Origin of the sequence: Allomuricauda sp. NFXS6, from assembly GCF_040148835.1 — a bacterium.
Taxonomy (GTDB): Bacteria; Bacteroidota; Bacteroidia; order Flavobacteriales; family Flavobacteriaceae; genus Flagellimonas.
Map to the genome: position 1 here is coordinate 689,895 of NZ_JAGEMG010000001.1, position 55,373 is coordinate 745,267.

The 55,373-nt window shown below is 40.1% G+C and carries 53 protein-coding genes, 2 tRNA genes and 1 rRNA gene (1 of these 56 only partly in view); 16 read left to right on the forward strand and 40 right to left on the reverse strand.

The window, feature by feature from the left end:
- A protein-coding gene (locus tag J4E06_RS03020; protein WP_349522553.1) for a T9SS type A sorting domain-containing protein crosses the window boundary here: on the forward strand, positions 1 to 79 show its final stretch. It extends 2,693 nt beyond the left edge of the window; only the last 79 of its 2,772 coding nucleotides appear in the window; its start codon lies off the left edge, out of view; it ends in the stop codon at positions 77 to 79.
- 3 nt (positions 80 to 82) lie between these two features.
- On the opposite strand, the gene pafA is transcribed toward J4E06_RS03020, so the two are convergent.
- The gene (pafA, locus tag J4E06_RS03025; RefSeq protein ID WP_349522554.1) at positions 83 to 1,759 is read right to left on the reverse strand and encodes an alkaline phosphatase PafA; all 1,677 of its coding nucleotides are present in this window, start codon (positions 1,757 to 1,759) and stop codon (positions 83 to 85) included.
- A 116-nt stretch (positions 1,760 to 1,875) separates the two neighbouring features.
- On the opposite strand from pafA, the gene J4E06_RS03030 reads away from it, so the two are divergent.
- Both J4E06_RS03030 and J4E06_RS03035 read left to right on the forward strand, forming a co-directional pair.
- Positions 1,876 to 2,613, forward strand: a complete 738-nt coding sequence (locus J4E06_RS03030; protein ID WP_349522555.1) for an MlaE family ABC transporter permease — start codon at positions 1,876 to 1,878, stop codon at positions 2,611 to 2,613.
- Positions 2,613 to 3,380: an ABC transporter ATP-binding protein gene (locus J4E06_RS03035; protein WP_349522556.1), complete on the forward strand. Its 768-nt coding sequence runs from the start codon at positions 2,613 to 2,615 to the stop codon at positions 3,378 to 3,380. The genes J4E06_RS03030 and J4E06_RS03035 overlap by 1 nt, the downstream gene beginning before the upstream one ends.
- A 31-nt stretch (positions 3,381 to 3,411) precedes the next feature.
- Here the strand turns inward: J4E06_RS03035 and J4E06_RS03040 are convergent, their stop codons facing one another.
- The 9 genes from J4E06_RS03040 to porV form a co-directional block, all read right to left on the reverse strand.
- Complete coding sequence (locus J4E06_RS03040; protein ID WP_349522557.1) at positions 3,412 to 4,872, reverse strand: DUF389 domain-containing protein; 1,461 nt, start codon at positions 4,870 to 4,872, stop codon at positions 3,412 to 3,414.
- A 3-nt stretch (positions 4,873 to 4,875) separates the two neighbouring features.
- Positions 4,876 to 5,955, reverse strand: a complete 1,080-nt coding sequence (locus tag J4E06_RS03045; RefSeq protein WP_349522558.1) for a mannose-1-phosphate guanylyltransferase — start codon at positions 5,953 to 5,955, stop codon at positions 4,876 to 4,878.
- Between the two features lie 17 nt (positions 5,956 to 5,972).
- Entirely contained in the window at positions 5,973 to 6,596 is a 624-nt protein-coding gene (locus tag J4E06_RS03050; protein ID WP_349522559.1) for a SprT-like domain-containing protein, read from the reverse strand.
- 45 nt (positions 6,597 to 6,641) lie between these two features.
- Positions 6,642 to 7,319 carry an SDR family NAD(P)-dependent oxidoreductase gene (locus J4E06_RS03055; RefSeq protein WP_349522560.1) on the reverse strand — a complete coding sequence of 226 codons (678 nt, stop codon included), beginning with the start codon at positions 7,317 to 7,319 and terminating at the stop codon, positions 6,642 to 6,644.
- Positions 7,320 to 7,431: 112 nt separating this feature from the next.
- A complete protein-coding gene (locus J4E06_RS03060) occupies positions 7,432 to 8,418 on the reverse strand; it encodes a M28 family metallopeptidase (protein ID WP_349522561.1) in 987 nt (328 codons plus the stop codon).
- 111 nt (positions 8,419 to 8,529) lie between these two features.
- Entirely contained in the window at positions 8,530 to 10,167 is a 1,638-nt protein-coding gene (locus tag J4E06_RS03065) for a pyruvate dehydrogenase complex dihydrolipoamide acetyltransferase (protein WP_349522562.1), read from the reverse strand.
- 4 nt (positions 10,168 to 10,171) lie between these two features.
- A complete protein-coding gene (pdhA, locus tag J4E06_RS03070; protein WP_349522563.1) occupies positions 10,172 to 11,170 on the reverse strand; it encodes a pyruvate dehydrogenase (acetyl-transferring) E1 component subunit alpha in 999 nt (332 codons plus the stop codon).
- An 81-nt stretch (positions 11,171 to 11,251) separates the two neighbouring features.
- The gene (cdd, locus tag J4E06_RS03075) at positions 11,252 to 11,743 is read right to left on the reverse strand and encodes a cytidine deaminase (RefSeq protein ID WP_349522564.1); all 492 of its coding nucleotides are present in this window, start codon (positions 11,741 to 11,743) and stop codon (positions 11,252 to 11,254) included.
- Positions 11,744 to 11,820: 77 nt separating this feature from the next.
- Entirely contained in the window at positions 11,821 to 12,966 is a 1,146-nt protein-coding gene (gene porV, locus J4E06_RS03080) for a type IX secretion system outer membrane channel protein PorV (RefSeq protein ID WP_349522565.1), read from the reverse strand.
- A gap of 390 nt (positions 12,967 to 13,356) precedes the next feature.
- Here porV and gldJ point away from each other — a divergent pair, with 390 nt between their 5' ends.
- A complete protein-coding gene (gldJ, locus tag J4E06_RS03085; protein WP_349522566.1) occupies positions 13,357 to 15,006 on the forward strand; it encodes a gliding motility lipoprotein GldJ in 1,650 nt (549 codons plus the stop codon).
- A 64-nt stretch (positions 15,007 to 15,070) separates the two neighbouring features.
- The gene (locus J4E06_RS03090) at positions 15,071 to 16,345 is read left to right on the forward strand and encodes a UDP-N-acetylmuramoyl-tripeptide--D-alanyl-D-alanine ligase (protein WP_349522567.1); all 1,275 of its coding nucleotides are present in this window, start codon (positions 15,071 to 15,073) and stop codon (positions 16,343 to 16,345) included.
- Positions 16,346 to 16,360: 15 nt separating this feature from the next.
- On the opposite strand, the gene J4E06_RS03095 is transcribed toward J4E06_RS03090, so the two are convergent.
- Positions 16,361 to 16,435, reverse strand: a tRNA-Val gene (locus tag J4E06_RS03095).
- 28 nt (positions 16,436 to 16,463) lie between these two features.
- Entirely contained in the window at positions 16,464 to 16,877 is a 414-nt protein-coding gene (locus J4E06_RS03100; RefSeq protein ID WP_349522568.1) for a 6-carboxytetrahydropterin synthase, read from the reverse strand.
- A 160-nt stretch (positions 16,878 to 17,037) separates the two neighbouring features.
- On the opposite strand from J4E06_RS03100, the gene J4E06_RS03105 reads away from it, so the two are divergent.
- A complete protein-coding gene (locus tag J4E06_RS03105; protein ID WP_349522569.1) occupies positions 17,038 to 17,721 on the forward strand; it encodes a metal-dependent hydrolase in 684 nt (227 codons plus the stop codon).
- A gap of 221 nt (positions 17,722 to 17,942) precedes the next feature.
- Positions 17,943 to 18,365 carry a DUF3052 domain-containing protein gene (locus tag J4E06_RS03110; RefSeq protein ID WP_349522570.1) on the forward strand — a complete coding sequence of 141 codons (423 nt, stop codon included), beginning with the start codon at positions 17,943 to 17,945 and terminating at the stop codon, positions 18,363 to 18,365.
- A gap of 143 nt (positions 18,366 to 18,508) precedes the next feature.
- Here the strand turns inward: J4E06_RS03110 and J4E06_RS03115 are convergent, their stop codons facing one another.
- The gene (locus tag J4E06_RS03115) at positions 18,509 to 19,129 is read right to left on the reverse strand and encodes an HmuY family protein (RefSeq protein ID WP_349522571.1); all 621 of its coding nucleotides are present in this window, start codon (positions 19,127 to 19,129) and stop codon (positions 18,509 to 18,511) included.
- 17 nt (positions 19,130 to 19,146) lie between these two features.
- Positions 19,147 to 21,264: a TonB-dependent receptor plug domain-containing protein gene (locus tag J4E06_RS03120; RefSeq protein WP_349522572.1), complete on the reverse strand. Its 2,118-nt coding sequence runs from the start codon at positions 21,262 to 21,264 to the stop codon at positions 19,147 to 19,149.
- Between the two features lie 114 nt (positions 21,265 to 21,378).
- Between J4E06_RS03120 and J4E06_RS03125 the strand changes: the two genes are divergently transcribed.
- Genes J4E06_RS03125 through J4E06_RS03140 form a run of 4 tightly spaced genes read left to right on the forward strand, consistent with a single transcriptional unit; the run spans position 21,379 to position 26,489 of the window.
- A complete protein-coding gene (locus tag J4E06_RS03125) occupies positions 21,379 to 22,284 on the forward strand; it encodes a DUF6607 family protein (protein ID WP_349522573.1) in 906 nt (301 codons plus the stop codon).
- A gap of 4 nt (positions 22,285 to 22,288) precedes the next feature.
- Positions 22,289 to 23,788, forward strand: a complete 1,500-nt coding sequence (locus tag J4E06_RS03130) for an ankyrin repeat domain-containing protein (protein ID WP_349522574.1) — start codon at positions 22,289 to 22,291, stop codon at positions 23,786 to 23,788.
- 1 nt (position 23,789) lies between these two features.
- Positions 23,790 to 24,275, forward strand: a complete 486-nt coding sequence (locus J4E06_RS03135; RefSeq protein WP_349522575.1) for a DUF2271 domain-containing protein — start codon at positions 23,790 to 23,792, stop codon at positions 24,273 to 24,275.
- Between the two features lie 9 nt (positions 24,276 to 24,284).
- On the forward strand, positions 24,285 to 26,489 hold the full coding sequence (locus J4E06_RS03140; RefSeq protein ID WP_349522576.1) for a PepSY domain-containing protein: 2,205 nt from the start codon (positions 24,285 to 24,287) through the stop codon (positions 26,487 to 26,489).
- A gap of 479 nt (positions 26,490 to 26,968) precedes the next feature.
- Here the strand turns inward: J4E06_RS03140 and J4E06_RS03145 are convergent, their stop codons facing one another.
- From J4E06_RS03145 to J4E06_RS03175, 7 genes are all read right to left on the reverse strand, one after another.
- Complete coding sequence (locus J4E06_RS03145; RefSeq protein ID WP_349522577.1) at positions 26,969 to 27,166, reverse strand: pyridoxine 5'-phosphate oxidase C-terminal domain-containing protein; 198 nt, start codon at positions 27,164 to 27,166, stop codon at positions 26,969 to 26,971.
- 144 nt (positions 27,167 to 27,310) lie between these two features.
- Positions 27,311 to 28,708 carry a gluzincin family metallopeptidase gene (locus tag J4E06_RS03150; protein ID WP_349522578.1) on the reverse strand — a complete coding sequence of 466 codons (1,398 nt, stop codon included), beginning with the start codon at positions 28,706 to 28,708 and terminating at the stop codon, positions 27,311 to 27,313.
- 191 nt (positions 28,709 to 28,899) lie between these two features.
- Entirely contained in the window at positions 28,900 to 29,814 is a 915-nt protein-coding gene (locus J4E06_RS03155) for an aspartyl protease family protein (protein WP_349522579.1), read from the reverse strand.
- A 115-nt stretch (positions 29,815 to 29,929) separates the two neighbouring features.
- Positions 29,930 to 30,403, reverse strand: coding sequence for a GNAT family N-acetyltransferase (locus J4E06_RS03160; protein ID WP_502877326.1), 474 nt, complete (start codon positions 30,401 to 30,403; stop codon positions 29,930 to 29,932).
- Positions 30,404 to 30,431: 28 nt separating this feature from the next.
- Positions 30,432 to 31,700 carry a serine hydrolase domain-containing protein gene (locus J4E06_RS03165; protein ID WP_349522580.1) on the reverse strand — a complete coding sequence of 423 codons (1,269 nt, stop codon included), beginning with the start codon at positions 31,698 to 31,700 and terminating at the stop codon, positions 30,432 to 30,434.
- A gap of 44 nt (positions 31,701 to 31,744) precedes the next feature.
- A complete protein-coding gene (locus tag J4E06_RS03170) occupies positions 31,745 to 32,482 on the reverse strand; it encodes a DUF3108 domain-containing protein (protein WP_349522581.1) in 738 nt (245 codons plus the stop codon).
- A gap of 284 nt (positions 32,483 to 32,766) precedes the next feature.
- Entirely contained in the window at positions 32,767 to 33,144 is a 378-nt protein-coding gene (locus tag J4E06_RS03175) for a hypothetical protein (RefSeq protein WP_349522582.1), read from the reverse strand.
- A 447-nt stretch (positions 33,145 to 33,591) separates the two neighbouring features.
- On the opposite strand from J4E06_RS03175, the gene J4E06_RS03180 reads away from it, so the two are divergent.
- Entirely contained in the window at positions 33,592 to 33,753 is a 162-nt protein-coding gene (locus tag J4E06_RS03180; RefSeq protein ID WP_349522583.1) for a hypothetical protein, read from the forward strand.
- 32 nt (positions 33,754 to 33,785) lie between these two features.
- Positions 33,786 to 34,061 (forward strand): YHS domain-containing (seleno)protein, encoded by a 276-nt coding sequence (locus J4E06_RS18395; RefSeq protein WP_502877327.1) that lies wholly within the window; start codon positions 33,786 to 33,788, stop codon positions 34,059 to 34,061.
- A gap of 227 nt (positions 34,062 to 34,288) precedes the next feature.
- On the opposite strand, the gene J4E06_RS03185 is transcribed toward J4E06_RS18395, so the two are convergent.
- From J4E06_RS03185 to nhaD, 18 genes are all read right to left on the reverse strand, one after another.
- Positions 34,289 to 34,528 carry a hypothetical protein gene (locus tag J4E06_RS03185; RefSeq protein ID WP_349522584.1) on the reverse strand — a complete coding sequence of 80 codons (240 nt, stop codon included), beginning with the start codon at positions 34,526 to 34,528 and terminating at the stop codon, positions 34,289 to 34,291.
- Between the two features lie 35 nt (positions 34,529 to 34,563).
- The gene (locus J4E06_RS03190; protein WP_349522585.1) at positions 34,564 to 34,896 is read right to left on the reverse strand and encodes a hypothetical protein; all 333 of its coding nucleotides are present in this window, start codon (positions 34,894 to 34,896) and stop codon (positions 34,564 to 34,566) included.
- A gap of 194 nt (positions 34,897 to 35,090) precedes the next feature.
- Complete coding sequence (locus J4E06_RS03195; RefSeq protein WP_349522586.1) at positions 35,091 to 35,543, reverse strand: RDD family protein; 453 nt, start codon at positions 35,541 to 35,543, stop codon at positions 35,091 to 35,093.
- A 510-nt stretch (positions 35,544 to 36,053) separates the two neighbouring features.
- Positions 36,054 to 36,356 (reverse strand): type II toxin-antitoxin system RelE/ParE family toxin, encoded by a 303-nt coding sequence (locus J4E06_RS03200; protein WP_349522587.1) that lies wholly within the window; start codon positions 36,354 to 36,356, stop codon positions 36,054 to 36,056.
- Complete coding sequence (locus J4E06_RS03205) at positions 36,343 to 36,594, reverse strand: type II toxin-antitoxin system ParD family antitoxin (protein WP_119607909.1); 252 nt, start codon at positions 36,592 to 36,594, stop codon at positions 36,343 to 36,345. Before J4E06_RS03205 ends, J4E06_RS03200 begins: the two co-directional genes overlap by 14 nt.
- Before the next feature lie 96 nt (positions 36,595 to 36,690).
- Complete coding sequence (locus J4E06_RS03210) at positions 36,691 to 36,981, reverse strand: type II toxin-antitoxin system RelE/ParE family toxin (protein ID WP_349522588.1); 291 nt, start codon at positions 36,979 to 36,981, stop codon at positions 36,691 to 36,693.
- The gene (locus J4E06_RS03215) at positions 36,974 to 37,234 is read right to left on the reverse strand and encodes a ribbon-helix-helix domain-containing protein (RefSeq protein ID WP_349522589.1); all 261 of its coding nucleotides are present in this window, start codon (positions 37,232 to 37,234) and stop codon (positions 36,974 to 36,976) included. The genes J4E06_RS03210 and J4E06_RS03215 overlap by 8 nt, the downstream gene beginning before the upstream one ends.
- A 264-nt stretch (positions 37,235 to 37,498) precedes the next feature.
- A complete protein-coding gene (locus J4E06_RS03220) occupies positions 37,499 to 38,482 on the reverse strand; it encodes a virulence RhuM family protein/type II toxin-antitoxin system death-on-curing family toxin (RefSeq protein WP_349522590.1) in 984 nt (327 codons plus the stop codon).
- A gap of 84 nt (positions 38,483 to 38,566) precedes the next feature.
- The gene (locus J4E06_RS03225; protein ID WP_349522591.1) at positions 38,567 to 39,145 is read right to left on the reverse strand and encodes a hypothetical protein; all 579 of its coding nucleotides are present in this window, start codon (positions 39,143 to 39,145) and stop codon (positions 38,567 to 38,569) included.
- Positions 39,146 to 39,314: 169 nt separating this feature from the next.
- Positions 39,315 to 39,491, reverse strand: coding sequence for a hypothetical protein (locus J4E06_RS03230; protein ID WP_349522592.1), 177 nt, complete (start codon positions 39,489 to 39,491; stop codon positions 39,315 to 39,317).
- 339 nt (positions 39,492 to 39,830) lie between these two features.
- Complete coding sequence (locus J4E06_RS03235) at positions 39,831 to 40,136, reverse strand: hypothetical protein (RefSeq protein ID WP_349522593.1); 306 nt, start codon at positions 40,134 to 40,136, stop codon at positions 39,831 to 39,833.
- A gap of 799 nt (positions 40,137 to 40,935) precedes the next feature.
- Positions 40,936 to 42,207 (reverse strand): site-specific integrase, encoded by a 1,272-nt coding sequence (locus tag J4E06_RS03240; RefSeq protein WP_349522594.1) that lies wholly within the window; start codon positions 42,205 to 42,207, stop codon positions 40,936 to 40,938.
- A gap of 231 nt (positions 42,208 to 42,438) precedes the next feature.
- Positions 42,439 to 42,513 (reverse strand) — tRNA-Val (locus J4E06_RS03245).
- 70 nt (positions 42,514 to 42,583) lie between these two features.
- A complete protein-coding gene (locus J4E06_RS03250) occupies positions 42,584 to 43,795 on the reverse strand; it encodes a bifunctional folylpolyglutamate synthase/dihydrofolate synthase (protein ID WP_349522595.1) in 1,212 nt (403 codons plus the stop codon).
- The gene (locus J4E06_RS03255; RefSeq protein ID WP_349522596.1) at positions 43,795 to 44,679 is read right to left on the reverse strand and encodes an energy transducer TonB; all 885 of its coding nucleotides are present in this window, start codon (positions 44,677 to 44,679) and stop codon (positions 43,795 to 43,797) included. Before J4E06_RS03255 ends, J4E06_RS03250 begins: the two co-directional genes overlap by 1 nt.
- A complete protein-coding gene (locus J4E06_RS03260) occupies positions 44,679 to 45,065 on the reverse strand; it encodes an ExbD/TolR family protein (protein ID WP_100816272.1) in 387 nt (128 codons plus the stop codon). The genes J4E06_RS03255 and J4E06_RS03260 overlap by 1 nt, the downstream gene beginning before the upstream one ends.
- Positions 45,066 to 45,074: 9 nt before the next feature.
- On the reverse strand, positions 45,075 to 45,767 hold the full coding sequence (locus tag J4E06_RS03265; RefSeq protein ID WP_349522597.1) for a MotA/TolQ/ExbB proton channel family protein: 693 nt from the start codon (positions 45,765 to 45,767) through the stop codon (positions 45,075 to 45,077).
- 57 nt (positions 45,768 to 45,824) lie between these two features.
- Positions 45,825 to 47,213 carry a sodium:proton antiporter NhaD gene (nhaD, locus tag J4E06_RS03270; protein WP_349522598.1) on the reverse strand — a complete coding sequence of 463 codons (1,389 nt, stop codon included), beginning with the start codon at positions 47,211 to 47,213 and terminating at the stop codon, positions 45,825 to 45,827.
- A 237-nt stretch (positions 47,214 to 47,450) separates the two neighbouring features.
- Between nhaD and J4E06_RS03275 the strand changes: the two genes are divergently transcribed.
- The 3 genes from J4E06_RS03275 to J4E06_RS03285 all read left to right on the forward strand — a co-directional run bounded on the left by J4E06_RS03275 (position 47,451) and on the right by J4E06_RS03285 (position 54,883).
- Positions 47,451 to 48,593, forward strand: coding sequence for an acyl-CoA dehydrogenase (locus J4E06_RS03275; protein WP_349522599.1), 1,143 nt, complete (start codon positions 47,451 to 47,453; stop codon positions 48,591 to 48,593).
- A 309-nt stretch (positions 48,594 to 48,902) separates the two neighbouring features.
- The gene (gene gltB / locus J4E06_RS03280) at positions 48,903 to 53,408 is read left to right on the forward strand and encodes a glutamate synthase large subunit (protein WP_349522613.1); all 4,506 of its coding nucleotides are present in this window, start codon (positions 48,903 to 48,905) and stop codon (positions 53,406 to 53,408) included.
- Between the two features lie 8 nt (positions 53,409 to 53,416).
- Entirely contained in the window at positions 53,417 to 54,883 is a 1,467-nt protein-coding gene (locus tag J4E06_RS03285; protein WP_349522600.1) for a glutamate synthase subunit beta, read from the forward strand.
- A 146-nt stretch (positions 54,884 to 55,029) separates the two neighbouring features.
- On the opposite strand, the gene rrf is transcribed toward J4E06_RS03285, so the two are convergent.
- Positions 55,030 to 55,141 (reverse strand): 5S ribosomal RNA (rrf, locus tag J4E06_RS03290).
- Between the last annotated feature and the right edge of the window lie 232 nt (positions 55,142 to 55,373).

The window sequence follows — 55,373 nt, forward strand, 5'->3', positions numbered from 1 at the left end:
TAGCGGAATGTATTTTTTAATTTACCATGATTTGGAAACTGGAAAAAAAGTTGTCAAAAAATGGATAGTCTCAAAATGATTCCTATTCAAACTCCAAGACCTCCCCGATAGGCTGCCCTGTTGCCCCATTTGGGAATGCAATGCCCAGCAAAGCTGCAATGGTGGGGGCAATATCAGGAATTTCGGTACGGTTTACCGTGCTACCTTGTTTAATGCCCTTTCCGTAGAGCAACAAGGGTACATGTGTATCGTAAATTTGCGCAGAACCATGCGTAGAACCAGTTCGGCTATAAGAAATATATCCCACGTTGGGAACAATCAAAACGTCCCCCGATCGCTTTTGGTTATAGCCGTTTTGTAATATATACGGGATTCCTTTGGAATACTCGTTCTCCCACATTTGATAACCGGTGTAAACCTGGCCTATACCTTCATAAGACAATAGTTCTTTGGCAATATCCTCTTGCGCATCATCAAGGTCAATATCCAAGTTGGCCAAGATTTTATGGTCCAAAAACAATTGGTAATTGGAAAGCTCACGAACAACATCGGTTGTACCGTATTTGTACTGAAGAAACTCTGCAAACTTTGTTTGCATATCCCCCATATCCAAGTAACCTGCAGGAATTTTGGAGTCCATCAAATACGAAGGTACATGGATAGCTGCGTGATCTGCAGTTAAGAAAACAGTGTATTCGCCCTCACCCACTTTATTATCCAAGGTGGAAAAAATTCGGGCCAAATCTTGATCAAGTCTTATGTAAGTATCTTCTACTTCCTTGGAATTTACCCCGTAAAAGTGGCCCACATAATCGGTGCTGGAAAAACTAATGGCCAAGAAATCCGTGATGATATCGGCTCCTAAATCCTCGCCTTCCAAAGCAGCCAAAGCAAAATCTGCTGTAATACTGTTCCCAAAAGGGCTTCTTCTGATCAAATCGAACTGACCATTCTGCTCCCATATAGCGGGTAAATCATGCGGGAAAGTATTGCTGCTTTCTCCTTTTTGTAAACCTTCATAATTATTCACATCCAAACCACTCTCCACATAGGTTTCTATTGGTTTAAGGGTGTTCCATGTTTTTTTATAGGCTTCAACTTTATCCGAAGCATTAAAATCCGCTACCCATTGTGGCAATTCATCCATATAATAGGAACTGGTAATCCAGTTCCCTGTTTCACCGCCCTCAAACCAATAGGCGGCATTGGCCGCGTGACCTGCAGGTAACACTGCCCCTCTATCTTTTAATGCCACGCCGATTACTTTTCCCCTTTTTTGGGTATGTAAACGCAACTGATCCGTAATGGTGGTAGTAAGCATACGGTGTGGAGACATTTGGCCAGCATCCGATGTAGTTCCTACAGAAGTATAAGTATCATCTCCAGCACAATATACATCTTCACCAGACTCTTTATCGAACCAATTATTACCAATTATACCGTGCATGGAAGGTGTTGTACCTGAATAAACCGAGGCATGTCCAGGCCCTGTACTGGTAGGCGCATAATTAAAATGATTATTTTTACAATTAAAGCCTTCATTCACCAATCTTTTAAAACCGTCTTCGCCGTATTGATTCCAAAAACGGGTCAGGTAATCGTACCGCATTTGATCCACCACTATACCCACAACCAATTTAGGTGTCTGGGCAATGGGTACTGGTTCTGACTCCGCATTGTTCTTTTTTCTACGCTGACCATAGGTAAAACTGATCATGCACAATGCTAATATTGAAACTATAAGATTGGTTGTTTTCATACTTAGGTTTTAATCAAATAATGACAAAACTATTGATTTCTCTTGTTTAAAAATTTAAATGAAGGTTAAATGCTGCACAATATTCTTATTTTTATGATCTCAAGTCCAAAAAACGCATGAAATACCTAGAAGCGATTGGGAAATACTTTATCATGATTTGGGAAGTATTTAAAAAACCTACCAAGTGGCGAATCATGAAAACCTTGATCTTCAAGGAAATTGACGAGCTGATTTATGGCGCCATGGGTATTATTATATTTATCTCCTTTTTTATTGGAGGCGTGGTCACCATACAAACAGCACTAAACCTAACCAATCCCCTTTTACCAAAAAGTCTTATTGGTTTTGCAGCACGGCAATCCGTGATATTGGAGTTTGCACCAACCTTTACCTCCATTATTATGGCAGGAAAGGTGGGGTCCTATATTACTTCGAGTATTGGTACCATGAGGGTTACCGAACAAATCGACGCCCTTGAGGTAATGGGGGTCAACTCCTTGAACTATTTGGTTTTTCCGAAGATAGTGGCGACCATGTTGTATCCTTTTGCAGTTGCAATTTCTATGTTTGTGGGTATTCTAGGCGGTTGGGTGGCCGCCGTTTTCGGCGGGTTTGCTCCAAGCGGTGATTTTATTCAGGGACTACAAATGGATTTTGATGCTTACCACGTAACATACGCCCTTATAAAATCGGTAGTTTTTGCCTTTGTAATCGCCACGGTTCCCTCCTACCATGGGTTTTATATGACTGGCGGGGCTTTGGATGTAGGTAAGGCCAGTACCACATCATTTGTTTGGACGAGTGTTGTCATTATTATTGTGAATTACATTTTAACGCAATTGTTATTGGGCTAATGATCGAGGTAGAGAACATACATAAATCGTTTGGGGAGAATCACGTTCTAAAAGGGATTTCCGCAATCTTTGACAAGGGCAAGACCAACCTGATCATTGGGCAAAGTGGTTCCGGGAAAACTGTTTTCCTAAAATGTCTATTGGGGCTTTTTGAACCAGATGAAGGAAATATTTGCTACAATGGACGTTTCTATTCCAAACTTTCGGGAAAAGAGAAGAGAAACTTACGTCAAGAAATGGGGATGGTATTTCAAGGAAGCGCCCTCTTTGATTCCATGACCGTCGAAGAAAATGTGATGTTCCCTTTGGATATGTTCACCACCCAATCACAATCGGAGAAGCAGGATCGTGTTGACTTTGTTTTAAAGCGAGTCAACCTAGTGGATGCTCACAAAAGGTATCCAGCAGAAATCTCTGGAGGGATGCAAAAACGGGTTGCCATTGCGAGAGCGATTGTTATGAATCCTAAATACTTGTTTTGCGATGAGCCCAACTCTGGGCTTGATCCCAAAACGGCCATTTTGATTGACAACCTTATTCACGAGATTACCCAGGAGTACGACATTACCACGGTAATAAACACCCACGATATGAACTCTGTAATGGAGATTGGGGAGAAAATCATTTTCCTTAAAAATGGGTTTAAGGAGTGGGAAGGAACCAACAAAGAAATCTTTAAAACGGATAACGAGGCCGTAACCGATTTTGTCTATTCTTCCGAGCTGTTCAAAAAGGTTCGCCAAATGTATATTGAAGAAAGGAACTGATTCCAACATCGGACATTGGAGAAACAAAAAATCACTCTACTTCTTTTATGACCAAGGTGGAGTCCTGAAGCCTCAATTTTAACCAAGCCAACATTTTTTTGGTATCTTCCTCTTTTCGACCAGAGCTTACGCCATTTTTCCAATTCACCTCAAAAACGGGAACCGTGTCCATTTTTTTAAAATCGGTTCGAACCTGGTAGGAAAACCCTAGTTCATCAATATTTTCATAGTTTACCTTGGCCTCTGCGCTAATGTCTTGGAAAGGAATCTGCCTACCAGCATTTCTGGTTAAACTGGCCAGTTCTTCTTCCAACAATCTAATTTGCTCATCCTTGTTCAACAATTCTGCTTTGTTTTTCTCGTACAACTCGTTCACATAGTTGAATTTTTCCTCGGAATCATCCTTGCCACCTTGAATAATATGCAACTCAGCATCCTTAAGTCGGTTATATTCATTTTTTTGCATTCTCCAAGTGTTGATCACATTTTCCGGCACCAATTCATCACCCATAAAAACTACTTCCACAATCGATGTTCCGTCATCCACATAATCCAGCTTGGTAAGATTGTCCACGTATCTTCCCGATCCGTCAAATTGGTAAACCTCAACGGTTTTTTGTAAAAACTCTTGTGCTTGTTTCATAAAAAGAGATTCCTGAAACACATTATAAAAAGTGAATCCAGCTGGAATCATCACCAAAATACCCGTAATGGAGGCCAAACGTGCGATAAGTCTTCTACGTTGGGAATTTGCATAGCGTACCATGGGAAACCTCAAAAACTTGATGACCAAAAAAGTGGCCAAACCAATAAATATGGTGTTAATGGTAAAAAGATACATCGCTCCCGCTGCATACCAAGGTTTACCTATGGCAAGACCAAATCCTACCGTGCATAGCGGAGGCATCAAAGCCGTTGCAATGGCCACACCAAAAATAACACTGGCAATGGTTCCCTTTTTTGCCCTTGCAATCACTAAAGCCAACCCACCAAAAAAGGCAATGAGTACATCCCTAATATCTGGTTTGGTTCGAGCCAGTAATTCCGAAGATTCATCCCGAAGCGGAAAAAGATAAAAGAACAAAAACGCTGTTATCACACTCAAAACCACCATTACGGTGAAATTCTTGAGCGATCGCCGTAACGTATCAATATCGTTTATGGCCAAAGACATGCCCATACCCAAAATGGGACCCATTAGCGGGGAAATAAGCATGGCACCGATTACCACTGCGGTCGAGTTAGCATTCAACCCAATTGATGCTATAAAAATGGAGCACACCAAAATCCACGAAGTGTGATTCTTAAAGGGAATATCCGCAATTATGGACTCTTTTGTCGCTGCAGCATCGGTATTCGATCGGATTTCCAACAGGTCAAATAAGAACTTGCGGACACTGCCCAAAAGTCCTTTGAAGTCCTTTTTTACTTCATCTCCACTTTCCTGACTCGAAGGAGAGGTGTCAATATCTTTTTTTTGTTCTTCGCTCATCTATTACGCAAACTGATCTCCAAATTTATCTTTTACCTGGTTCAGTACTTTTTTAATGTCCTGTTGTTTGTGTTTGGGATAAATTAAAAGCACTTCTTCCTTATCCACAATAATATAATCTTCCAAACCATCAACCACGACCACTTTCCCTTTTGGAGAGCGAATCATATTACCTTTGGCATCTTCCAAAAGTACTTGGGCGTTCACTACTGCATTTTGATCTTGGTCTTTATCCAATTTATCATACAGAGCACCCCAAGTTCCTAGATCGTTCCAGTCAAAAGTTGCCGGTAAAGTGTAAATGGATTTGGATTGCTCCAATATAGCATAATCGATGGATATGTTTTCTGCTTTGGCATAATTTTCTTGAATAAAGGCTTTTTCATCACTTGTGTTGTAGCAAGAAATACCTTCTCCAAACAAATCATATTGACTTGGCTGATACTTTTTAAAGGCATTCACAATGGTCTCTACACTCCACATAAATATACCTGCGTTCCACAAAAAATTACCTTGTGCCAAAAATTCTTTCGCGGTTTCATAATCTGGTTTTTCCCTGAATTGAGACACCCGTTTGAGGTTTTTGTCACTTCCCTTTTCAAATTCAATGTAACCAAAGCCAGTGTTGGGAAACGTGGGCTGGATTCCCAATGTACAAAGCGCATTTTCCTTTTCACATTTATCAAAACAGGCTATGACATCCTTTTCAAACGCAGCTTCGTCCTCAATCCAGTGATCGCTAGGAGCAACGATCATTACTGCATTCGGATTCATTTTTTGAATTTTTAAGGAAGCGTACAAAATACAGGGAGCCGTGTTTCGCATGGCTGGCTCCAGGACAACCTGATCTTGCTTTACCTTTGGTAATTGCTCCAAAACCAAATCGTTGTAACGCTCATTGGTCAGGATTAAAATATTTTCGGTGGGAATAAACCTGTTCAGGCGATCAAACGTTTTTTGAATCAAAGTTTTGCCCGTTCCCAACATATCGTGAAACTGTTTGGGATTGGATGAGGTGCTTACGGGCCAAAATCGGGACCCTACACCTCCTGCCATTAAAACTGCGTAATAATTCTTGTTCATCCTACTATCTTTTCTAATTAAAATGGTGGTTCAATAGGGGTGTCTCGGACCAACTCCACTTCTGCATTGGGCTGGAACAAATATAGTCTCCCAGTGGATAATTCCACACATTCGTACCGTTTTACTTTTTTGTTTCCTTTTTTGAACAACCTGCCATTGTACAACCTAAAAAGACTGCCCTGGGGCAATTCGTACACATAGCTGTGTTGCCTTTCTTCTTGATCAAAAGCTTTTAGCGCAATGGACAATCTGGCGTCGGTACTGCTACTTGCCTTTGGGTTTTTAAAATGGTTTGCAATAATGGGCAACAATTGCGAGGGAAACACCTCTGGCCTAATAAATGGGACCATTAAATGCTGAAAGGTACGTTTCCATTCCACGCCATGCGGTTTTATTCGACGACCATACGTTTCAAAGGCCACCAAATGCGCAATTTCGTGGACGAGCGTAATCAGAAATCGGTATTTGTTCAGGGAAGCATTTACGGTAATTTGATGCAATCCATTGGGCAATCTGCGGTAATCTCCATGCCTTGTAACCCGATGGTTCACAATTTTTAAGTGCACCCCATGGGTTTTGATCAATTCAAAACAGGGAGCCACGGCAAGCTCGGGAAGGTATTTTTGGAGGGTATTGTTCACTTGGATAAAGTTACAAGTTTATCCCTAAAATTTTAACTAACATATCTACGGAGTGCTATTACTCACTTGCAATAGCTTCCCATTGTATAGTTTTTGTCCGGTCAAGGCAAAATCCTTGATGTATGCAGCCATTTCCAAGGCGGTAACCGGAGCTTTATACCCAGGAAATGCTTCTTCCAGCATTTCTGTTTGCACCGCACCCAAAGCCAGTACGTTAAAGCTTGGTCCGGTTTCCTTGTATTCTTCGGCCAAAAGTTCGGTAAGGGTAATAACGGCTCCCTTACTGGAACTATAGGCGGACAGCCCGGGAAACTTCATACTGCCTTGTACCCCGCCCATTGAACTGACGGTTACCACATGTCCTTCTTGACCCATCATAGGGAGTACGGTCTTGGTCATTTCAGCCACACCGAACACATTTACTTTGTAAACATTTTCAAACTCTTGCGCCGTGGTTTCTGAAAAAGGCTTGTTGAGCAAGCTGCCTGCATTGTTGATAAGAACATCCACCACATGCCATTGTTCCAAAAAATCATTTAACTTTTCAAAATCTGTTGGGTTTCCCAAGTCAAAAGAAAAGGAATACACATTAGGCAAATTAAGGTTTTTCACAGGCTCTTCATTCCTTGATAAGGCCAAAACTTGATGTCCTTCCCTAGCAAAGAGCTTGACAAGTTCAAAACCAATTCCCCTACTTGTTCCTGTGATAATAATATTCGCCATAATAAATTGTATTGATTGTCATTCCTGCACTTCATTTTATTCAGCATAAACTCCAGCAGGAATCTGTAAAAACTTTCACATCTCGACTGCGCTCGATATGACATTTTTAGACTTAATTTAACTTGATTTCTTGGTTCGGTGCATTGGCAATACTCTCTATTACCGGGATAGTTTTGTTCACCAACGTCGACATATGGCCAAAATCCATAAGGTCGGGCTCATCTCCCACTTTGTGATAGTAATTGAAGTTGGTAAAATCAAAAGTACAAAAGGTGTGGGATGGCACCCCAAATTCTTCATGAAACGGATAATTATCGGACCGTTGATACAAATTGAACTCCTTTGCCGTTGGCAGAAAACCTACCAAATTCTCTCCTGCGTACGTATTGCTGACCTCAGCCAAATTGGACATCTCGTATCCTGTGATATAAACAAAATAATCTTTTCCCTTTAAGGGAACCCCTGTCATTTCAAAGTTGAGCATGGTGTAGAGGTTCAAATCCTCCTCTTTTAATTTTTTGGCTAAATGCTTAGACCCCAACAAGCCCTTTTCCTCTGCACTGAACAAGGCAAAGATCAAGCTACGTTTATTAGTTTTTTGTGTGCCAAAATAACGGGCCATTTCCAAAACGGAAGTAGTACCGGAAGCATTATCGTTGGCACCATTGGCAATATAGTCGCCATTTTCGGGTTTTATGGTTCCTATATGATCGTAATGTGCCCCGATCAAAATATACTCATCTTTTAAGTTGGGGTCGTTCCCATCAATCATACCAACAATATTATAGGCTGGTTTTTTAAAGTTTGATAAGGTATCTCGATAGGTTTCAAAATAGGGTTTTACCCCATAAGATTTAAAATAGTTCTCGATATACATAGCGGCCATCTCAATGCCTTCACTACCTGCTTCTCGTCCTTTCATATCGTTGGAAGCCAAATAATTCATCATCTCTCCAATGCGTTCACCATCGGTAAATGTGTTGTTTGACACCTTGCCATTTGATGGTTCGTCAGGGTCAACAGTTGTGTTTTGAGGTACTTGCGAAGAACCGCAGCCTACAACAAAAATTGCCGCCAGTGTATAAAACAATGCTCTCATTATTATTGTTTTTGATTTTTTTAAAGATAAAAAAAGCATCCCGAAAAGGATGCTTGTTGATTTATGTTATTGAATGTCCCTTTCGACTGCGCTCAAGGTGACGTTTGAAATCTATGCCAACATCGTCACAGGGTTCTCCAAGTACGCCCTCAACGTTTGAAGGAACTGAGCCCCTGTGGCACCATCAACCGTTCTATGGTCACAGGCCAAGGTAACCTTCATGGTGCTTCCTGGTACAATCTCGCCATTTTTAACCACAGGTTTCTCAACAATGGCTCCTACCGATAGAATTGCGGAATTCGGCTGATTGATGATGGAAGTAAACTCCAAAATACCGAACATTCCCAAGTTGGATACGGTAAAGGTGCTTCCCTCCATTTCGTCTGGCTTAATTTTCTTGTTTCTCGCTCTTCCAGCCAAATCTTTTACGGCAGTTCCCAATTGGGTCAAACTCAACTGATCTGCAAATTTGATTACGGGAACCACAAGACCTTCGTCTACAGCTACTGCCACCCCCATATGAACGTGATGCTTGTAAAGCATGGTATCTCCATTCCAGGATGTATTCACTTGCGGGTGCTTTTTAAGCGCCATCGCACAAGCTTTCAAAACCATATCGTTGAAAGACACTTTAGTGTCTGGCAAATTGTTGATTTGGGCACGGGAAGCTTTCGCATTATCCATATCCACCTCAATAGTAAGATAATAGTGGGGTGCAGAGAACTTTGATTCGCCCAAACGCTTAGCAATCACCTTGCGCATGGTTGAATTTTTAACCTCTTCCACGCTTTCCTCACCGACAGGCAAGGCAACCGGTGCAGCAGGAGCTGATTTTTCTGCTGATTTTTCTGCAGCTGGTGCTGCTTGTGCAGATGGGGTGTAATTCTCTATATCCTTTTTGACAATCCTTCCATTGTCACCAGTTCCCTTTACATCGGCCAAGTTGATACCTTTCTCTTCGGCAATCTTTTTGGCCAATGGCGAAGCAAAAATACGCTGTCCATCTTGGGTAGCTGGCGCTGTTTCTTCTTTTTTAGGGGATGACTCGGTTTTAGGCGCCTCTTCTTTGGTTGCTTCAGCTTTTGAAGCACTCTTGGAAGAACCTCCCGAAGCTTGCGCCTTCAACACGGCATCAACATCGGTTCCCTTTGGGCCAATAATGGCCAATAACGAATCAACAGGGGCTCCTTCTCCTTCTTGAATGCCAATGTGCAACAAAGTTCCGGAATAGAAAGATTCGAATTCCATCGTAGCTTTATCCGTTTCGATTTCAGCCAAGATGTCTCCTTCTTCCACTTCGTCACCTACCTTTTTTAACCAACTGGCCACGGTTCCTTCTTCCATGGTATCGCTCAATCGCGGCATGGAAATGACCTCCACCCCTTCGGGAATATCTACCGGCTCATTTGCCGGAGCTGAACCTTCTTCTGCTTCAGGCTCTTCGGATTCTTCTTCTTTGGATTCTTTGGATGGTTTTCCAGAACCATCCAATAGGCTGGAAATATCTTCCCCTTCTTCACCAATTATGGCCAAAAGTGAATCAACCGGGGCGCCATCACCTTCTTCAATTCCGATATGGAGCAAAGTTCCTTCGTGAAAAGATTCAAATTCCATGGTGGCTTTGTCCGTTTCGATTTCCGCCAATATGTCTCCTTCTTCGACTTTGTCCCCTACGCTTTTGAGCCATTTTGCCACGGTTCCTTCTTCCATGGTATCGCTCAATCTAGGCATATTGATTACTTCTGCCATCTAATTATAATTTATGTTGTAAAAATGGATAGTCTTCTTGCTCGTAAACGGTATCGTACATTTGCTCTTTTGGCGGGAAATCTGATTCTTCAGCAAATTTCTCGCATTCTTTGACCAAGTCCTTCACCTTTTTGTCGACCTTTTTTAGGTCGTCTTCAGAGGCATATCCTTTCTCTAGGATAACGTCTTTTACCTGAGTAATTGGATCTATCTTTTTATACTCTTCAACTTCATCTTTTGTTCTGTAGTGCTGTGCATCGGACATGGAGTGACCGCGATATCTGTACGTTTTCATCTCCAAGAAAGTAGGTCCTCCTCCCGTTCTTGCACGCTCAATGGCCTTGTCCATTTCTTTGGCAACAATGGCAGGATCCATTCCATCTACGGGACTACAAGGCATTTCGTAACCAAGACCCAATTTCCAGATATCCGTGGAGTGTGATGTACGGGCTACCGATGTTCCCATGGCGTAACCATTGTTCTCACAGATAAACACTACGGGCAATTGCCAAAGCATAGCCAAATTGAAGGCTTCGTGAAGGGAACCTTGCCGAACGGCACCATCCCCCATATAACAAAGCGTTACGGAATCCCTTTTGAAATACTTATCGGCAAATGCCAATCCGGCACCCAAAGGGATTTGCCCTCCTACGATACCATGCCCACCATAAAAACGGTGTTCTTTGGAGAAAATGTGCATAGAACCGCCCATACCTTTGGAGGTTCCTGTCACCTTTCCGTAAAGCTCTGCCATCACTTTTCTTGGGTCCACTCCCAAACCTATCGGCTGAACGTGGTTTCGGTAAGCGGTGATCATACGATCTTTATCCAAGTCCATTGCGTGCAATGCTCCTGCCAGAACCGCTTCCTGACCATTGTACAAGTGCAGAAACCCTCTAACTTTTTGCTGAATATATACGGCGGCAAGTTTATCCTCGAACTTTCTCCAGAAAAACATGTCCTCGTACCATTTAAGGTAAACTTCTTTGGTAATTTTTTTCATCTACGGTTGTATTAAATGAATTTCCCTTGCAGTAGGGAGAAGCAAAAATACATATATATCTGTTTTGGAAAAAGAATTGAATTAAGAATCGCCCAAAAATGAGCTATTGAATGCCAAAGGCAAAATATCGGCTATGGAATTACATTTATAAATTGGGCCTGTTTCCGAACTTAGCAATAAAGAAATAGGGGCTTTCTGCCTTTGTTCGTATTCAATGATGGACTGTCTGCAATTGCCGCAGGGAGCTGCCGGAACACCTACCTCATGTTTAGAGGACGAAGCACAAATGGCAATGGATTTAACGGCCACCCCAGGATATTTGGCCCCTGCATGGAAAATGGCCACCCGTTCCGCACAAAGTCCTGAGGGGTACGATGCATTCTCCTGATTATTCCCTATCACCACTTCCCCGTTTTCCAGCAATACGGCCGCACCTACTTTGAACTTGGAATAGGGCGCATAAGCATCTTCCCTGGCCGCCGCGGCGTCCCGTAACAATTTTTGGTCGTTTTGTGACAACTCGGATGCATCATCATAAATGAGCAGTTCAAAACCAATTTTCCTTTTTTCCATTCAAATATTGGGTGTAATCCAAAAATAAAAAAACCTGCCCCAAGGGACAGGCTTATGCTTATATATTTTAGGTTTTCTTAATCATTATAAAATTCCTCACCGAAATTAAAGGTAAGCGAAAATCGCAATGTGTTCTCCAATGGGTTCCTAACCTGTGAGGTCGAGAACAAATAAGAAAGGTCTATTTGTGCCGACTTAAACATAAACCCAGCTCCCAAGGTGAAAAATTGTCTTGAGCCTTTTTCTTCACTTTCGTGAAAATAGCCGCTGCGCAACATAAAAGCTTCCCTAAACCTATATTCGGCTCCCAAAGCCCAAGTTATCTCTTTTAATTCTTCACTAAATCCCCCCGGTGCATCACCGAAAGATTCGAAAACACCTTGAAAAAAGCCTATATTTTGATACTCGCTATTATCTTCAGAATCGATATCCCCATCTCCATCGAAGTCCCTAGGTGTTGGAACCAACAATTTGTTAAATTCCGTATTGATGGCCAAAATGTTGTCCTGGTCAAAAATGAAATCGAATCCTCCGCCAAACTTTAGATTGGTCGGAAGAAAGTTTTCTTGCCCTCCTGCATCATATTGTATGGATCCTCCCAAATTGGAGATATTGAATCCAGCTCTCCAACGACCATCATAATTGCTGTAAGCTATTTCCGGAGATCGGTAAAACCCGGATACATCTACCGCAAAGGCATTGGCTGCTTGGGAATCCTGAACCCCATCTTGAAATCTAAGGTTGGAACTGATAAACCTTCCTGCTACTGCCATAGAAAATGATTGACTCAGTTTTAAGGAGTATGAGCCATCCAAAGCAAATTCATTGGGCTTGACCAAAGTAGCGTCTTGGTCAAAGGTTTGCCTTAACTCTATTTCCCCCAAACCAAAGTAACGCAATCCAAAGGCGAACGCACTTCTATCGTTCAATTTGTTATAATAATTTGCATTCAACAGGGATACATCGTTGACAATGCTTTCCAAATAAGGGGTGTAACTAATGCCAATACCCATTTTTTGTGTGGCAAATGCGTATTTTGCTGCGTTCCATTGTTGGGAATATACATCAAAAGAAGTGGCCACGCCCATATCTCCCATACCGGATGATCTCGCATCGGCTGCAATTGTTAAAAATGGAACAGCTGTTGTGATTGCTCTTTCTTGTTGAGCGCTTAGTTGTGGCATAATTATTAGAAAGGCAACCACGATCAATAACTTTTTCATTCTAAAATTTTAGCATTTAGTCTAGTTTCTCGTTCCAAGAAAACTTTTTGAAAGCAATACAGATTAAACGGCGTTTTGACAAAAATCTTATATCCCAACTCATTTTTTTGATATTAATCGTCCAAAACATAACTATTCCATTGATACAGCAAATCGGATACCTTATATTATACCAAGCGTTAAAAACCAATCTCACTATACTAATTCGGCACCTTCTCCGTTACTGAAGTGTAGCATGTGGCAATTACCTCATGTTCGGAAATATTTGATGAGCACAAAATATAATGGTGAAAACATCGTTTTAAAGCCATCGAAGTATTTAAAAATCAAAACAAGTCGAAGATACTGAGGGTACAAAACCCTGAGTTTTAAAGTACTCAAGCCCAAATTATGAAAAAACACTTAATCAAAGTTGTACTTTCTTGCGCCGTAGTGATGGGAAGTTTTTCCAGTTGCAAAAACTCTTCCTCATCTAAGAACGTCTCCAGAGCCACTGGTTGGAAAATCAATGCCAAAGAGGGGGGATTTCAATACAATTCGGATTTTAAAGAACAAGAAACTCCTCCAGGAACCGTATTTGTAGAGGGTGGAACTTTTACCAAAGGTAAGGTTCAGGACGACATCATGAAAGATTGGAACAACACGCCAACGCAACAGCACGTCCAGTCCTTTTATATGGATGAGACAGAGGTTACCAACGTAATGTACCTAGAGTATTTGGATTACCTGAAGGAAGTATACCCGCCGGACAATCCTAATTACGCAAACATCTATAAAGGTGCACTACCCGACACCTTGGTTTGGAGAAACCGATTGGGCTTTAACGAAACAATGACCAACAACTATCTGAGACACCCTGCTTATGCAGAATATCCTGTTGTAGGTGTTAACTGGGTTCAAGCTACCCAATATGCAGAGTGGAGAACCGACAGGGTGAACGAAGTAATGTTGGAAAGAGAAGGGTATTTGGCTGAAGATTCAAAATACAAAGTACTTAACGGCGATATTGATGGTACCTTCAGTACCGAGGCTTACCTTAACAATCCAGAATCTGTTTATGGTGGTGAAATTGATTCTCTTCAGGGAAAACAAAAGAAGGATTCCATCAATACTTTTGCCAAAAGAAGCAGTGGGGTTATTATGCCCGCTTACAGATTGCCCACAGAAACCGAATGGGAATATGCGGCTCAAGCACTTGTTGGAACCAGAGAGTACAACAACTACAGAGGTAGAAAAAAATATCCATGGGAAGGTGACTACACCCGTAATGGTCAACGTGTAGGTCGTGGAGACCAATTGGCCAATTTTAAACAAGGTAAAGGTGATTATGGCGGTATTGCCGGATGGTCCGATGATGGTGCCGATATTACCGGAGAGGTAAAGTCCTACAAACCCAACGATTTTGGCCTGTATGATATGGCAGGAAATGTAAACGAATGGGTTGCTGATGTGTACCGCCCCATTGTGGACGATGAAATCAGTGATTTTAATTATTACCGTGGTAACGTTTTCATGAAAAAAGCCATTGGCGAAGATGGAAAAGTTGAGGTATTGAAAGATAAAATAGTGTATGACACCTTGCCAAACGGAAAAATCGTAGCTGTCAATCTTCCAGGAGAAGTTAAAGAAGTTCCCGTTACCGAAGAAGAAACGTATTTAAGAACAAACTTTGATAAAAGTGACAACCGTGGTTTCAGAGATGGTGACCCAGGCTCTTCAAGGTTCTTTAGCCGTTTCAGTGATGAAGAGGATAACCAAAAAATGTATGATGCGCCTAAACATTCGGTAGAACGAAACGAAGAAGGTGAATTGGTTCGCCAATATGATGAGTCAAACTTTAGAACCTCATTGATCAACAACGAAGTTCGCGTGTACAAAGGTGGATCTTGGCGAGACAGGGCCTACTGGTTAGACCCAGCACAACGTAGATACTTGCCACAATATATGGCAACAGACGATATTGGATTTAGATGTGCCATGTCCAGAGTCGGATCAAAATCCAGATCTAAAAAGACAGTTCGCCACAAAAAAGCGAGATAAAATAATTTCTTGAGTATTTTAAAAGCTCCGGCCAAAAGTCGGGGCTTTTTTTTATCTTAGATTTATGACAATGGAAGAGTTGCACGCTCTGTTTTTAGAGCACCCCACCATATGTACAGACACTCGGAAAATTACCGAAAACTGTCTGTTCTTTGCCCTTAAGGGACCAAATTTTAATGGCAATGCATTTGCGCAGGAAGCCTTGGACAAAGGCGCCGCCTTTGCCATTATCGATGAGGAAGATTTTAAAACTTCCGACAAGTTTGTGCTTTGCGATAATGTGCTGGCCACGTTGCAACAATTGGCAATATATCATAGAAACCGTTCCAAGGCCAAAATAATTTCGCTAACCGGAAGTAATGGCAAAACCACGACCAAGGAACTCATTAATGCCGTTATCTCCAAAAGTTACAACACTATTGCCACCCGCGGTAACCTCAATAATCATATTGGTGTTCCTTTGACTTTGCTTGACATAAAAGAGGATACGGAAATTGCTATTGTGGAAATGGGAGCCAATCACAAAAAAGAAATTGAGTTCCTGTGCAGCATCGCCCAGCCCGATTTTGGCTATATCACCAATTTTGGCAAAGCCCATTTAGAAGGTTTTGGCGGTGTAGAGGGAGTGATCAAAGGCAAAAGTGAATTGTACGATTACCTAATGGCAAACAACAAATACATTTTCCTAAATGCGGATGATGACATACAAAAACAAAAGTTAGGGAACTACACCAAAAAAATGGGCTTTAGTACAAATGACCATCACTACTATAACATTAAATTTCTTGGCGTTGACCCTTTTGTTCTAGTAGAAATGGAAGGGATACAAATATCCACTCAACTCGTAGGCAAATACAACTTTTCCAATTGTTGCGCGGCCATATTGATGGGCAAATATTTTAATGTACCGCTGAAAGATATCAAATCGGCTATTGAGGCCTATCAACCGCAAAACAATCGGTCGCAGATGCTATCCAAAAATGGTTTCGACATAGTTCTTGATGCATACAACGCCAACCCTACTAGCATGCAAGCTGCTTTGGAAAATTTTGTCTTAATGGATGCCAAAAGAAAGACCTTGATCATTGGCGATATGTTCGAACTTGGGGACACGGCAGCCGAGGAACACCAAATCATTGCAGATTATGCTGATAAACTCCAGTTTGATGAGGTCTATTTGGTGGGTGAAAATTTCTTCAGAACCAAGACCTCAGCCACACAGTTCAAATCATTTGATGATTTGAAAGAACATCTTATCAAAAACCCTTTGAAAAAGGGAGCATTGCTCATTAAAGGTTCACGAGGAATGGCCCTGGAACGGATTTTGGAAATACTGTAATTGGAAAAGAAAAAGTGGGATATACTGGATTCGAACCAGTGACCTCTGCCCTGTCAAGGCAGCGCTCTAAACCAACTGAGCTAATATCCCTTTGTAAAACGGGCTGCAATATCGGAAATTAATCCCAATCTCCATACTCTGCAGCGTTCTTTGATGTCTCGTGCAAGGTAATATGCAGCAATTGACCCTTTTTTAGTTTAGGTTTCAAAATATCGTAAATCACTTTTACGAAATTTTCGGTGGTGGGCAGCAGGTTTTCAAACTCTGGGCAATCTTCATTCAAATTCTTGTGGTCGAATCGCTCTTCCACCTCATCCTTGATCAATGCACCCAAATCTGCAAGATCCATCACAAAACCGGTGTCAGGATCCACTTCGCCCTTTATCCTCACCTCAAGGTCAAAGTTATGCCCGTGAAAACTAGGGCTGTTGCATTTACCGAACACTTCGATATTCTTTTCCTTGCTCCATTTAGGGTTATGCAGTCTGTGGGCAGCATTAAAATGGGCTTTTCTGCAAATCGTGGCAATCATACCACAAAGGTAAACCCTTTTCCGCAATCTATATTTTAGGATTCAAAAAATTAGGTGGGTTTCTTTCGTTTCTTTTTTGAATTGAAATTCACAAGCGTTCTTCCTAACTTTATACAAAAGGCAAACACGCCTTCAGAACATATCTAAAAAAATACATATTATGAAAATAACCTATTTAGGTCATGCCACATTGTTAGTAGAGATGAATGGAAAGAAAATATTGTTTGATCCCTTTATTACAGGTAACGAAATGGCCAAGGAAGTTGACATTGACAGTCTTAAAGTCGATTACATTTTTGTAACCCACGGGCACCAAGATCATGTCCTCGATGTGGAAGCCGTTGCAAAGAACAATCCAGAAGCACTTTTGGTCTCTAACTTCGAGGTCGTAACCTGGTTTGGCAACAAGGGCATTGAGGGGCACGGGATGAACCACGGCGGAAAGCACACCTTTGATTTTGGGACTGCAAAATATGTGACTGCCATCCACTCCAGTATGTTGCCCGATGGCAGCAATGGGGGAAACCCAGGTGGATTTGTACTCTACAATGATTCCAAATGCATATATATTGCAGGGGATACCGCTTTGACCAAGGATATGGAACTGATTCCAAAAACCTGTCCAAAATTGGATATTGCGGTTCTGCCCATTGGGGACAATTTTACCATGGGCTATGAAGATGCGACGATTGCAAGCGACTTTATTGAATGCGACCAAGTAATCGGGTGCCACTACGACACCTTTCCTCCTATTAAGATTGACAAAACAAAAGCTGTAGAATATTTCGAGAAAAAAGGCAAAAAATTGATGTTGCCCGATATTGGGGAGTCCATCACCGTATAAACCGATGCAAGAGGTCTAAAAAGCAACAAAATTTTGATTTTGTCAGGTTGAGCGCAGTCGAGAACCTAAAGTATCTTGATAATCAATGGGCTTCGACTTTGTTCGAACTGACAGGTAATAAGCTTTTTAGACCTCTTTATTTCCTATAAAAATCAGGTCAACCGTTGGTTTGAATAAAATAACGTAAATTAAGACTGAAAAAGTTTGAAAACAAGCAAGTTATGACAGCGGGATATTCAGGAACCCCTTTGGCAAAAAAGCTAGGTTTAAAGGAAGGATTAAAACTTCTTTTGTTCAACCCACCCGAACATTATTTTGAATTATTTTCCGACTTGCCCACAAATCTTAACATCGTTGACATTGACCCATCCAAAGAAAACAATGTCGATTTCATCCATTTGTTTTTTACCTCCTTTGATGATCTACAAACCCAAGCAACAAAATATATCCGCGTATTAAAGAAAAATGGACTTTTATGGATAAGTTGGCCCAAGGGACAGTCCAACATCCAAACAGATTTAAAAAGAGACTTGATACGGGAACATATCCTCGACCTTGGACTGGTCGATGTTAAAATTGCCGCAATTGATGAAGATTGGAGCGGCCTCAAATTTGTATATCGGACCAAAGACAGGCAAACTTGATATTTTTAACGAGTGGGCACTAGTAATTTTAAGATCTAAAAAAATAAACCCTGTTGATTTAAAAATCAACAGGGTTTATGTTCCTGTTAGCAATTCAAATGGTAAAGAAACAAAGAATCCCTATCCTATCAGCATATGTTGTTCTACTCAAAAGAAGTGTCTCCATTGGGGTTTAATACATAATCAAATGTATAGTACCTTCCAGCATTCGTATTTGGATCTGGGTTGGCAGGGGCATCCTCGTAATAACTTAAAATTTCTACTTTGGCATAATTACCATCTGTAGTTTTAAATACCAATACTTTTCCTGGTATGGGCGAAACTATATTGGTTTGGAAGTTATAATTGTACCAACCGTTGTCGCTTCCTGTTGGAACAGCAAAGTTACCCTCGGCATCTTGGGAAAAGTTTAATCCATCAGCTGTAGTCACACTGGCAAACGTGCCGGACACAATTGTAGCCCCTGCATCACCTGTACGCTCAGGTTCATCATCTGTACCGGTTGCTGTTCCACCATTGACGGCAATCGTAGTTCCACGAAAAGCAATGTCCCAATCCGTATCGCTTGAGGTAACCGCACCCGTTTCAAAATCAAATTTTGTAAAGTTGCCACCTACAGGTTGTCCTTGGCCTCCTGTTTGGGGCGCATGCAAATTGCTTACTTGCTCCGTTTGTATTGGGTCGGGTTCTGGAGCGCCATCATCGTTGCTGCAAGAAAATAAAGTCATTCCAATTGCTGCTGCTAATACAATATTCTTGTTCATCCTGATCGTTTAAAAAATTAAAATTTATAATTGAGTTTAATATATCCTTGAATTCCAGGTAGGTTCGGGATGTTCCCGTCCGTGTAGTCCAAAAGGTTGTTTGCCCCTATTTGCAAAGAAAAATTTTGATAAAAGGTTTTACTGGCCGATATGTTCGTCGTCACAAAACCGTCCACAAAACTGGTATCGTAGGTATCTATAAGTCCATTTCCATTGGTATCGAACAATGCATATTTGCTTCGATACAGCAAACGCAAGTTTATATTGGTATGGGCAGATGGGATATCATAAAAGATCTTTAGGTTGGCGTTATGCCGGGAACGGTTTACCAGCCCAAAATAATCGGATTGATCGATCAATACAGTTTGATTTGTTTCTGGGTCACGGGCAAACACTTCCCCCTTTTCTATCTGGTCCCGCTTTGTTTTGTCATAAGCAAATAAAAGTTGATATCCCGTGCTGATATTTAGGGCATTGTTGATGCTATAAACCGTATTAAGTTCAAAACCAGTGGTGAATATTTCATCAAAATTCACATAACTGAATACATTTTGACCATTCACCTTTCGGGCAATAATCCGCGTATCAATAAGATTTTTAAAGTCGTTTCTGAACAGATTGATTTCGCTGTTCCATTTCCCTTTCTTGTAGGTAAGCCCTAGATTGTAGCCAATAGAACTTTCGGCCTGCAGTGGGTCGTTTAGATCACTTTCGGAAACTACTACGTTAGAGATTTGCCCTTGATCTTGAAGCTCTCGTAATTTATCCAATGCCACATTGTACCCTAAAACCGTATATCCAACGGCCGAATTGGTAAAATCAAAATACAACTGTCTAAAATCTGGTGCCTTAAACCCATAACCAATAGATCCCTTCAAGGCAATGGCATCCGTCAATTTGTAGCGCATGGCAAGTTTGGGACTAAACTGGTTGTTATATTCCGAGTGATTATCAAACCGTGCTCCCGCAATAACATTTACACCTTCCAATGGATTGAAATCATATTGGGCATAAACATATTGTGAATCAAACCTTACTGTCTCATCAAAAAATGTCCTATCCAGTTGATCAAATTGAAATCCAAATCCCGCGGTCAATGTTCCCCCATCAAACCCTCTAGATGAACTGTTAGATCCAAAAGTATAGCTTCCCCTTAATTCTGGTCGAAAGAGGGTTTGATCAAAATCGCTATCGCTCAGTATATTGTCCGAAATGGGGTCGGCCAGCCTCTCGTTGGCTATGTAATTGGTATAATAAAGCTCATAGGAGGCAGTAAACTTTTCGTTCCATTTATGGTCAAGCCTCGTGTGGGCGTTCCATTCTTTCTCCTCGGAATCGCCTTCAAATTGTACCTCATCCAAAAAAAGGCTCGCATCTTGTACTTGGTCATAAAATCTGGTTGAAGCAAAAAGGGTAAGCTTATCATTAAAATCGTAGTAGAAACGACCATTGACGGTATAGTTTTCAAAGGGGTTAACCGTCTGTCCCTCCACATTTGGATTCAGGTCATAACCTTTGCTAGAAAAACGGTTTGCAAAAAAAGCATATCGAAATTTATCCAATCGCTGTTGCACATCCAGGTTCATATCCTGCTGACTAAAAGTCCCGATGCGATAAGAGACATTTCCGGAAAGGTCATCGGTCTCGGGCTTTTCGGTAATAATATTTATCACACCGCCCAGGGCCTCCGTCCCATACAAACTGCTGGATGGCCCCTTTACGACCTCAATCTGTTTGATGTTCCCTACGGTAAGCCTGCTCAGATCAAAGTTTCCAGCACTTCTTCCTACCAAGGGCACTCCATCGATAAGAATTAAAATGTAGTCCGAGGCAATTCCCTGAATCTGTACACCTTCAAAGCCACTTTCATCCGCTACCGTGACAATTCCAGTCTGCTCAGTGAGAATCTCGTCCAAACGAATAGCGCCCGATTGAACAATCCTCTTTTTTGACACCAATGTTACGGGCAATGGCAGCGAAGAAAGTTGTCGCTCGGTACGGGTAGCGGTAAGTACAACCTCTTCCAATGATTCAATAGGAATGGAATCCAATAAAGGTGATTGCCCACTTTGCCCGAAAACGACCTGACCAAAAAAACAAAATGATGATACTATAAAAAGGATACGAAAAAACATTATTTTTATCTAGACTCATTCTTAATAATGAACAAATATATAGATTATTCTTATTTAGATTAATTATAATTAATTATTTTTGGCTTCGAAATTTAAAAATGTAAACCATACCCGATGAAAACTTTTGTCTACCCAATATTGGCACTTTTTATTTCCGCCAATGCCCTATCACAATCCGAAAAGAAACAGAAAGACCGCGAAGCCATCAAAAATATGTGTGGTTGTTACGAGGTCACGTTCAATTTTGCAGAGACCTTTAATTACAGTAACGATTCCCTTTACAAACCCTCTAAAACCAAAGTTGACAAAGGATTGGAATGGGCACAACTGGTTACCGATGAGGAAGATAAAATTTCCATTCAGCACCTTTTGCAAGTTGGCGACCCCAACAAACCTTACATTGTAAAGCACTGGCGTCAAGACTGGTTATACGAGAACACCGATCTTTACACCTATAATGCGAACAATGAATGGGTCTATAAGCAATTGGAGCCCTCGGAAGTTGAAGGACAATGGACGCAAAAAGTCTACCAAGTAGATGATAGCCCGCGGTATGAAGGTTCCGCTTCGTGGGTGCACGTAGATGGAAAAAGCTATTGGGAAAATACGACTCCCGCTCCCTTGCCTCGAAGGGAATATACTACGCGGAGCGACTATAACCTTACCATGCGCGGCAATCGCCAGGAAATAACCGATTATGGATGGGTACATGATCAGGACAATGCAAAGATTATCCGTGAAGAAGGTAAAGATGATATAGTACTCGCCAAAGAAAAAGGATACAACACCTATGTAAAAGTAGACGACAGTCGATGCGCAGGTGCCTCAAAATGGTGGAAGGAAAACCAAGAAAAGTGGGCCTTGGTCCGCGCTAAATGGGATGAAATTTACGGTAGAAACACCACCCTACAACTGGAAAAAAAGGTAGATAACAAAGTGCTTTACAAGTATCTTTTTGATAAAGGGTATGAAGAAAAGGCAAAAATTGACGGTGTTATAGAATCTTTTGTAAAAAAATAATAAAATGAAACTAGTAAAGAGAATTGTACTCCTCACATTGTTTTTTACAACCTACTCCGCGATTGCCCAAACAAACAATGTGTTTCTAGATCGATCCTTCTGGAAGAGCAATCCAAATCTGGAAACTGTAAAAAACAAGATCAGCGAGGGCAACGACCCTGCGGCATTAAACTCCAATGCGTTTGATGGAGTCGTTTATGCGCTTTTGGAAAATGTTGACGACAACGTCATCAAATATTTGCTCGCTTTGGAAGGGAACCCCGCTGACAAAAAAACGCACGATAGCCGGATCTATTTGCATTGGGCCGCCTATGCCGGCAAAATAGGCATTGTGGACCATTTATTGAAAACCGGTTCTTCGGTAACCGAACTTGACAGCCACGGATATACCCCGCTTGCCTTCGCGGCCAATGCCGGTCAAAAAAAACCTGAACTCTACTCTGCTTTTGATAAGTATGGCGTAGACCTTACCAGAGAAAAAAATGAGCATGGCGCCAACCTACTTCTACTGGTCGCACCCTCCTTGGAGAATCAAGATGAACTGGACTATTTTATTGATCAAGGACTGGCTTTGGACAGTAAAGATGATGAGGGCAATGGTATTTTTAACTACGCCGCAAAAAAAGGTAACGTCGATTTTCTTAAACTGCTCATCGAAAAAGGTGTGGATTACAAAAGCCTCAACAAGGATGGAGCCAATGCCTTTCTTTTTGCCGCCCAAGGTGGACGCGGATATAGCAATCCCTTATCGGTTTATGGATACTTGAAAGGACTGGGATTAAATCCAAACATGGTGACCCATGAAGGTTACACCCCGTTGCACCGTTTGGCTTACAACAATTCCGACCCAGCCATTTTTGATTTGTTCCTTTCGGCAGGAGCTGATGTAAACCAAAAAAATGTTGATGGAAATACGCCTTTTCTAAACGCCGCTTCCCGAAACCAACTGGATATGGTGAAATTGTTATCCGAAGACGTCAACAATTTCAATACCACCAATAATAAAGGACAAACGGCCTTAATGCTGGCTGTTGAAAACAATGGTCCGGAAGTGGTCCGCTACCTGCTAGAGAAAGACGCCGATCCTTTGATGACCGATAAAGCCGGTAATTCACTGGCTTATTACTGGGCAGCTTCTTTCGATAGCCGAAAAATAGATACTTTCGACAAAAAAAGAAAGCTCCTAAATCAAAAAGGGCTTAAGTTCAATAAAGTACAAGCAGAAGGAAATACACTATATCATTTGGCGGCCAAAAACAATGATTTGGCATTGGCGAAACATATGGAGTCTTTGGATATTGACATCAATGCAGTAAACAGCGAAGGTCTTACCGCACTACATTTGGCCGCAATGAAGGCTGATGACGATAAATTGATGAAATACCTCATTTCCAAAGGGGCGGACGTAAAGATCAAGACCAGCTTCGAAGAAAGCGTTTACGATCTAGCCAATGAAAATGAACTTTTGCAAAAACAGAACACACAACTAAACTTCTTAAGGTAAGATGAAAAAATTGATCAAAATCATCCCACTGGGATTGCTTACGCTATTGATGCTTACTTCTTATGCCCCTTCTGAAATCAAAACCGTAAAATGTCTTATCCAAATGACAAATTACTCCGGTGAAGGAGCTTATCTTGTGGTTTCCCTCTTAAATCCATCAGGTGAATACGAAGAAACACTGTACGTGCAGGGCAAGGACAGTGAATGGTACAGTGAAATTCCAGCGTGGTGGAAGTTTTACGGCAAATACCGTCCGAAAATCGATGGCATTTCCGGGGAAACAATAAGCGGTGGGGAACGTACCGTCACGGTTCTACAAATACCTGAAGATAAGATTGACGAAGGATACAGCCTACGTTTCGAAACTTCCGTCGAAGACCAAGAGTATTATATGGACGATATCCAATTTGAGCTTACTTCGGAGAACCTAAAAAGCAAAAAGGAAGGAAAAGGATTTATTCGCTATGTGCGGATGCTTTCGCAGTAAAAAGTGCTTATGACCATTTCCATTTGGCGATATAGCCATTTTTTACTGGCCCTCGTTTCGTCATTGTTCCTTCTTATCGCCTCGATAACGGGTGTCATTTTAGCGGTTGAGCCTATCCAGCATCAAGCTCAAGGCTATGCTATTGAAGACTTGGAAAAAGTATCGCTGGCAACTGCGATCAACAACCTCGAACAAAATTACGATGAAGTCTTCCACATCGAGGTGGAATCTTCTGGTTTTGTTAAGGCATCGGTATTGACAACGGAGTTGGAAACACTCGATGTCTATGTCGATCCAAGAACAGGGGAACAATTGGGCAAAGTGCCCGAACGCCCTAATATGTACCGTTTTGCCACAAATTTGCACCGTTCCCTCTTCCTCAAAAGCATAGGGCGATTTTTTGTTGGTTTGATTTCCTTCTTACTCTTTTTAATTACTGTCACCGGCCTAATTTTAATAACCAAACGACAAGGAGGTCTAAAACGGCTATTTTCCAAAGTGCAAAAGGACTATTTTGAACTCCGCTACCATGTTGTTTTGAGTCGATGGTTCTTTGTTCCCATAATCGTTCTTTCGCTCACAGGCGTATATCTGTCCGCCGAAAAATTTAATTTGCTTCCAGATGATTCAGTGATGGATTGGGTAAAAACTAATACAATCCCAACAGCGAAGTACAATAGTTTGGGCGAAATTCCTTTTTTCCAAAACACCACTTTGGAGCATGTACGAAAAATAGAATTTCCATTTTCCGATGACCCGGGGGAGTACTATCAAATTGCTTTGAAGGACAAAGAGATCAGGGTCGACCAAGAAACAGGGGGAATCATTGGCAGCGCTTCTTATCCTTTGGCGACCTTGGCCTCTAGGCTTAGTATGGCATTGCATACAGGGGAGGGAAGTGTTGTTTGGTCCATTATTTTACTTTTGGCAAGTGCATCCATCCTCTTTTTTATCTATTCCGGATTTGTGATGGCGCTAAGAAGAATAAAGCGAGCTAAAAAAACTGCTGCCCTTGCTGCTATGCCAGACAAAGATGCGTGTGAAATCATCATCTTGGTTGGTTCGGAAACCGGTACCACCTATGATTTTGGGACTCGTTTATTCCACGCTTTGAACGTTGTTAACAAAAAAGTTCTTCTCACCGAATTGAACCATTATTCCACGTTTGCCAGGGCAGAACATATCATTGTATTAACTTCCACCTATGGAGAGGGCGAAGCTCCTACAAATGCAAGAAAGTTTCACGAGCTTCTGGCATCGGTACGGCAACCCAACGATATAACGTATGCAGTGGTCGGATTTGGCTCAATGGAATACCCTGATTATTGCAAATATGCAATCCAAGTTGACGGACAATTGCAAAAGCTTGAAAACTGGACCCCCCTCCTTCCCTTACATAAGATCAACAATGCCGACTTCAGGGCTTTTAAAGACTGGGCGAAACTATGGAGTGAACATTCAAAAATCAAGCTTTCCCTGCAACCCGAATCAAAAAGACAAACGAGGAGAAAGCCATCAACCTTTAAGGTAATAGAACGTACCGAACTCAACGCGGACAACACTTTTCTGCTTAAGCTCAAACCAAAGAAAAAGGAAAAGTTTACATCTGGAGATTTACTGTCCATAATTCCTAAGGGCTCCGATGTAGCTAGACAATATTCCATTGCCAAGATGGATGGGGACATTGTTTTGAGCATCAAAAAACATAAAATCGGTCGTTGTTCCACCTATCTCTCTGAACTAAATAATGGTGACATCATTACTGCTTGGATTGATGAAAACCCTCATTTTCATTTTCCTGAAAAAACAACATCAGCCGTCCTTATTGCCAATGGTACGGGAATTGCTCCTTTTTTAGGGATGCTGAACGAAAACAGGAATAGCAAGATCAGGCTATACTGGGGTGTTCGTTATCAATCGTCATCCAAGATATACGATCACTATCTCGAGGATTATACAAAAAACGATGAAAATATAAACTTATATATTTCGCACTCCAGAGAAGGAAACAAAAAGTATGTTCAAGAATCCATTTTGGACCAAAGGGAAATTATCTTAAAAACTATGGAGGAAGATGGTGTTATCATGATTTGTGGGTCCCTTGCTATGCAACACCAAGTGCTCGACTCTTTAGAATCGATGGTCAAGGATTGTTCCGATCTGAATCTTGAACTCTTAGAAGAAAAGGGGCAATTAAAAATGGATTGTTATTAAAAAATGGTGGTGGAGCTGTAACAGTGAGTTAATCTAGACTTTTTTTGGATCGAAAGATAGGGCTGCGGACATTTGTGTCGCCATACATAAACACCATAGTCCATGTACAAACTACTCTACAAAAACAAAGCCCTGCATATCTTAAGATATGCAGGGCTTTGTTTTTTAAAACTCTAAAAGTGGGCGCTGAGGGATTCGAACCTTCCCTGTTAACGCCTATGTTTACTGAGTTTATCCTTGCAAATGCTTTTACTGCTAACCGAATTACAGACCACTTTTAGCTATCTTACTTCGTAGACATCAAATTTACTTATAAAATATTAAATCTCTCTAAATAGCCAATTGATTGTTTTACCTGATAAGAAAGAGCAGAAATCCAGATAAAACACTATAATATTTAACTTAATTCAGCAAACAATTTCCTCAAAGAGCTATATAAACTCAAATCTATCTAATGTCATGGACTTTTACTTGGCATTTTATGGTTGTATTTGTTTTCCTTTCCACTTCCCATTTTCAAGTTCAAATAGCTTTCTGTCATGGAACCTTGTTGCTTTGAATTCCATGAACTCAATTCTCACAGGGTCAATTGAAAACCCGCTCCAATCTTTGGGCCTATCTACTTCTTCTTTTTTGAAAGCCCTTTGTTGCATTTCCTTATAAACATGATACTCCATATAGTCGAAGGTTGGGACAGTTCACTATTTTATGATCATATATATGCCGCTATAGCACTTTCCATAGATATGTTGATGTAAATGACTTTTATCAATTTATTGTGAAATCCTATGGGATAGCCAAAAGATGGTTACATAGAAATTTTATTTCTTTATTAGTTTGGCAATTGCATTCTTTAGTGAATTATCACTGGTCAGATATTGCCTTTCTATCGACCGTGTTAGTTGTTGGTCATTTACGATTGTATCTAAAGTTTGAATCAAGAAGTTGTAATTGGTGAAATTGGTTTCTGTAGTGAGGATTGTATTCAACCAATTCCACATCTTCTCTTCACCGATTTCCTTTTTGATGGCGGTAAAAACAATTGGGGCATAATAATAAACATATAATTCCCTGTTGCCATACTGGGATTCACCTTTTATTTTCCCCATTGGAATCGGGTCAAAATCCTCGAGCTCCTCTATTTTATCCGATATCTTTTGGTCATAAACCTCAGCTCCCATCATTACTTTGGTCAATTCTAATGACAAAAACTCCGCAAACCCCTCGGTCATCATATCCCCAAGTTCAGAGTTGAGAACCTTATAGGTACCGAAATAATAATGTCCAAGTTCGTGCGCTATGAAAGGCCTGTACCAATTTTGAATTTTAGGGTCAAATAGACTAATCAATCCCATTTTCCCCCAGCCAATATTGAAAATTGAAGGATAGGAGACGAACATCCAACCGTCTTTTCTTGAAGTTGGCGTTGTTTCAATAAAGGTTACCGCCTGGTCAAATGGTATGTTCAGTTTGTTTGTATAGAAATCCTTATATGTATTGATAAGGTTACTAAAGTCATTTATTTGTTCACTGGTAAAACTTGGGTTCAAAATATAGGTGTCCCCAACCGTGGAAAAGTCAAAATTTCCGCAAAAGAGTGTTAATTCGCGGGCATTATCACTTTTGAACCTATGATTTCGTGCACTTACCGGCTTGTTGCCATTGATGTAAAGGGTAGTGCAATCATGACAATCAATTTCCACATCGTACTTGAGGTTATCATAGGTTTTGTCATTTGTTATATCATAAAGTACAGGATACCAAGAGGATTGCAATCCATCTGCCCTAATGGAATTGTGGTTAAATGCAATGTTTCCTCTCCAATCTTTCTTGGCGTAATTGTTAAGTGTATCTTTAACCACCGGGTATTTACCAACATATTTAACTTGAACCTGGTTTGGCAAGAATTTCCCTTTTCCCGTATCATCGGGGAAAAAGTATGCTTTTGTTTCTCCATAAGAGAGGGTGTCGTTATGGGCCACTGAAAAACCGAGTAGGAAATCATTTGGCTCGGTAGTCTTAAAATGCAATATGTTCAAACCCGAATTTAATCTAAGGAAATAGTCTTTGATTTGGGGAATGTCACTTAAAGTCAAATCAGCTTCAATGGTACCTTGTTCTATTGAGATTTCGACCTTCCCTGTAAGTTTGGGAATCGTTTCTTGTGCACCCAGCTGCATACCGAATAGATAGGTCAATATTAAAAGTGTTCTTTTCATTCTTAATTAATTGTCTTTGCGGTTTATATCTTAATTTTATGAGTTATTTTATTGACCATGGCACTATCGATTTGCTTATGGTGGATGAAGGATTTTCAGTGACTTCCCTTTTGATTTACTGATTCGTTTATGGCTTTTAACAAATACAATATCCACATATTTTCACATATGCATTACAAATGACGGTGGCATCAATCAACTATTCCGAATCTTTTATTTTTATAATCAACAATGATTCGTTTATCCAGGAAGAAGGAATTCCCCATTAGACCCATGATTTCTTCTTTTTCATAGAATTGTTTGAACTCTTTTTTAGAATCATAGACTTTTAGGTTTTCTGTTTCTATTTTAAAATTTCCAATATAGATATCAGAAGTAATCTTGTAACCGTGAACATCGTAGTATTCGCCCCAAGAAGAAGTGGTCAATGTATCCGTTGCAGAGCTTTCTTTACTAATTTTTTCGATATCATCTTTATCAACAGCCAAAGGAAACATGGATGCACCAGTATCAAATAAAAAATAATGGATAGTTCCATTGATGGTTACAGGCACTTTTAATCTCCCGTGCCTATCCTGTATGGCGTTCACAAAGGTTGTTTTGTTTTTATAATAGGTATTCAAAGAATCCAAACTTGCTATTCTTTGATTTGGAAAATCAATGATCAAATATTTTTCCTTGAATAAATCCGTGCCTATTGTTCCAATATGTTTTACGGTTTGTGTATCAACCGAGTCCTTTGTCAATACTTCTCCATATCCATCGTAATAAAACAATTCTCGATTTTTGAATAAAACGGTATCCAATCTAAAAGCAATGGAATTAAAAAAATTTTTCTTGCCATTTTCAAAATTTGCATTTGCAATAGTGTCAAGCTTCACATTCTTATACTTATCTAGATAAGGCCTTAGAGTATTTCCATATACCATTGTTAAATCTGCGCCCAAGTCAAATTGACTTTTAAATTTATGTGGTATGCCTTCAATCGAAAAGGGTATAGTAATGGCCAATTTATCAATGTATTTGTTACCTATGGAATCTCCGACCCAATCAAAACCAATCCACTTATTTTGTTGTCCATCCACACTTTTTTGCTCCTTTTTCAAGTTAGTACAACTTATCAGTAGTGTGACAATTAGGGTGGTTAAAACAAAAAAAGTCTGTTTTCCTGAAATCTTCCTTTCTTTCATGTTAATTAATCATTTTTTAATGGTGTCGCTTTCAACTATTTAATTTAACTGTTAGAAGTGGCCTATCTTTTAATCCCATATGTAGCATCGGATAAGGTTTTCCCGTAGTATCCAATTCAGAGCGACCAATTACTTCAAAACCGCAATGCATGTAAAATCCAACAGCTTGCTCATTCTGTTCATTCACATCAACCTTAATGACATTTAGCTTTGTGATAGCGTAATCCAGTAACGTTTTTCCAATCTTTTTCCCTCTGTATTCTGGATGAATAAACAGCATTTCTAAATTCTGTTCCGCAACACCTAGAAAGCCTACTATATTGTTTTCACTATTCCTAATGCACCTCAACTCAACCGCATTTAAGTAGGTGTTCAAGATCAGTGGTTTAAAATATTCAATGTCTTCTTCCTTTAGAAAATGATGGGTAGCTCTTACTGAAGCTTCCCACACATTTACTACTTCTGGAAATTCAATTTTATTTATTTTGTCTATCGTCAGTTCCAAATTTTCAATTCCTATACTGTTTAGTCACTTAATTAGATTTCCTTTTTCGCCACCATGCTATTACAATTACCATTACAGTGATCAACAGGACGCCTACCCCCATCATATTGAACATTTTTCCTTGCAACATCGTAAACAAAAGGGTATCTACTTTTCCAGTTTTCAGGAAGACCCAATCACTTGCCAATCTTGTGGCCAAATCCGGATTTCCAGTTTCCAATATAATTATTCCATCTCCTGATACTGGGTCAATACGAAGTGCTGTATTAATTGGAGGGTTACTCTGTCCATCATGTCCGATGATATATTGATCGTTCCCAACATCCACATAAAGAAATGTGCCCAAACCATAAATTGCCTCCCCCATCATATCCCAATGGGATTCCTGCATTAAATCCAAAGAACTTTGACCGAGCGGACTGCCCGCAGTACCTTTTTTATCCTTTACGAACAGCATAAAAAATTTCTCCAAATCTGCTAAGGAGGTATACAGTGATGTTGCGGCCAAAGAGGTGTAAAAAAAGTGAGGGGACTCGGTGCCATCTGCATTATAGAATTCACAAAGATCACTATTTAGAGAATCGGACCATTTGTAGGTCGACCGAGTCATCTGTAACGGGGAAAATACATTTTCCTTCATAAAGACGTCAAATGACTGTCCACTTGTTTCCTCGACCAATAATTGCAAGAGTGTAAACCCTCCCCCAGAATATACCCAACTCGAATTCGGTTCTATACCTACTTTAGTTTCTCCGCTTTTTCCTTCATCGGCATCAGCAGCTTTTGTCAAAGAGGCTTCCAGGGTCTGTACAGCATCGGGGGTTTCAAATCCCGAATAACCAAGTCCGTCCGTAAGTCCTGCCGTATGACTTAGCAAGCGCCTTACCGTTACTCGTTCATTGTCAAATTCACTTGGAGGCAATTGCCATCTTGTCAAGTATTTGCTAACCGGGGCGTCCAAATCAATTTTTTCCATTTCATGTAGTTTCATGACACCGGTAGCAGAAACAAATTTGGACAAAGATGCCACTTGGAAAATCGTATTCCTATCCACCGGTCTTCCCACCGAATAGAACACTTCCTCTTTTACTTCCCCATTTTTAATAATGACCATGGCAAAGTTTCCTACAAACTCCTTTTGGATTTCCTCATCGACTGCTACAGCAAAAGATTGTGGATCTATATCATTTGTAAATGGTGTGTACCACCATCCATTTACGGTGCCAAAAAAACAGATTAGAACCCAAACCATGGAAATGGTCAAAATAAGGGCTAAGTTTAATAATATTCTTTTCATTGCTCTGGTAAGTGTTTGTTTTGAAACGTATTGACCAACAATTATCAATCAACCAGTTCCATGACCATTTTACGGCCACCCATATCAATTTCTTGTTTTAATACCTTACGGGATTCTTTTTCTATATAATATGTACTGATTGCTGTATTCTTGGAAATATCATCGGTAACGGTGACTTTCCACACCTCCTTAATTGCTCCTTTGAGTTCCAATGTGGCCTGTTCGGTATTTTTAATGGTTGCAGTAAGTATCCCTGTCCCTGATTTTGGATTGTAATCAAAAATGGCTATTGTACTATTGTATCCTGTCTTCAAGGGTAGCCATCGTATTAATTGGGGGTAAAAATTACTGTCAAAAAAAGGGGCGTCCACCGATTCTGAAATCTCAGTTTTTTTACCTGACCCTTTGTCGTTGTAGTATCCCGTCACCTGCTCTGAAAAATTGAGTACCATATCCCTTTGTTGATTGAAAGAGGAATGATACATGGGTTCAAGCTTCCTTCTTCCAACGATGGTACTGTCTACCCAAGTTGTTGGAGCGCTTGGCATTTCCACCGTTGTTATGATGTAAATTCCCTTCATCTTCTTTTTGATCTCGCTCCGTACTTTTCCAATTTCAATTTTTGAACTATCCTTAAGCATGTACCAGGCCATTTCATAGGTTTCCTCATCGATAAGGCTTTTGTCAACTGGATTATTTTCTGGGGTCAGGATTGATTTTTGTCCCATAACTTGAAACGATGTTGCCAATACCACTAGTAGTAGGTAGAAAGTTTTTTTCATGTCGCTTTTCAATTTGATTGACCTATTAGTGCCATTTAGTACAATTTGTTTCACTTAATTTGGTGTTAATTATAAAGCATGAATAATTACTCTATCTTTTTAGGAACACTGGAGTGGTTCCCGATACTCCATTTCTCGCCATAGACAGAGGAATAGATAATCTCAATATCCATCTCTTTATCATTTAAAATCTGATACAGTTTATTCGCGGCATACAATGTGTTTTTCGCAGTGTTTTCAGATACAACAAACCCCCAATCTTTAATCATGGTCTTATCTATAAGCTAAATCAAATTGATTTTCTCATTTGCAGGTATCAATCGACCAACCCAAAGGTTGGAATAGACGTAATTAATGGAATCTTGTTTCCCCATTGTTTTTTCAACATAATGTATGATATCGTCATATACCATATCGTTCGATGCAGATACCTTAACTGATTCGATAAATGCTGGCCCAACTCCGTGATTGGATAGGCTAAAGGAATATTGTAGTGTACTTGATTTTTCATTCATTAGGCTCAAATGTGGGTAAGCAGACATATACTGCTGTTTTCTGAGCAGATTGGTTTGGTAAACAAAAACAATCAATGTTAATAGACTAACTATTAAGGCAGTCAGTCCTACAATTTTTTCAATATTCCAAAATCCTTTTTTCATCATTTTAAAATCAATTTCATCTTTAAAATTATCTGTTGTTTGGATGTGCCATGTAAGGGATATACAATTTCTGAGCAGTAACCTTTGCCAATTCCAATCAAACCAAATCAGAAATTGAAAACACCTTAAACCATTCTATATTAGACCTTTGAAAAAATGTCGTTTTTATCTTTCACTTGGTCGTTCTTACAATTCAAAACCTTGGTCGTATAAAGGTCACTTGCCATACGATAAATCTGTACTTCTAGTGAATTTTCTTAAAAAACAATGAATACCCGACCCAAGCTCGGGTTTATTGCCCTTGAAGATTTTAAATGTTCCATACAGGCCATATGCAATGGATGGATTAAAAAGGGAAATTCTGCCAAGTACCAAGGAAACCTATCCTATGTACGATCATCTACTATAGTAGAACTTTGTACGCTCATATAACAATTAAAATTGAAGAAGATGAAAATAAAGATGAATTCAATTCCAAAAAAATGGACGGCCTTTGCAATAGGACTAATTCTAATAGGTATGGGATTCCTAGCGGCACAGTCCAATAGTTATAACACCGATGAAAGCACGATTGCACTGGACGGCTATAGCCATCAAGATGGGCACAAATAGGAAAGAAGGCCTTTAAGGCTACATATGATGGGTTGACTTATTTTTTCGTCAACCAAGACCAACAAAAAAAGTTTCAAACCAATCCTAAAAAGTACATACCTCAATATGGTGGATGGTGTGCTTATGCCGTTTCTTTAGGGTATAAATCCCGGCCAAACCCTAAGAGCTTTCGAGTAGTGGATGACAAGCTGTACCTATTTACGGTAAATGTGGAAGCTGAATTTGTCAAGGCCTGGGAAAAGGAAGGAAAGGAGAAACACATTTTACAAGGAGTCACGAATATTAAAATTAGGCCAATAATTCCTTGAATCACAAGTGAATTATTCATAGATCTTAAAAGCCCAATAAAACTGAACGAACTCCAAAGACCTTTCTTTTTGGCACTCCAGAATATTGGAAGGCCAAATAATAAAATGACGACAAAAACTACTATTCCAATGTTAGATACAATCATTTTTAATTATCCTGGTCACATTTTTTATTTTTAAAATTGATCTTGCCAATCGTTTATTTGAACTTTATTTTAAACATAGAGTTATCTAAACAGTATTTCTATGATTGGGATTAATATGAAAAACAAAACCAAAATACCTATTAAAACATTGTTAAACCCATGTCCCATCTCATCAAAGTAATCTGGATTATCGGGGCCATATAGATATTCTTTCCATTTATATTTTGGCTTGTTTAGAAGAGTTCTCCAAATAGAACCCCAAATCCATCTTGTGCCAGCACCCACGAAATTAAATATTGGCCTCCAAAATCTTGAACCCATCAATAGTTTATTTGAACTTTTATTAATGGGTCTTTTTATGTTAGCCAAGATTGGACTAAGTATTTTTTAAGCAGCCTTAGACCAATTAACAAAACCCCTATTCCAATTGCCCAAAGATTTAAACTCATTTGTTTATTGTTTTCAATTCTATGATACTGCTTTATTCCATTTAATTTGTTCATTAAAAATATAAATCCGACAGGAATAAGTAAAAGAAGTAACAATTGAAATGACATTGAAATATCTGGCAACCCATCTTCAGCCAAGGATTTAAATAAATTGATCAGGATAAAATAGAACCAACCTGTTATCAATAACCATCCAGTTTTGCTTTTTAAAAACAGTCCAACAGCAATGGCTAAAGACAAAATGGAGGCCGTGAAGACGTTTGAAATCCTAAATCCATAAATTATATTGGGGAGATCATAGCGATTCTCCCAGGGAAAGATAGTTACAAGCAATTTGTCAAATGAATAGAATTCCCAAATCCAAATACAAATAACCCCGATAAAAAGAAGGGAGTAAATTCCGTAGACGATATTAATATTGGAAATCTTAATCTTTAACGGTCTTTATCGTTTACTTGAACTATAGATTTCAATTCTATGACTAATTGTCCATCCTCATTTGATAATACAACGGATTGAGCCAAGTAATCATGAATGGCCAATTTCTTTTCATTCCCAGCAACAGTCAACAAGGATAGCCACCCCAAACCTGCCTTGGCTAAAAAAAGAACCAGTGCTATCGGAAAGGAAATTTTAGTGTTATAATCAGAGAGTTTTTTTACTTCGATGTTGCTATAGGAGTGACCAATTGTTCCTCCATAAAAACTTGTAAAAAAGGGGTCGTAAATCAAAAAAATTAGGACAGCCAAAATTATACGGACATAATTGGGCACATTGTTGAACGAATTGAGTATTTCTGATATGCCATACATGGCTACAATGAGCAGGAGGCCGTCAATTACAGCAGCTTTTACCCTATCGGGCAAGGTGGCATAGGTAGGTTGCATGTTAATGTTTATGAAAGGTTATTTATTGCTTGAATATAAGATTTTTCTGAACAATTTTTTTGAATCTTTTATCTGAACTGTAAGAACCATAAAAAAGCTTAGACATCCATTGTGTTTTATTTTAGATATTTTCCAGTAATAAGTTTAAATAAATTCAACACAACCAATATTGGCAAATAAAACATTAGACCAATTACCAAATAGGTATATGTTGTTCCCCCTACTAAACTAGGGATTTCAAAATCTGATAAACTCCACAACCAAGTCACGAATATTAAAATTAGGCCAATAATTCCTTGAATCACAAGTGAATTATTCATAGATCTTAAAAGCCCAATAAAACTGAACGAACTCCAAAGACCTTTCTTTTTGGCACTCCAGAATATTGGAAGGCCAAACAATAAAATGACGACAAAAACTACTATTCCAATGTTAGATACAATCATTTTTAATTATCCTGGTCACATTTTTTATTTTTAAAATTGATCTTACCAATCGTTTATTTGAACTCTACTTAAGGTGTTTTGGAAAATCCATCCGACCGCCCAAAACTCTTACAATGAATATTTTCTCATTTTCCACAAAATAGAATATGACATGTGCCTTGTACCTATAGCGTAGCAACATTTTGTCCTTTACTGCCACATATCTCTTTCCGAGTTCAGGGTTGTCGCCCAAATCAGCTATAATAGTTTTGAGTCCCTGGGCATATTTTAAAGATTGCCCCTCACTGAACTTTTTTATTGTGTATTTGGCAATGGCCTTCAAATCTGCCTTTGCCTTTGCACTAATGACAAATTTATTTTCCGGCATTGTGCTCGTTTATAGCTTCTTCCCAAATACTATCGATAGTAGCATCGGTCGGACCGCTTTCAATTCCTTCGATCAACGCTTCGTTCAAATCAACGATACGTTTTCTACGCTCTTGATCCTTTCGAATTATGTCCCTGATATATTCGCTGTCGTTCGTGTAGAACCCTTGCTCGATCAAACTTTTGACAAAGGCATCTTGTTGTTCCGTAAAAGTGATGGATTTTCTAATTACCCCCATATTGAACCAATATTATTAATAATGATTCAATTTAAGCAAATAATTTGGTATAGACAATAATCGTTTATTTATACTTTTTAATCAGATAAATATCTGTTAATGATGTCTTTTGAAATCTCTTACTTGTCCTAAAATGCGAACAACGAATATGCCCTTTTCAGTTGGTTCGTAAAAAATTGTGTGTGCCTTATAGTTGTATCTTCTAAGTAGAGCTGCAAATTCTGAAGCACTTCGACCAAGATCGGGATTATCTGCCAGAGTTTGTAAAAATTGGTATAATTCGGTAACATAGATATGCGTCTGTGATTCACCCCAAGTTTCCAAGGTATAATCCACTATATCATCGATATCGTCATCCGCTTTGGACGATAAATAATATCTAGGCATTTCTGTTCTTTTTACGAACTATCGCAGCTTCAATAATTTCATCAACAGACCTGATTTTAGTACTTACGCCACTATCATAACCATCTTGTATGGCCGCCTTAGTGATTAGAAACTCCCTATTGCGCTCCTCATCTAATCGTATTAGATGTCGCATGTATTCACTATCGTTTGCGAAGCCACCATTCTCGATTTGTAATTTTATCCACTCTTCCTGGGCAGCAGTTATAGTTAATGATTTTCTGATTGTTGCCATAATAATAGTATTTACATACAATATACGCATTCTAACATATTATTGGCGCATATTTATTAAAAATTTGTCAAAGGGAATTATATCAGGAATGTTTTAGGTATCGTTTAATTGAACTTTGTGTTATGTTTCGCTAATAAACCGAATTAATGGCGACTTACTTTTTCAATCGTTTCTCCGTTTACTCTTATGGAGATTGAATTCACTTAAATCGCATATTTCACAATGTTTTGAATTTTCCATTTGGTTGATTATCGTTTATTTGAACTATTGATTGCTTCTATTTAAAACGCTAATCACCAATCGCTTTACTGTTTCCATTTCCTCAGGTTTGCTAGATGCTATAAACAGCGTTAAGCTAGCCAGTGTTTCGTTATTGATTATTGGTTGTTGTTTGCTGTTAAAAAGCATATTGTTTTGTTGTAAGAATTTTAGAAAACATGCTGCAGCAATTCGTTTATTACCATCTACAAATGAATGGTTTTTCACAATCAAGTATAATAGCATTGCAGCCTTTTCTTCCAATGTGGGATAAAAATCACTTTCTCCAAAACCCTTTGCAATTTGGGTTAAAGAGCTTTGAAAGCTTTTATCCTTTTCCTTCCCAAATACGGCACTATCAAATTCAGATTTCATTTGGTTTACTACCTCAAAATAAGCCTCTAAAGTTGGATAGTTGGCTGCTCTCGTAGTTAACCCTTTGGCATCTAATTGCTCATGGTCGTAATCATCTAATAAGCTTAAACCTTTGGCATATACTGTAAGCCATTCATTATCTTCTACTTTTTCTTCAATGGCCCTGCTTAATATTTGTATGCCTCCTTTTAGAAGCTGTACTTCTTGCTCCTTTTGAGCCAAACGTTTTTCATTTACAGCGTAGCCTTGAATCAGATATTCCTTTAGAATATTGGAAGCCCATATTCTAAATTGTGTTCCTCTTTGAGATTTTACCCTATAACCTACAGAAATTATTACATCTAAATTGTAAATATTCACGTTGGAGGTTTGTGTCTTCCCTTCCATGGCACCATGCTGAGTGGTTGTCCGGGATTTCCGGACAACCAGTTTTTCATCGAGTTCACCTTCTTTAAAAATGTTTCTTATATGCTCAGAAATTGTACGTTTGTTTTTTTCAAATAGTTGCCCCATTTGCGCCTGTGTCAACCAAACGGTATCTTGCTCAAATTGAACATTAATTTGAGTGGAACCATCATTAGCTTGGTAAATCTCTATTTGCTTATCCGTATTCATAGTGTTATGAACTGATATCTTCGGTTTGAAATTATTTTTGCTTAAACACTTTCAGTCGCAATTTATCGTTTATTTGAACTTTTATTATTTAACTTCTTCATCAGGTGGCGGTAGATTTAGAATTCTAATATATGGATGTTCACTCAACTTAATTTTCAAAGGAAGACTATCTCCATTTTGTCTATTCAGCTCATTGAATGCCTTTGTTATTTTAATGAGTTGGTATTTTATTTTTTTAGCGGAAACTAAACTGTCTTGATAATAAAAGATTAATGCTTTATCTACACTTTTCGAATAGTTAAATTCTTGATTTGGATTTAGTATGTGATTTCGCAATATTGGCTGTAAACTGTCAAATCTCATTTCGATTTCGTCGTTTATAATTATTGAATCCTTTTGAATTGATATAACATTACTTAAATGATAATCAACAATATCCATTCTATTTGTGCATTCTTTGTAAACAATCAAATTAAATTCGGTTGAGTCGGTGCTGAATTTTAGTAAAGGTGCTTTACCAGCACAAGCAATTTGTTCTGTTGTTTTAATAAGTTCGCCGTAGTTTTTTATTGAATCTAGATATATTTCTTTCAGAGAAGAATCCGCTTTAAAATATGAAACTCGAGGATAATAGAATTCAGTTTTTTTGAATTGCGCTTTCACCTTTTTTGCTTCGCACTTATAAAACAAATTGACAATTATTAATATGAATACAATTCTTTTCAATGGTTAGCCTACTTATTCATTAGAATGCTTTCACAATCGTTTATTTGAACTTTCCAGAGTTAATTATAAGTCTAATTTTGGTTGACTATTTAAGACCAACAACTCTTTATGATTCATTGTCCCGACCTTTAACAGTTACATACATTGCCAATATTATCATTAAACTTGATAAAATACGCATCCAAAATCCCAGACCCATATCTTCAGAGATGAAAATAAAATTTATAGCTATTAAAATGGCGCTAGCTATAACTATCAATAACGGCAAATTCTTTCTTTTCATAGTTTATTTGAACTTTATAAATGTAGGAATTTCCCATAAATACCTGTTTGGTCAAATTCCGATAGATCTGGAGTTTGTAAGTTTATGAAAGTTTAGAGACGATCAGATTCCAAATAACCATTGTCATGGAACGCTTTTCAATTAGACATAGAATTAAGAAAAAGTTGATCAGTCCAAATCCTATAACGAACATTCCCGCCAAATATATAGAAGCCCAGTCCTTCTTTCCTTTGTATTTTCTGTAGTAGTATCTGATTACAAATACCAGGGCTATTTGTGACAATACAAATTCAAATATCACCATTGGCTAAGTCATCGTTTATTTGAACTTTACTGGGTTTAGATCAATTGACATTTATCGAATGTATTATTAAAATTACGAATCCGTTCAAAATTAGACTCTCCTTCTTGCTCTTCATACTCTGCCCAAAGCATTACATCTCTAGTGTCAAATATTGCATCGTCAATATATTTTTGCAACTTGTTTAAATCGCCCTTTGCTAAGAATATAATACATCGAATTACCCTGTCAGTTTTTAGATATTCTGTCTTTGAAATGGCGATACTAAGCAATTCATTTGCTTTACCAGCTGAATCTTTGAAATCAAGTTTTATCCTTTGTTGAATATCTTCCTTAAACGTCATCGTTTATTTGAACTTTTATAAATGTAGGAATTTTCTAGTTGTTAAAAATTGGGTTTTCGGTAAAAGGAGGGAAAAACAGCCAATCGGTTTTTGAGAAATCGAACTTCGCTTTAGGGGTAAAAAGGGTCTAAATGGTAAACCAATTAAGTGTACCGAAAAAGTAAACTATTGATGTTCAGTAGAGTTGTATCAAGGTGAAAGTTCAATAAAACGGTGCCTTTAAAAACCCTGGTCATAAATCTGAAATCGATACTAAAGCGAGCGAAACCAAGTTTAGCGCTGCAAGCCCCAAATCTTGCCAAACTAACCTTACTGAGCGAGGCAATTCTATCTGTCAATGGAAACCTTTGAGATAATCCAAAGGCTTGTTTGCTTCACGTCTATATCGTTCCAACCTCCCTTCCGTTTATTTAAAGCTTAAGATTGCTTTTCCATAGGTCCAATTTTGTTTTTTCGTCAAATTACGTCAATTTTTTCGTCAAAAATTTCCAGTGTTTATTGGGCTTCCCAAAGGGTTTACTGTAGATTTCGGAAAAGTCTACTGTAGCCCTTGATTTTGCATAATGTTTCAAAATCAATTCAAATAACTGGTTTTCAAATTGTTGAAGACCCGAAAACAATCGTGATGGCGCAATTTGCGCATCACCCTCTTGCTATTCCTTCGTCCCGCAAGCGGGACCGAATAAATACAGGCCAACTCAAAATCAGGGGCTTCATTTTTTATCGCTGATCTAATACAAACTCCGGTAAAAAAAATTATAAAACCACCGTTTTATCTAATTCACTTCTGAATACCCACTTAGAAGTTGGAATTTCCCAACTTTTCCTCAGCCCCACTTGAATCTGAAAACTTCGAATCCAGAATCGTTTCCAGACCACTCATATCCTCACTGATCTTATTATCCAATACTCGTGCATAAATTTGGGTAGTGGCCAATTCTGAATGTCCCAATATTTTGGAAACCGTCTCAATCGGAACCCCGTTGCTCAATGTAATCGTTGTGGCAAAAGTATGTCTGGCCATATGGAAAGTAATATGCTTTTTGATATGGCATGAATCCGCAATCTCCTTCAGATAGCTATTTAATTTTTGATTGGAAATCTTAGGGAATAATTTATCTGTACCCCTTTTCGGATGATAGTGATATCGCTTAACAATCGACAATGCTGGTTCCAGTAAAGGTAACTTGAAGCTGTTCTTGGTCTTTTGTCTTTTTGTACTTATCCAATGCTTTCCATCGATACCCAATACGAGATTGTCCTCATTAAGGTTCATTATATCACAATAGGCAATGCCCGTGTAGCAACTAAAAACAAATAAGTCTTTTACAATTCGTAACCGTTCAATCTTGGTTTGGAAATCCTGAATTTTTCGTAATTCTTCCAAGGTCAAAAAATCCCTTTCTTTTTTTTCCATCCTAATCTTAAATTTTTGAAAGGGATATTTTTCTATCCATTCATTGTTCACAGCCATTCTGACCATCTTTCTCAAACGCTGGATATGTTTCATTGCCCCGTTGTTAGAAAGTCTACCATGATGGTGGATAGGGTGTAGCTTTCGCAAGTAGGTCTCGAAACCCACAACAAACTGATGGTTGAGCTGTGACAATCTGTAATCATTACATTTATAGTGCTTCTTTAGATAGCCCAATAAATACTTCTGGGTGGTTTTATAATGGCTCAGGGTCGCTTTACCCAAATTATGTGCGCCATGGAGGTTATGGTATTCAAATAGGGCCGTTAACGTCATTTGGTTCTCATCCTCCCCAAAATATTTCGCCTTGACCATTTGCGGTGTAATATGGGTTCCTTTGGACCTTAATTCACGATAGCATTGGAAAAGTTCGGTTTCAACCTCCATTAAATAGGCGTTGATTTCCTGCGCTTCCGCTGTGCGCCCCAGAACCCTCGATCCCTTTCGGTCCCAACTTTCGGCAGGAATGGTATATTTGAGGCTCATGTTAACTCGTTGTGAATCAACGGTGATACGGGCATAGATCTTTGCGGTACCATCGCTCCTCCGGGAAGTGCTTATCCAGAAACTGATTGAAAATGTTGACCGGGTTCTCATAGGTTTTGTGTTAAATTGAACGAAAACTACCTACGAAAGTCAAATACTAAGTTGCTGTAATATAGTAATTTACAGGCTTATTCGGTTAACACTTTTCAGAAAAAAATTTACTAACCGAATTGCAAACCAAAACATATCAAATCAAACCAATTCAAATGAAGGTCCTAAAACGTCAAAACCTTGCAAATCAATAAGATATGCAAGGTTTTGTTTTTATTTAAACTCTAAAAGTGGGCGCTGAGGGATTCGAACCCCCGACCCCCTCGGTGTAAACGAGGTGCTCTGAACCAACTGAGCTAAGCGCCCATTCAATTTCCTAAATGGGAGTGCAAATATAAGACTGTTTTTGATTTAAAAAACAAAAAACGAAAAAAAATTACACTACCTCGGCCACAACAAATGTGCTTCCCCCAACATAAATCACGTCCTCCTCACCAGCTTTTTTCAAAGCGTTTTTTAATCCTTTTTCAACAGACTTAAAAACCTTACCCCTAAGCCCTTGTTCCTGTGCCAGTTCCCCAAGCTGAATAGCATCCATACCTCTCGGAATACTTGGCCTTACAAAGTAATACTTGGCATCTTTAGGAAAAAGGGAAAGTACCGACCTTACATCTTTATCTTTTACAAAACCCAGTACAATATGGAGTTGGTCGTAGGACTGTTTTTTTAGCTGCTGTAAAACCAATTGCAATCCTTCCTTATTATGCGCCGTGTCGCACACCACAAGAGGGTTGTTTTGTAACACCTGCCATCTACCTAAAAGCCCCGTATTTTCGACTACTTTCTTAAATCCTTCGGAAATTGCTTCATCCGTGACATTAAAATGCTTCAATTGGTGGATGGTTGCAACCACACCATTAATGTTTCTTTGCTGATATTCTCCCAACAAATCAGTCTTATACCCAATAGCTGGTTCAACATCCGCAAAAACTATGTTGGATTTTAACTGATGGGCTATCAAGTTGAAAATCATTTTCGTCTCCGGTTGGGTCTCACTAATGACCACTGGAACCTTTGGTTTTATGATTCCCGCTTTTTCCAACGCTATTTTTTCCAAGGTATCGCCCAAAAACTGGGTATGATCCATCCCTATATTGGTAATCAAGGACACTTCGGGAGTTATGATGTTGGTAGAATCCAGCCGTCCGCCCAAACCGACCTCTATTACAGCAACATCTACTTTTTCTTTCGCGAAATAGCTAAAAGCCATGCCAACGGTCATTTCAAAAAAGGAAAGCTTATGGTACTCAAAAAAGGTTTTGTTCTCCTCAATAAAATCCCTTACAAATTTCTTGCTTACTACCTCTCCATTTATTTTGATGCGCTCCCTAAAATCTTTTAGGTGTGGTGAAGTATAGAGTCCAACCTTGTAGCCCGCTTCTTGAAGAATGGAAGCCAACATATGGCTACTGGAACCTTTTCCGTTGGTCCCCGCTACGTGAATACTTTTAAATTTTTTCTCGGGATTGCCCAGTACATTGCAAAAACTGATAATGTTATCCAGCTTTGCATTCAAGGCTGCAGCTCCCTTTTGCTGGTACATCGGAAGTTGACCGAACATCCAGTCCAAAGTCTCTTTATAGGTCACTATTGCCCCAATTTAAAGTTGACGACCACAAACCCGATTTGTTGGGCCGGCGCATTGGCATCGGAATTCCAACGGTGAAGAAGCGCCGTTTTACGGGCCGGTTCCAAAAGACAAGGCGCATTGTTAGTGGTCCCTTTTACACCGGGCTGGGCATTGATTACATTACCTGACCTATCTACAGTAATCCTAACAACCACTCTACCCTCTTCGTTACATTCTTGTTGTACCTTTCCTTTATTTGCCAAGGACCTTCCATTTAATCCGTAACCTCCACCGCCACTACCACTCCCTGGAGCGCCATAATAAGAGGAGGCATACGGGTCTCCATCCGATTGGCCTTTGTCGCCAGCACGGTCATCATCACCTTCGCTGCCCGTGGTGGTGCCATCTGACTTGCCGATTCCACCGATAAGAGCGTCCACGCTTTTTTTCTTGGCTTCTTGCTCTTGTCTCTTGCGCTCTTCGGCTTCTCGTTTTTCACGGGCAATGCGCTCGGCTTCGGCTTTGGCTTTTTCCGCTTCTTCTTCCGCTTTACGTTTTGCTTCTTCTTGTTGCCTTAGTTTGATAGTCTCCTCGTCATTGCTCGTCAAAACCTCCTCAACTGGAGCTTCTTCTACAACGGTTTCTTCCGGTTGTGCAGGCTCTGCCACTTCTTGTGGTTCGGGTTGACTTTCAACTTCTCTTGGTTCCGACCTTACCCTTTCTGTAGGCTGTACTTCCCCGCTACCAAAATCCATGGTGCCGAAATTCACGGCAATTCCATTTTCAATAGGTGGGTCGAGATACGTTAAACCAATATAAAAAAGCAATAGTAGGAATGCGCTTAACAAAAGTGTTGTAAGCGTGAATGATTTTTTCTTGTGTCTCGTATCTAAAAAGGACATTATTTTGGACGCACTGCCAAGATAACCTTGTAACTGTTCCTGTTAGCAATGTCCATTACGTTGACCGCTTCTTTAATGGCCACGTTTTCTTCTGCTCTGAGGATAATTGTCGGCTTTTCTTGACCTTCAAGTGCCTTTTTTAATTCAATTTCAATGTATTCCTTGTTGATTTGCTCGTTGTTCACAAAATATTTCAGGTTCTTATCGATAGTAACCGAAACATTTTGTGTATTGGTGGATTTACCCTTTGCCTTGGGCAATAGCAAATCCAGTGCATTCGGTGCATTGGACGTCAGCATAAAAAACACCAACAATAGGAACACAATGTCCGTCATTGATGACATGCTGAACTCCGGGCTTATTTTGTTTCTTCCCTTCAGTTTCATAGCTAAGGGTTATACAGGTTCGTTCAACAAGTCCAAAAACTCTACCGCATTGGCCTCCATTTGATGCACCACTTTATCGGTTCTGTTTACTAAGTGGTTGTAACCGATATATGCGATAATACCCACAACCAGACCAGCAACCGTTGTAGTCATGGCTGTGTAAATACCTGATGCCAAGGAACCCATTTCGGCTTGTCCTCCACTACTTGCCATTTCGTGGAACGCCAAAATCATACCTATTACCGTTCCCAAGAAACCAATCATGGGTGCTGCACCGGCAACCGTGGCCAAAACGCTCACGTTCTTTTCGAGCTTGTACACTTCCAGGGTTCCCGCATTCTCAATGGCCGTATTGATATCGTCCAAAGGCTTGCCTATCCTGGCCACCCCTTTTTCGGTCAGTCGCGCCACGGGCGAATCTGTTTGTGCGCATAACAATTTTGCGGCCTCCAATTTGCCATTGCTGATATGATCACGAATCTGGTTCATGAAGTTCTTATCTATCTTGGACGCCGCCTTTATGGCAAAAATGCGTTCAAAATAAATGTACATCGCCACAAATAATAGGACGAAAAGCACGATGATAATAATCACACTTGCTGATCCCCCATTTACAATAAGATCTATTACGGACAAGGTCTTTTCTTCGGAAATTGAGGCAGTTGCCTCCGCACCTTCCGTTACTTCTTGAAAAATATTCATATAAAATCCCCAATTTAAGTTGCAATTATAACGGAGATTTTTGAACTAAAGTATTTTTTAGAACAAATATCGCATCGCCATATAGCAAATTGCCCCAGCAATGAAACCTACAAAGGCCAACCACGCTATTTTTCTAAGATACCAAAAGAAGTCGATTTTCTCCATTCCCATAGCAACAACACCTGCAGCGGAACCGATAATAAGCATACTACCGCCCGTTCCTGCTGAATAGGCAATAAAGTGCCACAATTGATCATCCATTGGTTCGGAGAACATCCCCAAACTGGCGGCCACTAAAGGTACATTATCTATAACTGCCGAACCGACACCCAGTAGTATCACCACCAAATCGGATACACGGGTACCTGCCATTTCGGTTCCCATCAGCGGCATACCTTGCTTCAAACCTTCGGCAAAGTTGAACAATAGGCCGAGAGATTCAAGAGCTGCTACCGCCATCAAAATACCGAGGAAAAACAGAATACTGGGCAATTCAATTTTAGTTAGGGCACTATGCACCGGACTATGGTGCGCATGCTCGTCACTTTCTTGGTTCACGGAGGATATAGCAAATTTCTTGTTGCTATATATTTCCGCAAAAGTTGCAACAACGGCCAAGGACAACATCATGCCCACATATGGCGGCAAATGCGTCACTGTTTTAAAAATCGGCACAAAAACAATGGCTCCCAGTCCCAAATAAAGCATTCTAGGCCCATATTTTGAATCTGATCCGTCTTCTTCTTCATCAACATCAATTTCACCTTGAAAAGCTGGGAGGTACGATGCGATAAAAGATGGAATCAACATACACACCAAAGAAGGCACCAACAAATGCTCAATGAGCATAGCTGTGGAAACCTTATCACCTATCCACAACATGGTAGTGGTAACATCTCCAATCGGCGACCAGGCACCTCCAGCGTTAGCTGCAATAACAATTAAACCGGCATACCACAACCTAACCTCTCTGTCCTTCACAATTTTCTGAAGGATGGAAATAAGTACGATGGTAGCAGTTAGGTTATCAATAATAGCGGAAAGGATAAAAGCTAAAAAGGAGAATATCCAAAGAATTTTCTTCTTGCTTCTTGTCTTCACAAAAGTTTTTATGGTAGCAAACCCATCGAAATAATCAATGATTTCCACAATGGTCATTGCCCCAAGAAGAAATACCAAAATCTCTGATGTCTTACCTAAATGGTGCAACAGGGTCTCTTCCATGAGCTCCATCTTTTCTTCGTGCCCAAAGGCTCCGAAGTTCTCGAGCAATGCATGATTGCCAGAATCGAACCAAGTGGTGAATCCATCGATTCCAAAAGCCATTAACGCCCACAAGATGGCCATCATGGCCAAGGCCGGAATAAGTTTATCTATTTTTAAGTTATGTTCTAGAGTAATTGCCAAATACCCAATTACAAAAATGACAACTAAGATGGTTTCCATGTTAAGTTTGGTTTAATTAAGGAATAATATTTTTAGAGTAGTTATCTGTGCGGCTAAAGATATTCAAAATGAATATTTCCGCATAATCTTACAAGCATAAAAATATGTGAATGTAACTGGGACCGACATAAAATTTACCAAAACAATTCAATCATTCTCATTTATTTGATGTTATTTATATAAAATTAATATTCGAAGAGTATATTTGTAGGTAGTTTTTAAATATTATTCAGTTTTATGGACTTCACACTTTCCGAAGAACAATTAATGATACAGCAGGCGGCAAAAGATTTTGCCCAAAACGAACTATTGCCCGGCGTAATTGAACGCGACGAGACCCAAAAATTCCCAATTGAACTTGTTAAAAAAATGGGAGAGCTTGGTTTTATGGGGATGATGGTCAACGAAAAATATGGCGGAAGTGGCCTGGGAACCCTATCCTATGTCTTGGCAATGGAAGAATTGTCAAAAATTGATGCCTCCGCTTCGGTCATGGTATCCGTAAACAATTCCTTGGTCTGCTGGGGTCTCGAAACCTACGGTACCGAAGAGCAAAAGCAAAAGTACCTGACCCGTTTGGCCACAGGAGAAATTATAGGTGCATTCTGCTTATCAGAACCAGAAGCCGGCAGCGATGCCACTTCTCAAAAAACAACGGCTATTGACAAAGGAGACCATTACCTATTAAATGGAACAAAAAACTGGATCACCAATGGCAACTTGGCCGAGGTATACCTTGTAATTGCACAAACGGACCGCGAAAAGGGTCACCATGGCATCAACGCATTGATTGTTGAAAAAGGTGCAGAGGGGTTTGACATAGGTCCCAAAGAAAATAAACTTGGTATCCGAGGCAGCGATACGCACTCTTTAATGTTCAACGATGTAAAAGTGCCCAAAGAAAACCTAATCGGTAAAGATGGTTTTGGTTTTAAGTTTGCCATGAAAACTTTGGCAGGCGGGCGAATTGGTATTGCAGCACAAGCCCTTGGTATAGCTGCTGGAGCTTATGAGTTGGCCTTACAATATTCCAAACAGCGCAAGGCCTTTGGCACGGAAATTTCCAATCACCAGGCCATTGCCTTTAAATTGGCAGACATGCATACCAAAATACAGGCGGCGCGCCATTTGGTCTATGAAGCAGCATGCGATAAAGATTCCGGTAAAGATTATACCCTTTCGGGTGCCATGGCCAAGCTTTACGCTTCCGAAGTAGCTATGGAAACAGCCGTTGAAGCCGTGCAGATACATGGCGGAAATGGATACGTAAAGGATTACCATGTGGAACGTATGATGCGGGATGCCAAAATCACTCAAATTTATGAGGGCACCTCCGAAATTCAGAAAATCGTTATCTCACGGAGCATCCTTAATAAATAAATAGTACACACCCCCTACCAAAATTAGGGGGTGCTATTTTCTAAATAGGTTTTTATCCATAAAAATCCCTGCCCATAACAAGACTCACACTCTTAAAAACACCCCAATCACACAAAATACTCTTTTTTGATTAGGGACGAAGGTGATTTTAGCGCTCAATTTGAGATAATCACAATTTAGCATTCCCTATATTCCTAAAATGAATTTTTTTTAACCCTTGAACCATTACGTTGATTATTTATCTGATAATCAATAAAAACCTTATTGTTTATTCATCCTATTTGATATTTTTGAAGAAATACGTTAATGATGGGATTGAAGAAACAAGGTTTATACTTACCAGAATTTGAGCATGATAACTGTGGTGCAGGTTTTATTTGCAGTCTTAAGGGAATTAAGTCCAACGACATAATACACAAAGCCCTCGAAATTCTAGATAAATTGGAACACAGAGGTGCTGTGAGTGCAGATGGCAAAACTGGTGATGGCGCAGGAATATTGATTGATGTTCCCCATGACTTTTTTAAAGATGTATGCGCTTTTGACTTGCCCGAAGCTGGTGACTATGCGGTAGCCAATGTTTTTCTTCCTCAAAAAGAAAACCAACGTGACTTCTGCATAAAAGTTCTTGAAGAGAATATAGAAAAACAAGGTCTCCAATTGTTGGGCTGGAGAAACGTACCCGTTAACCGTTCCGTTCCCGGAAGTATAGCTGCAGAGACCGAGCCCTACGTAATGCAGGTTTTTGTTGCCAAAGGCCAATCACTCGACGATTTCCAGTTCAACCTTAAGCTCTTCATTGCACGGAAAATTACCGAGCACACCGTAATAGAAAGTAAGTTATCCGAAAGTGAATTCTTTTACCTGCCAAGTCTATCCACCAAAATAATCATCTTCAAAGGACTTTTGGTACCAAAAGACATTAGCAGATACTACGAGGACCTTTTAGACCCAAGGGTTGTAACCCGCTTGGCATTGGTGCACCAAAGATTCTCCACAAATACATTCCCGATGTGGGATTTGGCACAACCCTTTAGGTATATGTGCCACAATGGTGAAATAAATACACTGAGAGGCAATGTTTCCCGCATGCGCTCGCGCGAAGAGTTGATGGAAAGCGACTGGTTCGGTGAAGACATTAAAAAGATACTTCCCGTTGTATTGCCGGCAAAATCGGACTCCGCCAGTATGGATATGGTGGTTGAATTGCTATTGATGACTGGACGCTCCCTACCAGAGGTGATGATGATGTTGGTACCCGAAGCTTGGGAGAAAAACCCTGATATGTCCGAAGCCAAGAGAGCCTTTTACGAATATAACTCCTGCCTTATGGAGCCTTGGGACGGACCGGCATCCATACCATTTACAGATGGAAACTATATCGGTGCGGTATTGGACAGGAACGGTTTGCGCCCTTCCAGATATTCGGTGACCAAGCAAGGATACGTAATCATGTCATCAGAAACCGGTGTAGTGGAACTTGAACCAGAGGACATTGAATTCCACGGAAGACTGGAACCAGGAAAAATGTTCTTGGTCAATATGGAAGAAGGACGAATTGTGAACGATGAGGAAATCAAAGAGCATATCGCCAAAAAGCATCCATATAAAAAATGGTTGGACAACAACCTGGTACATTTAAAAGAGATACCGTACAATGATTGTCCCGTTTTCTTCGGTGAATTCCCTTTACAAACACGAAGAACCGCCTTTGGATATACCCAAGAGGACATCAATACCATTATAATGCCCATGGCCCAAAATGGCAAAGAACCCATTGGTTCCATGGGGTCTGATACTCCCATAGCAGTATTGTCCGAGCGTCCGCAATTGATCTACAACTATTTTAAACAACTATTTGCCCAAGTTACCAACCCACCATTGGATGGTATCCGGGAAGAATTGATTACGGATATTAGTCTTACACTTGGAAGCGACCACAATATTTTTGATTTTTCGGAACTGCATTGTCGCAAGTTGAAAATCCAAAATCCGGTCATTTCCAAAGAGGATTTGGACAAAATCAAAAATTACGACTCAAGCCCGGATTATAAGGTTATCTCCATTCCTATGCTTTACGAGATAAACAAGGGACACAACGGACTTGAAGAAGGTTTGGACGCCATTTTGCAACAAGCCTCCAAAGCGATTGATGAGAACGCCAACATAATTATTCTATCGGATAGAATGGTGAGTGCCGAAATGGCCCCGATTCCCGCATTATTGGCATGCTCCTATGTGAACAGCGGACTCAGAAAATTGGGCAAACGCTCTAAATTGAGCATCATCATAGAATCAGCAGAGCCGAGAGAAGTGCATCATTTCGCCTTATTGTTCGGTTTTGGGGCAAGTGCTATCAACCCCTATTTGGTAAACGAAATCATTGGGGAACAAATTGAAGAAGACAATATCACGGATTACACTTTTGAGGAAGCGGTCAAAAATTATAACAAGGCCATCGGAAAAGGAATCCTAAAAGTGATGAACAAAATCGGGATATCCACCCTTAATTCCTACAGGGGATCGCAGTTATTTGAGTGTATCGGAATCAACACCACGGTGGTGGACAAATACTTTCCGAACACCCCGACCCGTATTCAGGGAATTGGACTGTACGAAATTGAAAAAGAAATTACCAAACGCCACAAAAAGGCGTTCCTATCTCAGGAAATAGCTGCCAATCTCGAAATTGAGGTCGGTGGAGAGTATCGATGGAGAAGAAATGGCGAGAAGCACATGTTCAATCCATTAAGTGTCGCCATGCTTCAAAAATCGGTACGCAATAACGAGCCGGATACTTATAAGGAGTATTCCAAACTGGTCAATGAGCAATCCAAACACCTAATGACCATCCGCGGACTGTTCGAATTTTCGAACTACGACCCTATTCCACTTGAAGAAGTAGAACCTTGGACCGAAATCGTAAAAAGGTTTAAAACTGGGGCGATGTCCTATGGAAGTATCAGTAAGGAGGCCCACGAAAATCTTGCGGTTGCCATGAACCGGATTGGAGGAAAGAGTAATTCAGGTGAAGGAGGAGAAGATTCGGCTCGTTTCTATAAAAGTCAAACAGGAGATTGGAAAAACAGTGCCATAAAGCAAGTTGCTTCAGGTAGGTTTGGGGTAACTTCCAACTATCTGACCAGTGCTCAGGAAATCCAGATTAAAATGGCGCAAGGAGCAAAACCAGGTGAAGGTGGTCAGTTGCCAGGGCCAAAAGTAAACCCGGCCATTGCCAAAACAAGGAACTCGACTCCTTATGTAGGATTGATTTCCCCTCCACCCCACCACGACATCTATTCCATTGAGGATTTGTCGCAACTGATCTACGATTTAAAATCTGCAAACAGGGAAGCACGTGTTAACGTAAAGCTTGTTTCAGAAGTTGGGGTAGGAACTGTGGCAGCTGGTGTTGCCAAAGCCAAGGCAGATGTAATTCTCATTTCTGGATTTGATGGAGGTACGGGAGCTTCCCCCTTAACCTCCCTAAAGCACGCCGGACTACCTTGGGAGCTTGGTATAGCCGAGGCACAACAGACTTTGGTGTTGAACGATTTAAGAAACCGGGTGGTCCTAGAATGTGACGGACAGTTAAAAACAGGTCGGGATGTTGCCATAGCCTGTTTGTTGGGTGCGGAAGAATTCGGATTTGCCACGGCACCTTTGGTAGCTTCCGGCTGTATTATGATGCGCGTTTGCCATTTGAACACCTGTCCCGTAGGTATTGCCACACAGAATCCAGAACTGCGCAAAAAGTTTGAGGGAAAACCCGAACACGTAGTTAACTATATGTACTTTGTAGCACAGGAACTTCGCGAGATTATGGCCAAACTCGGTTTTAGAACCTTGAACGAAATGGTAGGCCAGGTTCAGAAATTGGACAGAAAGAAAGCCATAGAACATTACAAAGCTGCTGGAATCGACTTGACCCCAATTCTTTATCAAGTTAATGTGCCTGAAGGAACCAAGTTCCACAATACCGAAAAACAATATCATGAAGTTGATAAATCCATTGAATTTGAAATTATAGGTAAGGCTCACCCCGCCCTATTCCGGAAAGAGAAAACCACATTGGATTTCCCAATCCATAATACGGACAGAGCCGTAGGTGCCATTATCAGTAATGAGATTTCTAAGATTTATGGTGCGGACGGGCTGCCCGAAAACACGCTTAGGTTAAACTTTACCGGGTCTGCCGGGCAAAGTTTTGGAGCATTTGCCACAAAAGGACTCACCATGGTGGTCAATGGAAACACCAACGATTACCTCGGCAAAGGACTTTCAGGAGCGAAATTGGTCATCAAAGTACCTTTTAAATCAACTATAAAACCAGAGGACAATGTCATCACGGGGAATGTTACCCTATATGGTGCAACATCCGGTGAAGCTTATATCAACGGTAAAGCTGGAGAGCGTTTCTGTGTAAGAAATTCTGGGGCAAAAGCAGTGGTCGAGGGTATTGGCGATCATGGTTGCGAATATATGACCGGTGGTGTTGCCGTTGTTCTTGGTTCGGTCGGAAGAAATTTCGGTGCTGGAATGAGCGGAGGAATTGCCTTTATCTACGATAAGGAAAACACATTCAGGCAAAATTGTAATGGAGACCACTTAAATCTTTTACCTGTGGATGAGGCAGACGACATCAAACAGTTGAAAGACTTGATAGAAAACCACTACAATGCCACTTTAAGTCCGTTGGCGCAAAGTATTCTTGAAAATTGGGAAAAATGTCTTCCAAAATTCATCAAAGTATTCCCAGAAGAATACCGTCAAGCACTTATCCGATTGGAAGAAGAAAAATTGCAAACCTTATAATTTGAGACATGGGAAAGATTACAGGATTTTTGGAATATGACAGGAAGGACGAAGCATACGTCCCTGTCAAGGAACGAATCAAAAACTATAAGGAGTTTACAAAACCCCTCAAAGAGGACGAATTAAAGAAACAAGGAGCCCGATGTATGGACTGCGGGATTCCATTTTGCCATAGCGGTTGCCCGCTAGGTAACTTAATTCCAGATTTTAATGATGCGGTGTACAAGGGTAAATGGGAAAAAGCAGCCGAAATACTTCACTCCACCAATAATTTTCCAGAGTTTACTGGAAGGTTGTGTCCCGCACCCTGCGAAGAATCGTGTGTGCTAGGTATAAACGAACCTCCTGTCTCCATTGAAAATATTGAAAAGAACATTGCAGAAACAGCCTTCAAAAATGGATGGATTCGACCAGAAGCACCAATCACTCGGACAGATAAAACAGTTGCTGTGGTTGGTTCGGGACCTGCAGGTCTTGCAGCTGCACAACAGCTTAATCGAGCGGGACACACCGTCACGGTTTTCGAAAGAGACGAAAAACCTGGAGGTTTGCTGCGATACGGTATTCCAGATTTTAAAATGGAGAAAAACATTATCGATAGACGATTGGAGGTAATGGAGCAAGAGGGCATTACATTTAAAACGGGAGTTCATATTGGTGTAGATATCACTGCAGAAGAGCTTCAGAAAAAATATGACTCCGTTGTACTTTGTGGTGGAGCAACGGTAAGACGAAGTCTCCCTATACCAGGAATAGATGCGCAAGGTGTTGTACAAGCCATGGATTTTTTACCACAGAACAACAGAAAAGTAGATGGCATCCCTTATAAAGGAGAAGAGATTTCAGCAAAAGGCAAAAAAGTAATCGTGATTGGTGGTGGTGATACCGGCTCCGACTGTATTGGAACCTCCATAAGACAAGGAGCAACTTCCGTTACCAATTTTGAAATCATGCCCAAAGGCACCACAGCACGTCCAGAAGGGCAACCATGGCCATTTTGGCCCATGCGATTGCGTACCAGTTCCTCCCATAAGGAAGGAGCTGAACGAAAGTTTAGCATTTCAACGAAAAGATTTAATACCGATAAAGCTGGAAATTTAGAAAGCTTGGTAACTGTAGAAGTTGAATGGATCAAGCAACCTGGCCAACGCCCCATACTCAAAGAAGTAGAAGGTACCGAAAAAGAATGGGATTGTGATTTGGTCCTGTTAGCTCTGGGCTTTACCGGATCGGAGACGACGATTGCCGATCAACTAAATCTTGAAATGGATTCAAGAACTAATATCAAAGCATCAATAGACAATTATAAAACCAATGTTCCCGGAGTATTTGTAGCTGGCGATCAAAGAAGAGGACAATCTCTTATTGTTTGGGCCATCTCAGAAGGAAGAGAAGCTGCTCATCACGTGGACACGTATTTAATGGGAAAATCTGATTTGCCCTTAAAAGGGGAGGGAGATCTACCCAGGGTATAAAAAAACACGTAAATCTCAACTAAACTTACGTGACTCCTCTAGGCTTTGCCTAGGGGAGTTTTTAATTGTCTGAGTACAGAACAATTAAAAATATACCTCAAAAACGGAGCATAAAAAAAGCCCCTCACATATGTGAGGGGCTTCAAAGAAGGCGGCGACCTACTCTCCCACCTGGTGTGGCAGTACCATCGGCGCAAACGGGCTTAACTTCCCTGTTCGGAATGGAAAGGGGTGGGCCCCGTCGCCATGGCCACCTAGATTTTAATGCCAAACTTTTACACTGAGCGAAGTCGAAGTGTGTTTCGGCATCTCTTTGCCATAACATCGAACCTTGCCGATGTTCATGCAAAGAGAACAGTCTTTTAATATGACATATTATGGGACGGATGCGTGCATCCGTAAAGAAGAATCAACGAGGTATGTCCTGATCATAAGGAGCTTGCGAAAGGGCAATGCGCAAGCTTACGGGCAATTAGTACCGCTCGGCTGC

Excerpts from the sequence above, each read along its gene's own strand:
- pafA (WP_349522554.1), bottom strand. The coding sequence starts at position 1,759 with ATGAAAACAACCAATCTTATAGTTTCAATATTAGCATTGTGCATGATC.
- J4E06_RS03030 (WP_349522555.1), top strand. The coding sequence starts at position 1,876 with ATGAAATACCTAGAAGCGATTGGGAAATACTTTATCATGATTTGGGAA.
- J4E06_RS03035 (WP_349522556.1), top strand. The coding sequence starts at position 2,613 with ATGATCGAGGTAGAGAACATACATAAATCGTTTGGGGAGAATCACGTT.
- J4E06_RS03040 (WP_349522557.1), bottom strand. The coding sequence starts at position 4,872 with ATGAGCGAAGAACAAAAAAAAGATATTGACACCTCTCCTTCGAGTCAG.
- J4E06_RS03045 (WP_349522558.1), bottom strand. The coding sequence starts at position 5,955 with ATGAACAAGAATTATTACGCAGTTTTAATGGCAGGAGGTGTAGGGTCC.
- J4E06_RS03055 (WP_349522560.1), bottom strand. The coding sequence starts at position 7,319 with ATGGCGAATATTATTATCACAGGAACAAGTAGGGGAATTGGTTTTGAA.
- J4E06_RS03060 (WP_349522561.1), bottom strand. The coding sequence starts at position 8,418 with ATGAGAGCATTGTTTTATACACTGGCGGCAATTTTTGTTGTAGGCTGC.
- J4E06_RS03065 (WP_349522562.1), bottom strand. The coding sequence starts at position 10,167 with ATGGCAGAAGTAATCAATATGCCTAGATTGAGCGATACCATGGAAGAA.
- pdhA (WP_349522563.1), bottom strand. The coding sequence starts at position 11,170 with ATGAAAAAAATTACCAAAGAAGTTTACCTTAAATGGTACGAGGACATG.
- cdd (WP_349522564.1), bottom strand. The coding sequence starts at position 11,743 with ATGGAAAAAAGGAAAATTGGTTTTGAACTGCTCATTTATGATGATGCA.
- porV (WP_349522565.1), bottom strand. The coding sequence starts at position 12,966 with ATGAAAAAGTTATTGATCGTGGTTGCCTTTCTAATAATTATGCCACAA.
- gldJ (WP_349522566.1), top strand. The coding sequence starts at position 13,357 with ATGAAAAAACACTTAATCAAAGTTGTACTTTCTTGCGCCGTAGTGATG.
- J4E06_RS03090 (WP_349522567.1), top strand. The coding sequence starts at position 15,071 with ATGACAATGGAAGAGTTGCACGCTCTGTTTTTAGAGCACCCCACCATA.
- J4E06_RS03100 (WP_349522568.1), bottom strand. The coding sequence starts at position 16,877 with ATGATTGCCACGATTTGCAGAAAAGCCCATTTTAATGCTGCCCACAGA.
- J4E06_RS03105 (WP_349522569.1), top strand. The coding sequence starts at position 17,038 with ATGAAAATAACCTATTTAGGTCATGCCACATTGTTAGTAGAGATGAAT.
- J4E06_RS03110 (WP_349522570.1), top strand. The coding sequence starts at position 17,943 with ATGACAGCGGGATATTCAGGAACCCCTTTGGCAAAAAAGCTAGGTTTA.
- J4E06_RS03115 (WP_349522571.1), bottom strand. The coding sequence starts at position 19,129 with ATGAACAAGAATATTGTATTAGCAGCAGCAATTGGAATGACTTTATTT.
- J4E06_RS03120 (WP_349522572.1), bottom strand. The coding sequence starts at position 21,264 with ATGTTTTTTCGTATCCTTTTTATAGTATCATCATTTTGTTTTTTTGGT.
- J4E06_RS03125 (WP_349522573.1), top strand. The coding sequence starts at position 21,379 with ATGAAAACTTTTGTCTACCCAATATTGGCACTTTTTATTTCCGCCAAT.
- J4E06_RS03130 (WP_349522574.1), top strand. The coding sequence starts at position 22,289 with ATGAAACTAGTAAAGAGAATTGTACTCCTCACATTGTTTTTTACAACC.
- J4E06_RS03135 (WP_349522575.1), top strand. The coding sequence starts at position 23,790 with ATGAAAAAATTGATCAAAATCATCCCACTGGGATTGCTTACGCTATTG.
- J4E06_RS03140 (WP_349522576.1), top strand. The coding sequence starts at position 24,285 with ATGACCATTTCCATTTGGCGATATAGCCATTTTTTACTGGCCCTCGTT.
- J4E06_RS03145 (WP_349522577.1), bottom strand. The coding sequence starts at position 27,166 with ATGGAGTATCATGTTTATAAGGAAATGCAACAAAGGGCTTTCAAAAAA.
- J4E06_RS03150 (WP_349522578.1), bottom strand. The coding sequence starts at position 28,708 with ATGAAAAGAACACTTTTAATATTGACCTATCTATTCGGTATGCAGCTG.
- J4E06_RS03165 (WP_349522580.1), bottom strand. The coding sequence starts at position 31,700 with ATGAAAAGAATATTATTAAACTTAGCCCTTATTTTGACCATTTCCATG.
- J4E06_RS03170 (WP_349522581.1), bottom strand. The coding sequence starts at position 32,482 with ATGAAAAAAACTTTCTACCTACTACTAGTGGTATTGGCAACATCGTTT.
- J4E06_RS03175 (WP_349522582.1), bottom strand. The coding sequence starts at position 33,144 with ATGATGAAAAAAGGATTTTGGAATATTGAAAAAATTGTAGGACTGACT.
- J4E06_RS03180 (WP_349522583.1), top strand. The coding sequence starts at position 33,592 with ATGAAAATAAAGATGAATTCAATTCCAAAAAAATGGACGGCCTTTGCA.
- J4E06_RS03185 (WP_349522584.1), bottom strand. The coding sequence starts at position 34,528 with ATGGGTTCAAGATTTTGGAGGCCAATATTTAATTTCGTGGGTGCTGGC.
- J4E06_RS03195 (WP_349522586.1), bottom strand. The coding sequence starts at position 35,543 with ATGCAACCTACCTATGCCACCTTGCCCGATAGGGTAAAAGCTGCTGTA.
- J4E06_RS03200 (WP_349522587.1), bottom strand. The coding sequence starts at position 36,356 with ATGCCGGAAAATAAATTTGTCATTAGTGCAAAGGCAAAGGCAGATTTG.
- J4E06_RS03205 (WP_119607909.1), bottom strand. The coding sequence starts at position 36,594 with ATGGGGGTAATTAGAAAATCCATCACTTTTACGGAACAACAAGATGCC.
- J4E06_RS03210 (WP_349522588.1), bottom strand. The coding sequence starts at position 36,981 with ATGCCTAGATATTATTTATCGTCCAAAGCGGATGACGATATCGATGAT.
- J4E06_RS03215 (WP_349522589.1), bottom strand. The coding sequence starts at position 37,234 with ATGGCAACAATCAGAAAATCATTAACTATAACTGCTGCCCAGGAAGAG.
- J4E06_RS03220 (WP_349522590.1), bottom strand. The coding sequence starts at position 38,482 with ATGAATACGGATAAGCAAATAGAGATTTACCAAGCTAATGATGGTTCC.
- J4E06_RS03230 (WP_349522592.1), bottom strand. The coding sequence starts at position 39,491 with ATGAAAAGAAAGAATTTGCCGTTATTGATAGTTATAGCTAGCGCCATT.
- J4E06_RS03235 (WP_349522593.1), bottom strand. The coding sequence starts at position 40,136 with ATGACGTTTAAGGAAGATATTCAACAAAGGATAAAACTTGATTTCAAA.
- J4E06_RS03240 (WP_349522594.1), bottom strand. The coding sequence starts at position 42,207 with ATGAGAACCCGGTCAACATTTTCAATCAGTTTCTGGATAAGCACTTCC.
- J4E06_RS03255 (WP_349522596.1), bottom strand. The coding sequence starts at position 44,679 with ATGTCCTTTTTAGATACGAGACACAAGAAAAAATCATTCACGCTTACA.
- J4E06_RS03260 (WP_100816272.1), bottom strand. The coding sequence starts at position 45,065 with ATGAAACTGAAGGGAAGAAACAAAATAAGCCCGGAGTTCAGCATGTCA.
- J4E06_RS03265 (WP_349522597.1), bottom strand. The coding sequence starts at position 45,767 with ATGAATATTTTTCAAGAAGTAACGGAAGGTGCGGAGGCAACTGCCTCA.
- nhaD (WP_349522598.1), bottom strand. The coding sequence starts at position 47,213 with ATGGAAACCATCTTAGTTGTCATTTTTGTAATTGGGTATTTGGCAATT.
- J4E06_RS03275 (WP_349522599.1), top strand. The coding sequence starts at position 47,451 with ATGGACTTCACACTTTCCGAAGAACAATTAATGATACAGCAGGCGGCA.
- gltB (WP_349522613.1), top strand. The coding sequence starts at position 48,903 with ATGGGATTGAAGAAACAAGGTTTATACTTACCAGAATTTGAGCATGAT.
- J4E06_RS03285 (WP_349522600.1), top strand. The coding sequence starts at position 53,417 with ATGGGAAAGATTACAGGATTTTTGGAATATGACAGGAAGGACGAAGCA.